We start from the raw sequence: 57,671 nt of genomic DNA, 5'->3' as shown, positions 1-57,671 counted from the left end.
GCGAGTCGGTGGCGTTGCACACCTGGCTGGCCATCGGTGTGGCGGCGCTGGGGATCATGGTGGTCTTCGCCGGAGCCTTCACCCCCACCGATCTGGCTGGCAACGGTTATGCGCTGTTGTCCTCGGCAGCGGTGGGCGCCAATCTCACCCTGCTGCGCCGCCACCCTGCTATCGATCGGATGCCCCTCATCGCGCTCGGCGGCCTGGCGGCTGCGCTGATTGCCTGGCCCAAGGCCGAGCCGTTGGGCCTGGAGATGACGAGCTACTGGGCACTGGCAATCATGGGCCTGATCCAGATGCCGCTGGCCACGTTGTTGATCAATAACGCGACCCGCTATCTGCCCTCTGCGGAAGTCGCGCTCTTCTATCTATTGGAAAGCGTGCTGGGGTCGCTGTGGGCCTGGTATTTCCTGAACGAGACACCCGCAACGTCAACGCTTTATGGCGGCGCGCTGGTCATCGCGACACTGGTGGTTCACGCCGGACTGAGCCTGCGTCGGCGCCCCGCATCGCACGGCCCGTCCGGCCCCGGCGCGAAACCCTGTCTGGTGGCAGACAAGTGAATCGCAAGGGAGACGCCATAAGCGCCGGGAGCCTCCTTTAAGTCGCTGCGGCCGCGGATCAGCCGCGAGATAAGCGCCGAAGCGCGTCAGGCTTAACAGCGAAGGCAGCGAGTAAACACTTCACAGACCGATACCGCCCCTGGCGAACTGCCAACGGCGCGTGGCTGATCGCCCGTGAGGTGACGTGCATCGAAACACCCGGTGTCCCTGTAAGCCCCGTCCTTGCGCCATAAAGTGCATTGGTCGGAAAAATACTGGGCCACCTCAAGGCTTGACAGACCCGTGCCGATAACGTCTTGCCGGCCGCGACTCGCCAGCGATCGATTCGATTGAGGAATCGGGCGCTTCGCGGCCGCGAAGCGCACTGGATTGCGCGAGGGTTCCCCGCAGAACGAAGCGCAGGTCGGCGTGGACGTCTTGATGAACTGGCCAGAGGCCGTTGAACAATGAAAATAAAACACAAACTGCTAGCAAGCTTTCTGGTCGCGACGCTTGTTCCCGTCCTTGTCGTGGCCCTGTTCACCATCCGCAACGTAACCGAGGAGGCCAAGGTCCAGTTTCAGGAAAGCAGCAGCCTGGATGTTCAGCTGGTGAACAACACCTTTGTGACCCTGTTCGATTCGGTCAGCCATACCGTGTCGGCGATGGCCGACTTTGCCGCCGTCCGGGATACCGAGGCTGGCGAGCTGACCACCTACTTCGGGGCGCCCAGCAAACCCGGCGCCACCGCCACGGCCAATGGGGGTCGCGAGAAACAGATCTTCGATTACTTCTCGGGTATCGGTAACAACAACCCGAACTTCGGTTACGTCTACATGGGCGATGCCCAGGGCGGCTACGTGGAGTGGCCGGGCACCGGAGATTACGGCGACTGGGACCCGCGTGGGCGCCCCTGGTTTACCCTGGGCAAAGACGCCAATTTCCAGCTGACGCGCCTGGATGGCTATTACTGGGAACCGGACGATGCCGTCTACGTGTCGGTGATCAAAGCCTTCAAGGACCAGGCCGGCAACTTCGCCGGGGTGGTGGCGACTGACGTGTCGCTCAAGGCGCTGACCGACATGGTCCAGAAAACCCGCTTCGGCGAGACCGGTTTCTTCATGCTGGTCGAGAACAGCGGAACCTTGCTGGTTGACGGCCACCAACCCGAAAACAACTTCAAGAAGCTCAGCGAGCTGCCGGGCGATTACGTCGCGAACATCGCCAACACTGAGAACGGCCTGATCGAGGTAAACATCGATGGCGTCGACTATCTGGCCAACGTCTTCACCTCGCCGACTCTGGGCTGGAAGTTCATCGGCTTCATGCAGGTCGACGAAATCCTGGCTGGCGCACACAGGCTGGCGTGGATGACGCTGGTCGCCTGCGCAGTGCTGGTGGTGCTGTTCGGTATCGCCGGGGTCATATTTGCCAACCGCATCGTCACCCCGATCAATCTGGTCAAGGACGGGCTGCGCACGATTGCCCAGGGCGAGGGTGACCTGACCCATCGCCTCCCCGTGCTGGCCCGGGATGAAACCGGCGAACTGGCCAAGTGGTTCAACCAGTTCATCGAGTCGACGCAGTCGATGATCACCGTCATTAAGGACAACGCCGTCAGCATCGACAGCGTCTCGAGCCAGACCAACGAGCGCACCACCGCCATGTCGGACAGCCTGCAGCGCCAGTCGAGCGCGGTGGAGCAGATCGTCACCGCTGTCACCGAGATGGCCTCGGCGGCCAACGAGGTGGCGCACAACTGCGTCAGGACGGCGGAAGTCTCCGCACAGGGTCTGGAAGCGACACGCGTTGGCAAGGAGGTGATCGCCCGCAGTACCGCAGGGGTGAACGATCTTGGCGCCAGCATCCAGGGTTCGAGCAAGGTGATTCGAGAACTCGAACGCGAAACGGTGAGCATCAACACCATCCTGTCGAGCATCCAGCAGATCGCCGAACAGACCAACCTGCTGGCGCTCAACGCGGCCATCGAAGCGGCACGTGCTGGCGAACAAGGACGCGGCTTCGCCGTGGTGGCCGATGAGGTGCGCAATCTGGCCAGGCGCACCCAGGATTCAACCGGCGAGATCAACAAGATCCTCAACCTGCTGGTCAGCCGCATCAGCGAGGTGACCGCGAGCATGGATCGCAGCCTGACCGAATCGAGCAAAGCCATCGAGCTGTCCGGTGAGGTCATGGGAGCGTTCGAAGAGATCGAGAATGCTGTCCAGATGATCCGTGACATGACCACCCAGGTCGCCACTGCCACTGAGGAACAGCATCTGGTTACCGAGGACATCAACCGCAACGTGGTGGCCATCAGCGACGCGGTTGCCCAGGTGTCGAGCCAGGCCTCGGAAGTCGAAAGCTACTCTCAGGAGCAGCGGCAACTCAGCAGCGCACTCCGGCAGTTGGTCGGGCGCTTCCGGACGCAGTAACGTTTGCAGCGGCCAGCCCTTCGGGGCTGCCCCGCTCGGCTGAGACTGGGTTAAGCGTTCGCGGACGACGACCGCGTGCTCAAGGGCGCTCCTTGCGCTGATGGGCATCCCGGCGTCGACCCCAGACAATTGGCCAAGGCAGCAGCGCCCTATGGTAAGCGCCCGATCACGTCTTAACCGGAGCGCCCATGTCCAACCCACCGATCACCGTACTGCGCGATACCCAGCCCATGCCTGTCGTCGATGCCTGCAAATGGGAGCGAATCGAAGGCGAGCCGCACACCGTCAACCTCAACGCCTACACCTCCGATGACGGCAGCAAGATCATGGGGACCTGGATCTGCACGCCCGGCAAATGGCGCGTCGAATACGTCAAATGGGAGTACTGCCACTTCCAGGAAGGCTACTGCATCATCACGCCCGACGGCATGGCGCCCATCCACCTCAAGGCGGGTGACATCTTCGTGGTGGAACCCGGCATGACCGGCACCTGGGAAGTCGTCGAGACCGTCCGCAAGTACTTCGTGTTTGCCTGAGTGCGCAGAACGCGCGTCGAATCGGTGCTACGGCAGCGTCGGCCGAACAGCTGAGGCTTCCGTCGATACATGATGGGCGGGCCAGCACTGGACCGCCGGAAGGATTAAACGAAGCCGCTTGCCGCTGGCAACCGTTATGGCCGCCCGCTCTGCGTCGCGGTGCATGAAAGCGTCGGCGGCGCCCAGAGGCGCCGCCGCGAGGCTCAAGCGGAAAGCTTCTGGCTGAAATTATCGGCCGGTTTGCCGATATCGAGCCGATCCGCGTTCATCACCTTGTCCCAGGCTTTGACGAAGTCCTGGACGAACTTCTCGTTGCCGTCTGCCATGCCGTAGACCTCGGCTTGGGCACGCAGCTCCGATTGCGCACCGAAGATCAGGTCCACACGGGTGGCGGTCCAGGTGGGCTGGCGGGTCTTGCGGTCAAGCCCCTGGTAGCGGTTCTTGTGCTCGGTCGCGACCCACTCGTTCTGCATGCTCAGCAGGTTGACGAAGAAGTCGTTCGACAAGGTGCCCACGCGCTTGGTGAAGACGCCGTCCTGGCCGCCGTCCGCGTTGGTGCCCAGCACGCGCATACCACCCACCAGCACGGTCATTTCCGGCGCGCTGAGCCGAAGCAGATGCGCCTTGTCGACCAGCGCTTCCTCGGGCGCCATGAAGTGCGACTCGTGGTAGTAATTGCGGAAGCCATCAGCGACCGGCCGCAGCGCCTCGAAGGATTGCACATCGGTCCACTCTTCCTCGGCGTCCATCCGGCCCGGCGTGAAGGGCACGGTAACCGTGACCCCACCTTCCTGCGCCGCCTTCTCGACCGCGGCACAGCCGGCCAGGACGATCAGGTCGGCCATGGAGACCTTCTTGCCGCCGGTGGCCGAGGCGTTGAATTCGGTCTGGATCTCGGTCAGTTTTTCCAGCACGCGAGCCAGCAGCGCCGGATTGTTGGTTTCCCAATCCTTCTGCGGCGCGAAGCGAATGCGTGCACCGTTGGCACCGCCGCGCTTGTCCGAACCGCGATAGGTCGAAGCCGAAGCCCAGGCCACTGACACCAACTCGGACACGGAAAAGCCCAGGCCCAGAATCTTCTGCTTCAGCGCGGAGATATCAGCCTCATCGATCAACGGATGGTCACACTCGGGGATCGGGTCCTGCCAGATCTGCGTTTCCTGCGGCACCAGCGGCCCGAGGTAACGACCAACAGGCCCCATGTCGCGGTGGGTCAGCTTGAACCAGGCTTTCGCGAACGCATCGGCGAACTCGTCCGGGTTCTCCAGGAAGCGCCGTGAGATCGGTTCGTAGATCGGGTCGAAGCGCAGCGCCAGGTCAGAAGTGAGCATGGTCGGCTTGCGCTTCTTGCCTGGATCGAAGGGATCCGGCATGACCTCCGGCGCGTCCTTGGCGACCCATTGGTGCGCTCCGGCCGGGCTCTTGGTCAGCTCCCACTCGAAGTTGAACAGGTTTTCGAAGAAGTAGTTGGACCACTGGGTCGGCGTCTGGCTCCAGATGACTTCGAGGCCGGAGGTGATGGCGTCCGCGCCCGCTCCGGTCTGGAACCGGCTGCGCCAGCCCAGGCCTTGATCTTCGATCACGGCGCCTTCCGGGTCAGGGCCCAGCAGCGAGGGATCGCCTGCACCGTGAGTCTTGCCGAAGGTGTGGCCGCCGGCGATCAGCGCCACGGTTTCGTAGTCATCCATCGCCATGCGGGCGAAGGTTTCACGAATGTCGATGGCGGAGGCTTTCGGGTCCGGGTTGCCGTTCGGGCCTTCCGGGTTTACATAGATCAGGCCCATCTGCACGGCGCCGAGGCCGGGGTGCAGCTGGCGTTCGCCACTGTAGCGCTCATCACCCAGCCACGTGCCTTCAGGGCCCCAGAACAGTTCTTCCGGTTCCCAGGTGTCGGCACGCCCGCCAGCGAAGCCGAAGGTTTTGAAGCCCATGGACTCCAGCGCCACGTTGCCGGTGAGCACATAGAGGTCGGCCCACGAGAGGTTGCGCCCGTATTTCTGCTTGATCGGCCACAGCAGACGGCGGGCCTTGTCCAGCGAGGCGTTGTCCGGCCAGCTGTTGAGAGGAGCGAAGCGCTGCTGACCGCCGCCGGCGCCGCCACGGCCATCGGTGATTCGGTAGGTCCCGGCGCTGTGCCAGGCGAGCCGGATGAACAGGCCGCCGTAGTGGCCGAAGTCGGCCGGCCACCAGTCCTGGGAATCGGTCATCAGGGCGTGCAAGTCGGCGATGACCGCGTCGAGATCAAGAGATCCAAACGCAGCGGCATAGTCGAAATCACCGCCGTATGGATTGGAGCGCGGCGAGTGCTGGTTAAGTGAAGTGAGGCTCAGCGCCTCGGGCCACCAGTCTTTATTACTCGGACGCTTGCGCGGTGCACCCGCGCCGTGGCCGAACGGGCATCCACCGCCCGCGTTTTCTCCAGTTTCAGCGTTCATATTCTGCTCCTTAGGGTTGTCGTTGACGCGTTGACGCGCCGCTGAATAGAACTTAGCACTCGGCCCGAGACTGCCTGAGCTCCCCATCTAGCGGCAGTTTGTCGCCAACGTCGGCAAATCCCCGCTAAAACTTCGCCATAAAGCAGTTTTCCGTACGCCAACGGCATGCAAAGCGCTGAACAGCAAATTTGCCTATCGCCACGATAGGCTCACCCTCTCCTAGCGCGTGTAAGCGGGAAGTCTTCTTCTGCGTCGCTCGCGTCTACCGCCCGGTACAATGCAGCGATTGACCTACTTGGAGCCCTGCCAATGTTCACCCTCGCGCACCTGGATTCCCCACCGCCGGAATCGATGGAGAGCCAGCTGTTGCAGATGGTGGTGGACTATCTCAGCGACGTCAGCCCTGTATCGCTTGCGCCCAGCAACCCGCTGTACCAGCTGTATCAGTACGTTGTGGGTTTCGAGGTACACCGCTACCTGGACAGCATGGACGGCGCACAGAACGGCAAGCCGGAGCTGATCATGGCGCTGGACGCCGAAGACCCGGCACGCCTGCTCGGTTTTGCCCTGTATCTGCCTTACGTGGACGATCCCGATGCCTGTGCGTTGCTCTATCTGGCGGTGCAGGCCAGCCATCGCCGGCAGGGCACAGGGCGCGCCATGGTCGAAGCGATGCTGGCGCGCTATCCGCATGGGGAAGTGGCGTGCGTGGCCAGCAAGGTGCCGTATTTTCAATCGCTGGGCTTTCAGCCATTGGCGGCTCGCGGCCCTCAGGTCGTCATGAACACCCGAAGCCAGGCGTCCAGCGGCCTGGTGGCAGTGCAGGACCTGGAGCCCATCTTCAAGTCACAGGAAGTTCGCCAGATTCATAGCTACCTGGTCAAACAACACGGCTCGCAAGCCATGAGCGACGCGGAAAAAAGTCGCGACCAGCTACTCGATGAGCTGGCTCAACAGGCACTTCATCTGACGCAGACGTCCTCGACGGCCAATCGGCTGCATTGACCGCCTACTCCTCACGCGGCCGCATGCCTCACAACTTCACACAAGCAAAGATTGCGTTCCCGGACGTCCCGTTCCAGGGCAGGATCTTTTCGTAATCGTGCTCAAGGACGTTGACCTCGAAGTACGGTCGCAACAGCTCGCTCAATTCGGCGAAACCTACTGCCACCATGGGATGTTCGTCGTTCCATCGCTGACTGTGCCCTGCTGTCTGTTTTTGAATTCGCAGCCTCAACAGTTGCTGATCACCCGTGCCCGGGTAGTACCAGCCAGAGCTGAAGTTGAATATGCCATCGGGGTGACTCGCGTCGTGCGATACGAATGAATCATTGTCGATGGCATGTTTGTCGACGGCGTTGAAGCAGAACAGCCCACCGGTCGTCAATGCGTCGTGCACGCTGGCAATGCAGGCCTTCAATCGTGCGAGTTGGCCGCTGTAGTGGATGGAATACAGGAAGCAGGTGATCAGATCGACCGGCTGGCTGACTGCGAAGCCACACATGTCTTGCCGGGAGAAGCGAGCTTCCGGACAGCGAATAGTTGCCCTGTCCAGCATCGGCTGGTTGATGTCGAGCCCGGCGCTTTCAAATCCCGCGTCGATGAAATACCGCACATGAGGACCGGTGCCACAGGCGAGATCCAGGTGCCGGCTGCCGCCATTGCCGAGCAGCTTTTGCAGACGCTGGACACAGTGGCTTTGCGCACGGTAGTCGATATCGGCGCACATGAGATCGTAGTAATCCGACAGGTCGGTATAGATGGCGGTGCCGGGCATGATGACCTGGATGAGGTAGGCGTGGAGCGTTGGCGGGCGCGCATCATATCGCCAGTTGAAACCGGCGTCGCGCCGGGCGTGACGCTGTCGATGACGGCAGCCAGCAGCATGAAGACTTTAGCCTGGCGAGCGTCAACAAATGTCGACAGCAGGCCTCTCCCCGTAGCCGCTTGTAAGCATCCGAAACACCGCTGATGCAAAACAGCAGATTCCTCATCGACGCTTGGATGGGCGCGCAAGCGGTCGAACAATGCCCGCATGCAAGATGAAACGACCGGCGGGTAGATCGACGAGCTTTTTGAGGAACTCCCAAGTCCACCGCACGCCCAAACTTGTAAGCGAGCTGGATAGTTTCAAGCGAAATGCAGTTCGTTTCCCCGAAATCGCAAGCGGAGGAGACATAGATGAACTTCAAGCAATCGACTTCCCTATCGGCAGCAGTATTGGCCGCATCCCTCGCCATGGGACTGCCCACCGCGGCGGTCGCCCAGCAGGCAAACCAGACGGCTCAAGCAGGCCAAAAGGCCGGCGCTGGTATGCAAACCATCTCCGTCGGTCATAACGTGGTAGATGCGGTGGATGATGTCCGCGAAACCGCGGTTGACTTCGTTGGCGCGCTGCTTATGGCAGAAGAAGGTCTGGGCCTGGGCAACTGGGAGCAGCAGGAAAAGCGGCTTTCGAAAATCGAAGAACAGCTACAGCAGATGGAAACTGTGCTGGACGAAAAAGCGGAAGCCACGGACCAGGAATGGCTGGACTGGATGGGTGGCCCAGAGTACAGCGTGACGGTCACCAAGCAGGTCAAGAGCCTGGGCGCTCACCTTGAGCAGGTCTCCAGCATTCTCGCTGAGAACTGGCAAACCAAGGGCATTCAGGTGCTGACCGGCAATAACGTGCTGGAGCAGCTGCGCGACCTGCGCGAGACCACCAATGATCTGCTCAACTCCATGGAGCGAGCGGGTAATAACTATGGCTGGACAGCCGATCCGAAGCAGTTCAAGCAGGCGCGAGATCGCCTGGAGAAGCTGTCGAAGGACATTGATCAACCTCTGATGATGTCCGATGCCGACTGGCGCAGCTATCTCGAGTCCGACCGTTTCCACGTGGTCATCCACGACAACGTGTCGACCTTGGCTGACATCCTGCAGAACCTGACCACGCCAACCAAGGGCTAATCAGCCTCTCGCTCATCGGGGCCGCGGCGGTATCTTCGGGTACTGCTGCGGCCCTGATTCGTTTGGATGAGAGCAGTGATTCCAAGCGAACGTCATCGTGCCTGCGCTGCTGCCTTCAGGCCTGCAGAAGACTCGCTGAGTCTGGAATTCGCGACCGTGCGCGACGTACCCAGCGCTGGCTGCATGAGCATCGAGCAATGCCGTGAACGTGGTGCATCGCTTGCTCAAGGGCAATCACACTTGCTTTGGCCCAGGTTTGGGATCGAGCCACAGCAAACGTCATAGCCACTGTCAGTCATGACCAACTGAGCCGCGCGAGCCCTCAAGCGTGCGTAGGCACAGCTGCTCCATGCACTCAGCCCACTCGGTCATTCGATCCGCTTCGAGCTGCACCAGCATCGCGTAGCGACGTCCGCCCCATACCGAAAGATGAAGCGCTTCCAGGGCCGCAGCCGAAGGGCGCAACGGCAGGTCGGTCGCGGCGTCGATGACTCGGTGCCAAGCGCCCAATAAGTCCTCATAAACCCGGCGCTGATGCTTGGGCTCGGCCACCAGGGTTTCCAATTCAAGCATGTCCGGGTGAAACCAGGGCAGCTGTGGCTCGACGCCGGCCAGTGTACGTACCAGCCGCCGAATTCGCTCGGGCCAGGCAAGCGCCATGGGCGCTACCGCTTGCGCATCGATGGTCTCGAGCATCTGCTCGACGCAATAGCGCACATAGCCCGAGTGCAACGCGTGCTTGCTGGGGAAGTAGTCGTACAGGGTTCCAATGGCCACGCCGGCTTCCAGAGCGACCGCGCGAGTCGTCAATCGAGACCAGCCATCGCGCTGCCATATCCGAACATAGCTGTCGAAAATCGCCTGAACGGTGACCTTGGCCCGCTCCTGGGTAGGCCGTTTGAGCGGCTTGGCGCTCGGCGATGGTGTCTTCATGGAATCCGAACCCGGCGGTTAAACGAAAGGGCTACAGTCAATGCCGTCCATTTACGAACTCAAGGTGCCATTGATGAGCGTCATTCGCCAGTTGCAAAACAACAAGAAAGACATGGAGCAGAGCCGCATACAGACCGAGCCGATGCCGGAGCTGAAACCCGGCGAAGCCCTGCTGCGGATCAGCCGACTGGCGCTGACCACCAATAACGTCACCTATGCAGCCTTTGGCGAAACCCCTCACCTGCGTTACTGGGACTTCTTTCCGACTGGCGATGCCGAGTGGTTTCACATGCCGGCCTGGGGCTTCGCCGAGGTCGTGGAGAGCACTGCCGAAGGCTTGGCGAAGGGCGAGCGCTTCTATGGCTTCTGGCCAATCGCCAGCCATCTGGTCATGCAGCCGGTGCGGGTCACTGATCGGGGCTTCTATGACGGCGCCGAACACCGGCTCGAACTGACCTCTGCTTACAATCAGTACCAGCGCATCAGCAGCGACGACGCGTATCGCGCAGAGAGCGAAAACTACCAGATGCTGTTGCGCCCGCTGTTCATCACGTCGTTCATGCTGGCCGACTTCCTCGACGACAACGCCTTTTTTGGTGCGCGTCAGATCGTGATGTCCAGCGCTTCAAGCAAGACGGCGTATGGCACCGCGTTCTGCCTGCAGGACAACCCGGCCGTGCAAGTCATTGGCCTGACATCCTCGGGCAATACCCGCTTCGTGCAGCAGCTGGGCTGCTATCGCCAAGCCGTTGGCTACGACCAGCTCGCTTCGCTGGACCCCGGCGTGCCCACCCTCTACGTCGACTTTTCCGGCAGCGCCAGTCTTCGCCAGCAGATCCATAGCCATTTCAAAGACGCTCTGGTGTACGACTGCTACGCCGGCTCAGCCCAGAACCATGAATACAGCGAGCCTGATCAGGCGCTGGCCGGCCCGCAACCACAGCCCTATTTCGCGCCCTATCAGATCAAGAAGCGCAACGCTGACTGGGGCGCCGCCGAGGTGACCCGTCGCTTCAACGAGGCACAGCTGGCGTTTATTGCCCGGGTAAGCGATGCGCAGCAGCCCTGGATGCAGGTCAACGAACACGCCGGTCTCGAAGCGGCACAAACGCTTGCCGAAGCCCTGATCAAAGGCGATATCAACCCGTTGGAAGGCCACGCTGTGGTCCTCGACTGAGCACATCCGGCTAGCGTGATGCCACGCCAGCCGGATGCAGCACGCTGCTGCGGCTGGCGAATTCCGAGCCACTCGCAGCGTCACTGTCGAACTCATACCTGGGATCGACGATGACCGGCGACGAGATCAGCAATACGTACCAAGGCAACATCGCTTGTTTGAACTGCTTGAGAGCCCGTACACCTGTCCGATAGATGCACGAGCGCGTGGTTACAGTCGGTCGTCGTGCAAGCCGGCGTAGAGGCGGGTCATCTCGTTGAGCTGACGGAACATCGACTCAGCATTCACAGCGACGATGGTGGGCACGAACTGCTTGGAGGTGAAGGCCTTGCTCGCGAACTTCCAACGGGCGTCTGTCTTGCGCAGGGCTTCAGCGATTTCCTGGTTAGGTGCGTCGCTGGCTTGCAGCTCGGCCATGATGGCGCCGAACTCCTCCACCGAAGTAGCAAAGTCTTTTTCCAGGGCCGGGTCCTGCACTCCCCAGGCACGGGCCATGTAGAACATGGCGGTGCGCTGCGTCAGTACGCGGTTCCAACCACTGCGGTTGATTGAATGCGAGGCGACGTCGCCATTGTGTTGTTCGAACAGGTCGGTGACTTGCTGCGTCTGGCGAACCAGCTCTTCGGCCTTCGCCAGTACGAGCGGAGCCTGGGCCTTGTCCGGCGTACTGGCCGCCAGAGCGCGGTAATCGGCCCAGGTGCGCTCCACGTCGTTCAACGCAACGCGAATGGCGTCACTCGGCGCAGCTGCCTTGAGCTGGGCATGGTGATCTTCGAACAAGGCCAGGCTTGCGGCACGTTGTTTAGTGGCTTCGTCCACTTTCACGCCGGCTCCGATCATGAGGTAATCCTTGGCGACGATCTGCCCCAGGCTGCGCTGCAGACCGGCCATGTTCATGATTTCCAAAGGTGCTATATCCGCCCAGCACGTCGCACTCAGCAGACTGCAACCCAATAGCAGCGCGCGCAGAGATTTCTTGATCAACACGGTAAATCCTTTCTGGCTTTGAAGATGAGCGCAGGCCACTTGCACGGTCAGCGCCTGAGTCTGGCCGCGAATAATCGCGTTGATGCACCGCTCAGGGCGCTATTGGATTCGCGCTACCTTTCTCTAACCTTGCAAAGGTCAAAAGCGGCGGCGTGGAGTGATGGAAGTGTGAAGTCGCACACCCTACTGGGAGGTTTTGCGCGCGCGCGCGGATAAAGGTGGAGCCGGCTTTCACCCTATCGCTCGGCAAACGCCAGCAAGGCAGCGTCAAGCTGTCCGCTATTCAGGTCTCAGCTTCACTCCCCCCGCCGGCGCGACGTGCTTCGTGGCCGCAGCTGGTCCAGCGCGCCTGAGTTCTGCCTCGCCCAGTCGTAGATCATCTCGATGGGTTGGACCATAAGCTTGCCCAGTGGCGAGAGTGCATAGCTCACGGCAGGCGGTACTGTATCGAGCGTATGTCGTTCGATCAGCCCGCTGCCCTCCAGCTCACGCAGCGTCTGGATCAGCATTTTCTTGGATATACCCGGCAGACTTCGATGCAACGCGCCGCTGCGCGCGGTGCCGTCGTGGCGAGCATGCAGGGTGTGCAGAATCATGCTGGTCCACTTGGTCGAGAAGATCTCGAGCACGCGTCTTGGGGCGCAGTCTTCGCGCCATTGTTCTTCGTCAGAGCCGGGTTGCATGGGGGATGGTTACCATTTGGTGCCGACTTGGATCGGCATTTTCGAGTGGGTAAGGTGCAGGCCTGTTTCGTTTTTGGGGTCTGAAGATGACAAATCAAGCACTGGTGGTCGGCGCGAGTGGAATCGTGGGTAGCGCGGTGTCTCGCCTGCTGGCCAAAGAAGGCTGGGCGGTCGCCGGGCTCGCGCGTCGGCCGAGTCAGGAATCCGGGGTTTCTCCGATCAGCGCAAACCTGCTGGATCCGGCGGCCCTGTCTTCGGCGCTGGCCGACGTTTCGCCCACTCACCTCTTTCTGACCACCTGGGCTCGCCAGGCCACCGAGGCGGAGAACATACGCGTGAATGCGCAGATGATTCGAAACGTACTCGAAGCCGTCCGCAGCTCCCACTCGGTTCGCCACGTCGCGCTGGTCACCGGCCTCAAGCACTACCTTGGCCCGTTCGAAGCCTACGGCAAAGGCTCGCTGCCGCAGACGCCGTTTCGTGAAGAACAAGGGCGGCTCGACGTCGAGAATTTCTACTACGCCCAGGAAGACGAAGTATTTGCGGCGGCCGAACGCGATGGCTTCAGTTGGAGCGTTCACCGCCCCCACACCGTCACCGGAATCGCAGTCGGCAACGCAATGAACATGGCAACGACGCTGGCCGTGTACGCCTCGATCTGCCGTCAGACCGGTCGGCCCTTCCGCTTTCCGGGCTCGGAAGTCCAGTGGAACAGCCTGACCGATATGACCGATGCGGGCCAGCTGGCCCGGCACCTGCACTGGGCTTCGACTACACCGGCCGCCGCCAACCAGGCCTTCAACATCGTCAACGGTGACGTGTTCCGCTGGAAGTGGATGTGGTCTCGCATTGCCGAGTGGTTTGGCATCGAAGCGGCGCCATTCGATGGCCAGCCCGCTCCGCTGGAACAGCAGATGGCGGGCGATGCACCGGTATGGGCTGAGATGGCCAAACAGTTCGACCTGGCCGAAGCGGACATAGGCAAACTGATTTCGCCGTGGCACACCGATGCCGACCTGGGTCGGCCTATCGAGGTGGTGACAGACATGTCGAAGAGTCGAAAGCTTGGCTTTCTGGATTACCAGGCGAGTGACGATGCCTTCTACGAGGTTTTTGCCAAACTGCGTGCGAGCAAGCTCATTCCCTGATCGCGACAAGGCAACCGGCTGGAGACGAGACTGTCCCGTATACTCGCGCGTTTTCCGCGCGAGTCTTTTCCAGTGAGCAACAAACGTTACGCCTGCATCGGCTTGAGCAATCCGAAGTCGCCTTCCAATGTCGGCGCAATCATGCGAGCAGCAGGCTGCTATGGCGCGGCGTCGGTGTTCTACACCGGCACTCGCTACGACCGAGCCAAGGATTTCATCACCGACACCAAGAAAGTCCATCAGGACATTCCGCTGATCAACATCGATGATCTGCGCAAGATCCTGCCGCTCGGCTGCGTGCCGGTCGCCGTGGAATTGGTCGAAGGTGCGCGAGCCCTTCCTGAATACACCCATCCGGATCGCGCGCTGTACATCTTCGGCGCAGAAGATGGCTCGCTGAGCAAAGAGATCCGTGACTGGTGCGAGGACGTGGTCTACATCCCCACCAACGGTTGCATGAACCTCGCCGCGACGGTCAACGTGGTGCTTTACGACCGCTTGGCCAAGGGCAACAACACACGTTCCGGCCCCGGGTTTGGAGCGGCGCGTAAACCATGCTGAACCGCATTGTCTTCATCAGCTAGGCCGACCTGCCGCACAGGTGCAGTGGCTGGATAGACGACAACCGCATGCGGCTTACAGCGCAGATGAGCATCAAGGTGCCGACCCCATACCATAGCCGGCGTAGCCCCCTCTAACGTGCGCGGCCCTAACCTTGGCCAGGTCTTCCCATGGCCAATGCACCAATCACTGTACTGCTCGATACTCAGCTGATGCATGTCGTCGATGCATGCAAGTGGGCCAGTACTTGGGGTAGAGGGTCGGCGGCATCAGGCGATGCGCGCTAAATAGCACCCATAGCGATACAACAACACATCGAATGCTTAATCCTGACCGTAACATCCATCGTTAAGGCGATTGATGGCCATGTGGCGCCCCTATACAGTCGGCTCCGCCTGCCACGGATTAGGACGAGACTTATACAAGCTCGATGGCGGCGGGTTCTTTTAGAGGATTGAACATGTCTGTTGGGCTTAAGCAGGTGCAGAACGATACAGGCAGCCAACCGGAGCGAACAGATGGTCCAATACCGGCTGGAGTCCAAGGTTGGGCCGCCCTCCTAACGAGCGCTCGGCGAGTCCCGCTGCACATGCTGGTATTGCTACTGCTGTTAACGGTGGCCAGCATCATAGCTGGGACGCCCGGTAAGCAAAGTCAGGAGGCGAAAGCCAAACCCGCCGGGGCGATGCCCTTGCTGCTGATGATGACGGAAAGGCCTGCCGGTCGTACCGCCCGTTGACGAACTAACCTGAACAGGCGGCTATGGCTGCATCATTATCAGGATGAAGCCCACCACGATGCCGGCAGCGGCGATTACCCAGCCGATCCGATGGGCGCGGTTCTTTTCTGCTTGGCGAACAGGGTCTACTGGCTTCTTCTTTCTCACGATCTACCTGCCTTTGGGATAACACACGACTGCCAGCTAGCACCTTTGCGCTACCGAGCACGACGCGCGTCCTTTTAAGCTGGGCGGATCGAATTGTCCAGCATGGCGCCTGGCGAAAGGCCCCTGCCGGCAAAAGAGCAGTTACTGCCGTTTAGCCGAGCGGGCTTTCTCCGGCGTTCGGCTCGTCGTTGGGATCAACCTGTTCTTCCTGCTCGTTTTCACCCGACTCAGGCACGTCGCCGTATTCGTCGTAGTCCGGTGGGGTCAGGCCATCCTTGAGCGGGTCTTTAGGGTCGGTCATGTTGTTGGCTCCTGGTCTGTTGCCGGCAAGATTGAGCGGTTCCTTGTTCGAACGCACCGACCCACCAAATGTTCGCTGGCGACCAAGCCCGATCGGAAAACGAACGTTTGCCGTTCTTGACCAATAGAGGATTCGTCCCAGCAGCCTCTATTGCTCGCCGAAGAATGCGACCCAATGGATACCGGCATCGCTCTGCGGGTCCACCGCATAGGCGGCGCCCGCTTCAGTGAATTGCGGGTTCATCAGATTGGCGCAATGCCCTGGATTCGCCAGCCAGCCTTCGACAATCTGTCGCGGTCGATCCAGCGCGGCGGCGATGTTCTGGCCAACTGGAGCACCGGGATAGCCTGCCAGCTCGGCCCTGTCGCCCGGCGTTCGTCCGTCACGATCCAGATGGCTGAAGAAGTTGTCATTAGCCATGGCTCGACTGTGGGCTTCGGCGAGACCGGCAAGCGTTGCGTTCCAGTTCAGCGGAGCGGTCGCGGCGAAGGGTTTTCCGGCACATTGGCGCGCGCTGGCTCGCACACGGTTGAGCTCATCAAGCAGCGCCTGGCCTTCAGTCTGGGAGTCTTTCAGGTGCCCACCGAGCATTGGCCGTGCCAGCACGATGCGCCAGTCGCGCCCTTCGCGGCTTACGCCGATATCGGCGTACTGCGGGTCAAGCACCACGCGACAAAAGCTTTCGCGCAGCGCCTGCATGGCGGCTTGCGCATCGCGTGGTCCGGACAGGCTGATGGCCTGCACATTGGCCATCGGATAACCGTTGCGGCCCAGCGAGCCCTGCAGATCACCGGCGCCGGTTGCGGGCAACACCAGGCGCGAGTCCGTTGCCAGCGCCGTCAGCTCTTCGCTCGCCCGCTCTTCGCAGCGCTGCACTTCGCTGCGATAGGCGTTGATCGTCTCGATCAATTGCCCCTCCTCTCCTGCGCTGGTCGCCATAGCGACAGGGCTACCGCTCAGCAGCGTCATGAGCAGAAATGAGAAACAAGGCAGGCGCATGGACATCTCCAGATAGCACGGATCGCGGACGCTGAAGATGCACTTGGTGCACCTGGAAAGTCGAGCCCGAGCGGCGACTCACGCTGCTGAAACAGCTGGTCGCGCTTGCTGTTTTGCCCTGACGGCAATCTATAATCGTTCTTATTTGCACCGGAACTCTGCATGTCCACCTGCGCAACTCGCCAGATACTGGCCATTGAGGACGATCCGATCCTCGGCCCTCACCTGAAAACCTCCCTGGAGCATCGCGGCTTCAACGTCACCCTCGCCAATGACGGCCCGACCGGCCTCGCGTTGGCCAGCGAAGCGACGTACGACCTGATCTTGCTGGATGTGATGCTGCCGGAACTCAGCGGCATGGAGCTGTTGACCCGGTTGCGCGAGCAACGCCGCACGCCGGTGCTGATGATGTCCGCGCTGGGTAACGAGGCGCATCGGATCCAGGGCTTCGACAGCGGGGCCGACGACTACCTGCCCAAGCCCTTCAGTATCGAGGAATTGCAGGTGCGCATCGCCGCCATCCTGCGGCGCGTGGCCTACGAGCGAAGCGTAACGCCAGCGGCGAACGAGGATGCGGTGCACTTCGACGACCAGCGCTGCGACCTGCGTTATGAGGGGCGCTGGGTCGGCCTGACCGCCACCGAATACCGACTGATGAAAGTGTTGTACGAGGCAGCCGGAGAAGTGCTGAGCAAACCGTTTCTCTACCAGCAGGCACTGCGCCGTGGCTTTTCCCAGCATGATCGCAGCCTGGACATGCACGTCAGCAACATCCGGCGCAAGTTGGCGCGCGAACAGGTGCTGACCCTGCGCCTGGAGTCGGTATGGGGCAAAGGCTATGTGCTGGAACTGCAGGCGAGCTGATGCCCAATCGTCATTCGTTGTTCTGGCGCCTGGTGGTGCTGGTGGCCGGATTCTGCCTGTCGATGATCTGGGCCAGCGGCTATGTGGGCCGCTATATCGACAGGACCAGCTCGTTTCTGTCTGAACAGGCGCGCAACACCCTCAGTGGCTATGCGGGCGAAGCCCAGGCTGCGCTACAGGAGGGCCCAGAGGCGATGGCGCAGTGGCTGATGGCAATGAAGGAACGTGAGCCGGGCTGGCTGGTGGTCGTGGACGAACAGCTGCAACCGCTGGGCGGGCAAACGCTGAGCGACGAGGAACGGCAAAAGCTCACCTTCGTGCGGCATTACGACTGGCCCATGAGCAGGCGCTATGACGGCCTGCCACTGGTTTCGGTACCGCTGGAGGGCAGCGCCGCCAAGTTGATCATCCAGTTGCCGGAACGCTTCCGGCCATGGCGCCACCATGCGCTGCTTACTGCGGGCGGCGTCTATCTGCCGTTGGTGCTGCTGTCATTGCTGTTCTGCTGGCTTCTCTACCGGATGCTGGTTTCACCGCTGGACCGCCTGCGCCGACAGGCAAACGCCTTACGCGGCAACCGCCTCGACTCCCTGCTGCCCCCCTCCATCGCGCGACGCAACGATGAGCTGGGCGAACTGGGCCGCTCGCTCGAATACCTGACGCAACGCCTGCGCGACTCCGTCGCCCAGCAGCAACAGCTGTTGCGCGATCTCTCCCACGAGCTGCGCACGCCGCTGAGCAGACTGCGGGTCGCCTGCGAGAGCGAACTGGGCGCCGAAGACATGCGCAGCCGCACCGAGCGCGAAATCACCAGCATGCAGCAACTGGTCGATAACACCCTGGAGTTCGCCTGGCTGGACAGTGAACAGCCCCGCTTCGAATGCGAGCCGGTGGACGTTGCGGCGCTCTGGGACCTGCTTTGCGAAAACGCCTGTTTCGAGGCCGGCTGGCCGCGTGAACGCATACAGGCGCAGATACCGGAAGGCTGTCAGGTGCTCGGCAATCTCAACGCGCTGGCGCAGGCCATGGAAAATATCCTGCGCAATGCCATTCGCTACTCCCCGGCGCAAGGCGTGGTATGGCTCACGGCCAATCGAGACAGTGACAGCTGGCAGCTGCGCATCGAGGACCAGGGCCCCGGTGTACCGGAGGCGAAACTGCCGGTGATCTTCAGGCCTTTCGCTCGGCTCAGCGCAGCCCGACCCGGTGGCGACGGCTTCGGTTTGGGCCTGGCCATCGCCCGCAGCATGGTGGTGATGCAGGGCGGCGCGATCTGGGCCGAGAACGGAGCGTCCGGGTTACGCATGATCATCCGCCTGCGAAGTGTATAGATTGTAAATGCGCTTTACTCTCAAATGAGAATACTTAGCATTGCGAGCGACTAGCGGATCGCACCGCAGCTCACATGCATGCGCCATATCGTTCATGGCTGCATACGTAGGTTTTCTCAGGGAGATGGCAGTACATGGTGACTTTCAATCGACATCGGCTGGCTTGCGCAATCGCTGTAGCAACCTGGATGAGCACGCCGGTCAGTGCCGCAGAGCCGGTCGAACTAAAGAACGTCGTCGTGACCGCGTCGGGATTCGAGCAGCAGATCAAGCAGGCCCCCGCCTCCATCTCCGTGGTCACTCGCGAGGAGCTGGAAAACAAATCCTACCGTGATGTCACCGATGCCCTGCGTGACATCCCGGGCGTCGTGGTCACCGGCGGCGCCAGTTCCAGCGATATCAGCATTCGCGGCATGGCCTCCAAGTACACCCTCATCCTCATCGACGGCAAGCGCATGGAGTCGCGCGCGACGCGCCCCAACAGCGACGGCCCGGGCATCGAGCAAGGCTGGACGCCGCCGCTGGAAGCCATCGAACGCATCGAAGTCGTGCGCGGCCCGATGTCCTCGCTTTACGGCTCCGATGCCATGGGCGGTGTGATCAATATCATCACGCGCAAGGTGGCTGATACCTGGCACGGTGGGCTACGCACCGAAAAGACCTTCCAGGACCGCTCCGACTCCGGTGACTACCATACGTTGAACGGCTACCTCTCCGGGCCAATGGTCGGCGGCCTTCTGGGGCTGCAGGTATACGGACAGACAGCTCGACGAGACGAGGACGACATCCCTCGCGGATTCAATGAGCAAAAGACCGACAGCGGAACGGCCAAGTTGTCGTTCACGCCAGACGAGTCCAATGACATCGTGCTGGAAGCGGGTAAGACCGAGCAGGAACGCAACTCCAGCGTAGGCCGTTCCGGCACGGGCAACAGCGATTCGCTGTCCGACTACGACCGCACGCATTACTCCATCAGCCACACCGGCCGCTGGACTTCGGGCCAGTCGGAAACCTATCTGCAGCAGGAGCGCATCGAAAACCCCGGGCGTGAGATGGAGCTGGAGAACAGTGTGTTCAACACGCAGAGCTCGCTGTTTCTGGGTGACCACATCACCACGCTCGGCGGTCAGTACAAATACGAGGATCTTTCGGACAAGGGTAACCAGCTGGCCGGTGCTGAGGACCTGACCCGCCTGACGCGCTGGTCCTGGGCGCTCTTCGCCGAAGACGAGTGGAGCCTGACCGACAGCTTCGCGCTGACCACCGGCCTGCGTATGGATCGCGATGAGAACTACGGCACCCACTGGTCTCCGCGGGTTTACGGCGTGTGGCAGGCAGCCGAGCAATGGACGGTCAAGGGCGGCGTCTCCAGTGGCTACCGCTCGCCGGACATTCGTGCGGCCGTGGATAACTGGGGACAGATAACCGGCGGCGGACGGGGCGATCCCGCGGTCATTGTCGGCAACTCGGCACTCAAACCCGAGGAAAGCCTGAGCCAGGAAATCGGCGTGTTGTGGGACAGCCTGAACGGTGTCTCGGCGGGCTTGACCCTGTTTAACACCGACTTCGAAGACAAGATCACCGAGCTTCGCCGCTGCACGGATACCACCGGCAATGCCTCCGGCCAGTGCGTGGTCAATGGTGAGGCGTACCGTTTCATCAGTGATCGAGTGAACGTCGATGAAGCGCGCATGCGCGGTGTTGAGGCGACCTTCGACTGGGCGATCACCGAGACCCTCTCCCTGGGTGCCAACTACACCTACACCGACTCGGAGCAGCGCAGCGGTGACTTCCGCGGCGAGCCACTGAACAAGATGCCCAAGCACATGTTCAACACCATGCTGGATTGGCAGGCCAGCGACCACCTCGGCACCTGGGCACGGCTCAATTACCGCAGCGAAACCTCGGAATACCTGTCGCGCACCAGCATGGCGGAGAGCACCCCGGCGTACACCCTGGTCGACCTTGGCGGCACCTATGCGCTGAACCGAAACGTCAAGCTGCTGGCGGGTGTGTACAACGTCTTCAACGAGCAGATCGACTACGACAGTTACGAAACCGTGCTCGACGGGCGTCGCTACACGCTGGGGGTGAGCGCTTCGTTCTGAGGTGTCGTGAGGGAGACGTCTTTGCCAACTGGCGTCTCGCTTCGATCCGAAAGACTGGGGTAGCGATCATCAGTTTGGACGGGGCGCATGGACGTCTCCCTCCCGGTTCATCACAAGACCGATGCCCAGCCGGCGTTTACGACGGTTGGGCATTTTACGTAAGACTCTCACTGAGAAGCACGTCGTGACCCGTTCTGCCACTCAATCGAGAAGTGCCTGGCCTGCCATCGCGGCCCGTACCATGCTGGCCCTCCTGGGCGGTTATGCCTTCACCTACGCCTTCACTGCCGCGCTCGCACAGTGGCTGCCGCTCGATCCGGTCGACGCGGTTACCGCGTCGTCGTTGCTGTCGTTCGTGGTGTACCTGACGTTCGTGCTCTGGACCTTCGCGGCAGCATCGCTGCGGCGGGTACTGATCGGTGCCGGGCTCGCAATTCCCTTGGCAGTCATCGGCTTCTGGCCTCAGTTGCTGGAGATGTGGCAATGAGAGGCAGCCTGACGCAATCGATGTCCTGGCTGCATACCTGGTGCGGGCTGCTGCTCGGCTGGATGCTGTTCGCCATTTTTCTCACCGGCACCCTCGCGGTGTTCGACAAGGAGATCAATTGGTGGATGCAGCCGGGGCTGGTCGATAGGGCGCAGTCACCAGCCGCTGCGGCCAATGTGGCGCAGCGCTGGTTGATGGACAACCATGCAGACCAATCGAACTGGAACATCAGCCTGCCGACTGAGCGCACGCCCGCTCTCAGCGTATCGGTCGGCGAACGTCGCCGCGGTGCGGTGAGCACTCAGCTGGATCCGGTTTCCGGGGCGACCATCGAGCCGCGCGAAACCATCGGCGGCAACTTCTTCTTCCATTTTCACTACACGCTGCATCTGCCGCGCACGCTGGGGGTATGGGTGGTGGGGTTTGCGGCCATGGCGATGCTGGTGGCGCTGATCAGCGGCATCATCATCCACAAGAAGATCTTCAAGGAGTTCTTCACCTTTCGGCCCGCCAAAGGGCAGCGCTCCTGGCTGGACGCCCATAACGCCAGTGCCGTCCTGCTGCTGCCGTTTCACTTGATGATCACCTACACCGGGCTGGCCATCTTTTTTCTGCTCTACATGCCGGCAGCGGTGGATGCCCTTTATGACGGCGACCGCCAGGCCTATTTTCGCGATGCGCAGTCAGGGCGCGCTGTCGAGCAGGCGCCACGCGGCGAGGGACGCGGCAGCAAGCCCGTCGCGGCACCAGCTGCACCTATGCTGGCATTGGGTCAAATCGTCAGCCGCGCCGAAGCGCACTATGGCGAGGGCATGATCGGCGGTCTGGCCGTCAGCAACCCTGGCAAGACTAACGCCCAGGTCACGGCCCGACCGGTACTGGGCAACCGAATCGAGCTGACCAAGGGCGAAGGCATGGTCTTCAACGGCGTCACTGGCGAGCTGACTCAGGCGCCCGAGCCGTCACGCACCAGCCAGCTGACCCAACGGGTGATGGCGGGCCTGCACTTCGCGCAGTTCGGCGGCTATCCGATGCGTTGGCTGTATTTCATCTGCGGCCTGATCAGCTGCGCCATGATCGGTACGGGACTGGTGCTCTATGCCGTCAAACAACGCAAACAGGCCAAGGCCAACCCACACTTTCTGCGCGTGGTGGAGAGCCTCAACGTGGCAATCGTTGCCGGGCTTTTGCTGGCCTGTACGACGCTGCTGTGGAGTAACCGGCTGCTGCCGGCCGCGCTGGCTGACCGTCAGGACTGGGAGCTGCGCGTGTTCTTCGGCGTCTGGGCGCTGAGCTGGCTGCACGGCTGGCTGCGCAATCCGCTGGCGGCCTGGCGCGAACAGCTATCAGCCACAGCACTGATGGCCTTCACCCTGCCGTTGCTGGACCTGTGGACTGCACCTATCACTCAAGACAGCCTGCGGCTGTCCCTGCTGGCGAGCGTGGCTTCGATGGGACTGCTATTGGGCTGGACCGTGTGGAAAATACCGTCGGTCATCGCCGCCCGAAACGCCCGCTCGCCTCGCCCGAACCGCCCAGTTCACGGAGCATCGTCATGAACGATTCAGCCCTATTCGCCAGCCTTGTACTGGCCTACGCCGGCATGCTGGGTTTCTGCCTGAACAAGGAGCGCCACTGGAAGCAGCTGGTCAATCCGCGCGTACCGACCAAACTTCGTCGCGTATGTGTACCGGTCGGTAGTGTTCTGCTCGGGCTCGCCGTGTATGCGTCCTGCCAGGTCTGGCCGGGCGGCATGGCCGTGGTTGGTTGGTTCGGCCTGATCTCGCTGGCGGGCTTTGCGTTGTTGATGTTGATCCCCTATGCGCCGCGCGTGGCGACATCGTTGCCTATGCTAGGCGCATCGATTTGGGTGGTAGTGGCGTTGCTGTAGGGCATGAAGCGGCTGACCGCATAAGCTCGCGCACAAAGTGTTCTGGCCAGTGCGGCACAGCTTGTTCATAGGCGTCCACGCTACAAATCGGCGGCACGAACACATGTCGAGCGGAGCTATTCTTTAGCCCCAGAACTCAGGGGTCTGCCCTATCCGCGCCGCAGCTCTTAATTTGCAGAACGCCCGCGCATTGATAACGAAAAAGCCCCGGCCTTGCGGTCGGGGCTTTTGATTACAGCTTTACGTGAGCCTTTAGGGGACACCGTTCAGCCAAGCGCATCCGTCAGAAGCGATACTTCGCGGATGCAGTGACGCTGCGCGGCGCACCGTATGTCAGCGCACCATAGGCTTCGAACATATCGAAGTATTCTTCGTCGGTCAGATTGTCCACGTTCAACTGAGCAGTGAGATTGTCGGTCACTTCATAGCGCGCCATCAGGTTCACCAGGGCATATGCTTCCTGTTCGATTTTCTCGCGATTGCCGGCTGGATTGGTGGCATAGGTGTAGATGCTGTCCTGCCAGTTCACGCCCCCGCCAATGGTCAGCTTATTGAACGCACCTGGTAGACGATAGGTTGTGAAGGTACGCAGCAGCTTGGTCGGGTAGCGGGTATTGACGTCCTCACCATCGGCATCGCGGACATTGAATTGGGTATAGCCTGCCGCGACGTTCCAACCCTCCGCCACTTCGCCCGACACCTCCAGCTCAAAGCCCTTGCTGGTTGCCCCTTCGGTTGCCTCATAGGCGAACTCGGCCAGGGTTCCCGGAATGACGATGCCGGTGCTTTGTGCGAGATTGTCCTGCTTGATCTGGAAAATCGCTGCCGAGGCGTTGAGACGCCCCTCGAAGAACTCTGCTTTCAAGCCAGTTTCGTAGCTCTCACCAACGATCGGCTCCATCTGCTGACCGCTGATGTCTCGCTCGGACTGCGGAAGGAAGATTTCGGTATAGCTGGCGTAGGCCGAAAGAGTCTCGGAGAGGTCATAGACGACACCACCGTATGGCGTCAGCTCGTGATTCACATCGATATGTGACTCTTCGGAGTAGATATCGCCACTGGTCTTTTCGTAGTTGCTGTCGCGGGCACCAACAATCAGCTTGAGCGAATCGGTCACGTTCAACCGCGTGACACCGTAGAGGCCTTTTTGGGTTACCTCACCGTAACCGTATTCAGTCAGTGAGCCCCATACAGGGGCAGCGAAATCGCCACTGTAGGCGTCGAAATTCGGAACACCCTGAAAGCCGGTCTGGGCAAGGTGCGTATCCGCATCGAAATCCTGGTTGCTGTAGATGTAGCCAATAGCCGCTTCATGCTCGCGGCCTAGCAGCGCAAACGGACCGCTGAAACGGATGCTGTAGTCGTCCTGCACGGTCTCGGTTTCATACGAGCCGGGGAATGAAGACATGGGTGCGCTACCGTCCCGACCAGGATTGCCGGATAGGTACAGCAGATAAGAATCGGAGGTGCGCTCACCGCGGTTGTAGCTCAGATTGACCTGCCAATCATTGGCGAAGAAGTGGTCCAGGTTGACGAAGTAGGTCTCGTAGGTGCTGTCCCACTTGCTCCACTCTGCCGACGTTGTCTTGGAGCGATTCCAGTCCGCGCGGCTGCCGTCGGCATACCAGATCGGCAACCCGCCCCACATCGGCGCGTCCGAGTTGTTTTCCTGGCGGCTCAGTCCGAACCAAAGCGTAGTGTCGGGCGTCAGGTCGACGTCCATGGTGCCGTAGAAAGTTTCGCGCTCCGTGGACTTCAAATCGATCCAGCTATCGCCCTCGTTGTATTCGCCAACCAGCCTCGCACGCACCGTGCCGGCTTCGTTCAGGGCAAAGGACAGATCGCCCAGCGTGCCATAGGTGTCCCAGCTTCCAGCGCTCACCTCGACCGAACCGGTCAGGTCCCGGCTGCTGGCACGTTTGCGGACCAGGTTGAGCGAAGCGGATGGCTCCCCCGCCCCCGCCATCAGACCGTTGGCGCCTCGGACCACTTCCACGCGGTCATACATCGCCAGGCTGCTGAACATCTCACCCGAGCTCCAAGGCTGCTCCCATATCGTCGGCACACCGTCGATCATCAGCGAGTTGATCTCGAACCCGCGCGCGTTGAACTGAGCTCGATCGGTTTCGTAGCGGTTGACCGAAACACCGGTGGTGTTATTCACCACATCGAGAATGGTCTGCATGTCCTGATCTTCAATGCGCTGCTGCGTTATCACGCTGACCGACTGCGGCGTTTCGCGAAGGGACATGCTGAGCGGGGTGGACGTGCGTGCAGCGCCCGTCGTGTAGGAGCCCGTTCCTTCCGTCACGTCTTGTACCGCCTCACCGGTGATGGTGACCGCTTCGAGGGTGGTTGCCTCGTCTGCCTCAGTTGCAGCGGTTGACTGCGCGTAAACAGGCATGGCGGGAAGGAGCGCCCCAACAGCGAGTAGGTGAGCTACCAGCGTGAGCGGCTTCAGGGCGAGCTTAGAGCGTCCAGCGGCGGGGTCGAGCTGGGCAAACGTGGTGGTCGACATCTCTGGCTTCCATGTAATGTGATCGATTATGAGAATCTTTCGCATTATATGTTCGTATCAGGATTGCCGAAAGTCCCCTCATGGAACGAACGACCAAGCCGCCGGACTTCATCGGCGCGCCCTACTCGCCCAGCGGCCAATCCCAAAAGCCCCTTAAGCCATTACAATGCGCGACTTTCGATTCAAACCCGGTCCGCGTCCATGTCCTTGCCCAAGCACCATCTCGAACTGCTGTCCCCTGCTCGGGACACCACCATTGCCCGCGAGGCCATCCTGCATGGCGCCGATGCGGTGTACATCGGCGGGCCGAGTTTCGGGGCGCGGCACAACGCCGAGAACAGCGTGGCGGACATTGCCGAGCTGGTGAAATTTGCCCATCTGTTCCATGCGCGGGTGTTCGTCACCATCAACACCATCCTGCATGACGACGAGCTGGAAGCGGCCCGGGCGCTGATCTGGCAGCTCTACGAAATCGGCGTGGATGCGCTGATCGTGCAGGATATGGGTGTGATGGAAATGGACATCCCACCGATCGAGTTGCACGCCAGTACCCAGACCGATATCCGCACCCTGGAGCGCGCCAAGTTTCTGGATCAGGCTGGCTTCTCGCAGCTGGTGTTGGCCCGCGAACTAAACCTGCAGGAAATCCGCGCGATCAGCGACGAGACGGATGCCGCCATCGAGTTTTTCATCCACGGTGCCCTATGCGTGGCGTTTTCCGGGCAGTGCAACATCTCCCACGCGCAGAACGGCCGCAGTGCCAATCGCGGCGACTGCTCCCAGGCCTGCCGCCTGCCCTACACCCTGAAAGATGATCAGGGCCGAGTGGTCGCCTTCGACAAGCACCTGTTATCGATGAAGGACAACAACCAGAGCGCCAACCTGCGCGCGCTGGTCGATGCCGGCGTGCGTTCGTTCAAGATCGAAGGGCGCTACAAGGATGTGAGCTATGTGAAGAACATCACCGCTTACTACCGCCAGCGCCTCGACGAAATCCTCTTGGACCGCCCCGATCTGGCGCGCGCTTCCAGCGGCCGTACCGACCATTTCTTCGTGCCGGACCCGGACAAGACCTTTCACCGCGGCAGCACCGACTATTTTGTCACCGACCGCAAGATCGACATTGGTGCCTTCGATTCACCGACCTTCACCGGCCTCGCTGTAGGCGAAGTGCTCAAGGTCGGCAAGTACGACCTGACCGTGCAGACCCGCGAGCCGCTGTCCAACGGCGATGGCCTGAACGTGCTGATCAAGCGCGAGGTAGTGGGTTTCCGCGCCAGCGTGGTCGAACAGCTCAAGCAATTCGAAGAATACGGTCAGCAGTTTTGGGAGTACCGCGTCGAGCCCAACGAAATGCCCGCGGCGATACGCCAGCTGCGGCCGAACCATCCGCTGAACCGCAACCTGGACCACAACTGGCAGAACGCGCTGCTCAAAACTTCCGCCGAGCGCCGTATTGGCGTGCGCTGGCTGGCCAAGCTGCGGGCGGACGCGCTGGAGCTGCACGTCACCAGCGAAGAAGGCGCTTACGCCACGGTTTCGCTGGCCGGCCCGTTTGGCGAAGCGAAGAAGCCGGAGCAGGTGCCCAGCCAGATTACGGACCTGCTGAGCCAGCTGGGCACGACCATCTACCACGCCGAAGAAGTGGACGTGGACGCGCCGCAGGCCTTCTTTATCCCCAACTCGCAGTTGAAGGCGCTGCGCCGCGAGGCGATTGAGGCGCTGACCGAAGCCCGCGAAGCGATTCGTCCGCTGGGCAGCCGCAAGGCCGTCAGCGTGCCGCCGCCGGTTTACCCGGAAGCGCACCTGTCCTTCCTCTACAACGTCTACAACGAGAAAGCCCGCGCCTTCTACCACCGTTACGGCGTGCAGCTGATCGACGCAGCCTACGAGGCCCACGAGGAAACCGGCGAAGTGCCGGTGATGATCACCAAACACTGCCTGCGCTTCTCCTTCAACCTCTGTCCGAAACAGGCCAAAGGCGTGACCGGCGTGCGCACCAAGGTCGCCCCGATGCAGCTGGTACATGGCGACGAAGTGCTGACCCTGAAATTCGATTGCAAACCATGCGAGATGCATGTGATCGGCAAGATCAAGGACAACATCCTCAGCCTGCCGCAGCCAGGCAGCGGCAGCGGCAGCGGCAGCGGTGTAGTCGGCCACATTACCCCGGCTGATCTGATGAAAACGATCCGCAGCAAGCCCCACGCCTGACATGAGTCCCAGGCCCAACGGATGCCATCTCGGCGTCCGGCTGGCGCCGATAACCAGCCCCTGCGTTACACCGTAAACGATAAAGCCGCACCTGGAAGTTGCGCACCGGGCAACAGTGGCTGGTTGGACGCAGCTGTCGAAATTCATTGCCTCAGCAAACTTACTGGCGAATGGACACTCCTAAATGGCACCGCGCTCTTGCCCCCACGAGGGGCGTAAAGCCTCAGCGTGAAGACAAGGATCGAAGGATGCTCAACAGGCCAGTCAATTGGATCGCTGCACTGCTTTTGTTCGCCTCTGTTGCTGGCTGTACGACAGCCCCACCGAAGGAACCGACTACAGACCAGCCGCCAGCGCCCGTTTCCGGGGAGCAGATCGGCTCGGGCAAAGCCTCGTATTACGGTAACCAGCACCACAACAAACTGACCGCCAGCGGCGAACGTTTCGACCAGAATGCGCTGACAGCGGCGCACCGCACCCTGCCCTTCGGCACCAAGGTTCGGGTGATCAACACCCGCAACGGCAAAAGCGTGGTGGTACGCATAAACGACCGCGGGCCGTTCGTGCGAGGGCGAATCATCGACCTGTCCAAAGCAGCCTTTGAACGCATCGCCAGCACCCGCGCCGGCGTGATCCGAGTGCGCCTGGAGCAGGTCGACTGATCTGCACGCCCCGACCAATTATTGAGCATCAAGTATGAAAGCGGCGTGCCGATAGAGAGGTACGTCCATTCACCATCTGGTGCTTTCATGTTCAACGGCCAACTAAAAAAACAACTCGAAGAACAGGCTGCAGAACTGTCTCTGCTAAGACAGCTCCGTGATCAGATGGGTGCCACGATGCTGTCGATCACCCTCGACACCGAGTTTCGGATGGTGTCAGTCAATCAGAAGTTCGCCAAGACGCTCGGCTACAACGTCGAGCAACTGCAGGGCCGCCTTATGGCGGACATCGTGCCGGCCTATGTAAAAAACCTGCCCTGCTTTCACAATTTTCGAGCCGCCGTGTCCCAGCTTGCACCCGTCAGCGACGACTATCGGTTTCTGCGCACCGATGGCAGCCTCGCCTGGCTGCACATCGACTGGTATCCGATCCTGGATGCTCACGGCAAGCTGCTTCACATGAGCGGCTACGCCCGGGAAGTGACCAAAGAGCTGCAGCTCGCCAAGGAGAACGAAGCGTTTATCAACGCACTGCTGCGTTCTACCGCGGTCATCCAGTTCAATCTGGACGGCACTGTAGTTTCGGCCAACGACCAGTTCCTGCAAGGCATGGGCTATTCGCTCAAGCAGATCGTGGGCAAGCACCACAGCATGTTCTGCACTCCGGAAGAAGCGTCTTCCCAGCAGTACAAGACCTTCTGGCAGACGCTTAACCGTGGCGAGTTCGTTGCGAACCGCTTCAAGCGCATCGACAGCATGGGCCGGGACGTCTGGTTGGAAGCGACCTACAACCCCGTGTATGACACCGAAGGCAAGCTGTGCAAAGTCGTCAAGTTCGCCAGTGTGGTCAGCGACCAGGTTGCCCGTGAAGAGGAGGTGCGCGAGGCCGCGAGCATCGCTTATGACGTGTCCCGCAAGACCGACACCAGCGCCGAGCGCGGCGCCGTGGTGGTCAAGGATACGGTGGCAACCATGCAGCGCATCGCCGAGGAGGTCGAGTCGGCGACTCAAGGTATCGAGGCGCTAGGTCAGCAATCGCATCTGATCAGCTCCATCGTCCAGACCATTGGCGGCATCGCTGCACAAACCAACCTGCTGGCACTCAACGCCGCCATCGAAGCGGCACGCGCCGGTGAACAGGGACGCGGTTTTGCCGTGGTCGCCGATGAAGTTCGCCAGCTGGCCGGCCGCACCAGCGCCGCCACCGAAGAAATCGTCAGCGTGGTGCAAAAGAACCAGGCACTGGTGGATGAAGCGGTACGAGAGATGGCCAACAGCCGCGAGCAGGCAGCACAAGGCCTGTCCCTGGCCAACCAGGCCGGCGCCGTGATCGTCGAGATTCAGGACGGGGCCAAGCAGGTCGTCAGCGCAGTCGGGCGCTTCGCCAACGAATTGAATTAATCGCTTCGGATAGAAGACCGGGATGCGCAGCGTGGTCCCTGCGCCCCCGGTCCTTCGCTTGAGTACCGCCCGCCTCCCATCAAGCGGCCGACAGCCGGCGGGAGACGGGAATTCCCGGCACCTCAGGTTACTTTCTGGCCTGAACTCGTCTCGGTGCGTTATCACTTAGCGAAGTAGGCCTGCGCCATCTACCGGGGCAGAGTCTTTTCCAATCACCGGTCACCTCGAAGCACCACTCGGCAATCCGCCGAAACTTTCAGGCCAGGCATCAGCCGTACTTACAGACCCCCATTTTCACGTCTGGAGCATGTATGGCTTACCCGAAGATTCACGCGCAGAAACAAGACCGCTTGCCAGGGCTGGAAAGCGAGATGCAACCGCCGGCAGAGTTCATCCGCGACAGCTACAAGGGCAGCGGGAAGCTGGCCGGAAAGGTAGCCTTGGTCAGCGGTGGTGACAGCGGCATCGGTCGCGCGGCAGCGGTGCACTTTGCCCGTGAAGGTGCCGATGTGGCGATCATGTACCTCGACGAGCATGAAGACGCCCAAGATGCCAAACGCATGATCGAAACCGAAGGTCAGCGTTGCCTGCTGTTGCCCGGCGACATCCGCGATAGCAGCCACTGCACTGATGCGGTCGAACAGACGGTGAAGACATTCGGCCAGCTGGACGTGCTGGTAAACAATGCCGGCCGTCAGGAAGTGCAGACACGGCTCGAAGACATCACCGATGAGCAGTGGGAAAAGACCTTTGCCACCAACATCCACAGCTACTTCTACCTAACCCGTGCTGCACTGGCGCACCTGAAAGCCGGTGCGGCGATCATCAACACCACCTCGATCAACTCCTTTATCGGCAACCCGATGCTGGTGGACTACACCTCGACCAAGGGCGCCATCGACGGCTTCACCCGCGCCCTTTCGCAGCAACTGATCGAGCGCGACATCCGCGTGAACCAGATCGCGCCCGGTCCGATCTGGACACCACTGCAACCCGCCACCCTCGGCAAGCACGACCCCGAGTTGCTTGAGGACTTCGGCAGTCAGATGCCCATGGGTCGCTGCGGCCAACCCTCTGAGCTGGGTCCGGCGTACGTGTACCTGGCGTGCGAAGACTCGTCCTATGTCAGTGGCCAGACTATCCATATCAATGGTGGCAAGGTGCTGAACGGCTGAGCTGATTCTCGATCTGCCCATTGCGCCGCGCCGCGCTTTCATCGCGGCCGGCGCAGGCTGCGGCCATCCGAAGCATCGGGTAATGACCTGCAACGGAACCATCCTCCCGCTTCGCCCGCCCAATGCAGAACGGTACGCGATCACCGCACCGGTCGAGCCGCACGCCACAATCACGAACCGCAGCCAGAGCTGCACACTAAGGTGAAGTCATGCCCCAGATCCTTCTCGCGGCGTTCGACCGCTACGCCGAAGCCGAGCAAGTCAAGACCGAACTCCTGAGCAAAGGTATCGCCGGCGACGCCATCCAGATTTCAGCCTCCTTCAACCCGGATAGCGTCGACAGCAGCCGCGTGGAAGTGGTGGGCGAAGAGCCGGGCGATGACGCCACGGCTGCCGAGAAGCTGGGAAGTTTCTTCCACAAGATTTTTGGTGACGATTCCAGCAAGCACGCTGGCCGCTATCCGGAAGCTGCCCGGCGTGGCTCGACAGTCGTGACTGTCACGCTGGATACCGATGCCGAGGTCGCCATGGTTGAGGACCTGATGGAGCGAAACGGCGCCATCGATATCGACGAGCGCAGCGCCAACTGGGGTGAAGAAGAAGCGACTCCAGTCACTGCCAGCACCGAAACTCTGACCACCGGCTACCCCGACGCCACATCCCTCAGCGTCGATGAACGCGAAGTGGACGGGACGGCCAGCGGAGATCGTGGCGCCGCAAACGGCTCGATTCCCGGCCGCGCGGAAAACGACAAGGCCGGACGGCGCGACAACACGGCCGGACGGGTCCGGATCGTGCCGCGCTGAGAGCGGAGCGGCAATGCGCGGGTCAGCCTCATCCTTTCCAAGCACCGCGCTGACCTGGCAAGGCTGACCGCAACGCCGGATCACGTTGGCGGAACAGATTCCTGGCTGGGGGAGAGCCGACCCTGCAGCGCCAGAGCATTAGCAATCGCCGCACCGCTGGCGGTGTTATCGAAAATGCACCAGTTAGTCGTACTTGCCTGCGTCTCCAGACGCACGGCCAAGCGGTCGAGCCAGTCATCGCCATAGGACGAGTAGTACATGCGCGGCGAGCCATGCAGGCGGTAATAACGGAAACCCTGCCAGCCGCCCGGTTCAGCTGCTTGCGCAAAGGGCGCCGGATCGGCCGCGACCCTAGCTATCCGTGCCTCGTGTAGCAGCGGCTCGGCATCGATCCAGCTCGGATGGCGAGGCTCGATTGCCACCGGCCCCGCATAATTCTTTCTCAGAGCGTCGATAAACGCAGCGGCACTGGCCGGTTCGTAATCCAGCGACGGCGGCAATTGCACCAGCAGGCAGCCAAGTTTCTCACCCAGGTGGCCGCACTCGTGCAGAAACTGTTCGAGCAAGCCTTCGCACTCAAGCAGACGCCGTTCATGGGTGATCTGCTTGGGGACCTTGACGCAGAAACGAAACCCGTTCGGCACGCTTTCGGCCCACTTGGCATAGGTCGCGGGTCGGTGGGAGCGATAGAACGAACTATTGAGCTCCACGCCGGGCAAACGACCCGCGTAACGCTCTAGATGTGTTCCCCCTGCCGGAAACGCCGGCCATTGTTCGCGCGGCAAACTACAGCCGGCGGTGCCAAGCAAAATGGGACTGCTGATTGCCATAGGCTGGCCTTTCTGTGAAACGACGGTCTCTTGAAAAGACCACGCAGTGCGCCCTTACGATCCGTTGCTATAGCGACCGCACCATGCAAATGCCAGAACCCGAAGCGCTGCACCTGTGCGCCCGACACATGGCACTCTTCCGTAGCGCTCGTATTGCGCGGCTCGATTGTCCAAACTTGCAGCACACCTGATCAGAGAGGCGTCGATCATGCGCAAGGCCGAAGCCAAACACCGCCACAGCTCCAGCCTTGAAAGGCTGCAACGCTTCCTTAGCTGGGCTACGGAACGTCATCCCGACTTCACACCGAAGAAAAATCATCAGGAAAAGTGGTTCAGCACTTACCTCGGCCACCAACCGCCGGAGATTGGCCGCGCGGCGCGGTTGTATTGGCTGGGGCTGGACCAAACAACCGTTGAGGCGAATCTTGAAAGCGCTGAACCAGCCAGCCTGATCGGACGCCTGCTGAACCGGGACGTGAATGACTTCAGCTGTACGGTGGATATTTTCGGCGTTGAAAAAACGCTGGATTGCGGCCCAGTGCAGAACCTGCTGGAGCCCGAGTTCGCGTTGCGCATCGACGAAAGCCGCTCTGTCGATGAGTTTGAACGCCATGTCTGTGCCGCAGTGGAGGCCCTGGTCCGAGATCGCCTGCATGTGCTGGAAAAGCCCTTCGCTGAGCTCAGCGACGAACAGAAGGCGCAATGCCTGGAGCGCCTGCCCGTCCGGCTGGCACGCCTGGATGATTTCGCGGCGCGCGCCGTCGACATCGTCAACGAGGTCAAGCATGAGTTGCGCTATGTCGTCGAGTTGCGCCACGGCGAGGTTGCGCTGGACATGCAGCGGCGCATTCCGGGCGGCCAGGGCCATGTGCTCAGTGAGCGGGAGGTAGTCGCACTCAAGGATGAAGACCGCGCGGCCATGAACGCCAAGTTCGAGATGATGATTGAGGAGGCGCAGGACTTCGACCTGCAGCTCCTCGGTGAGAAGCGCCTGACCGAAGTCTTCATGATGGAGCCGAAAAAGCTGCGCCGAACCATCCGCTTCGCCCGCGAGGACAACCGCGAGAAGATGGCCTTTGCGGTGCTGCTGGAGAACAACCCGCGCTTCGTCCATTACCACAAGCTCTACGCTGCCAGGCGAATCACCCGCACCTGGACCGCCCTGCTCGGCCCCACCAACAGCGGCAAGACCTATCAGGCGATCCAGGCCATGACCGGCGTGACCCACGCCATCTACCTGTCACCACTGCGGCTGATGGCGTTGGAAAACCAGGAACGCATCGAATCCATGGGCGTGCCCTGCTCGCTGGTCACCGGCGAGGAAGAGATCATCCGCGAGGGCGCCACCCACTACTGCTGCACGGTCGAGGAATTCGCCCGCTTCCGGCACGAGTCATGGGACGTGGTGGTGATCGACGAAGTACAGATGATGGCCGACTCGCAGCGCGGCTGGGCCTGGGTCGATGCGCTGGTCAGTGCTTACACCCAGGACCTGATCATGACCGGTCCGGCGCTGATCCAGCCGTCGCTGAAGACCCTGTGCGACCTGTGCGAAGACCAATTGGTGGTCAAGCGCACCAAACGCCTCTCGCCGGTCGATGTGGCGCGCCGCGCGACCAACCTCAAGCAGCTGGACGCCGGCTCGATGCTGGTCGCGTTCAGCCGCAGGACCGTGCTGGAACTCAAGGCGATGCTGGAGATGACCGGCAAAAGCGTCTCGGTGGTCTACGGTGCGTTGTCGCCTGAAGTCCGCCGCGAGCAGGCGCGCCGCTTTCGCGAAGGCGAGGCGGACATCATGGTCGCGACCGATGCCGTGGGCATGGGTCTGAACATGCCAGCACATACGCTGTGTTTCTACACCGATGAAAAGTACGACGGCGTCCAGAATCGTCAGCTCAAGGTCCAGGAGGTCAAGCAGATCGGCGGCCGCGCCGGACGCTTCGGCCATCACGCCAGCGGGGTCATCACCGCCCTCGACGGGCAAACGCTGCAGTCGATCAAGCAGCTGTTCCACAGCGCCGACCAACCGGTCGACCTGTCGCAATTCCAGGTGCGGCCGTCCATCGAACACTTGCAGGCCATCTCCGAGCTGATGAACGAACCTAGCCTGCTACGGGCCTGGTTGACCTTTAACCGCAACATCAACTACGGCGACGAATTCATTTCGATCTTGCCCGACGAACTGGCGGAGTGGATCAAGTTGATCGACGACCCGACCATCGATCTGCCACTGCGCTGGATATTTGCTTGCACGCCAATCCGCGGCGGTCTCGACAGTCCGGCCGCCGTCTTCGCGCAGCAATGGCTGAAAAAGGTCGCGCAGGACAAGGAAGTACCGCTACCGCGGCTGATCATTGATGCAGACCTTGCCACCCTGGAGAGTTCGCTGCACGTCATCGAAACCTACCTGCACCTGGCGCGCACCCTGTCAGCGCACTTCCCGTCGCTGGAGCAGGCCGAAGAGCACCGCAGCCTGCTCAACGGCGCGATCACCCGCGAGCTGTCGCGCCAGCGCAAGCCGCGCAGTTCGGATCGCCGCCGTGTATCGGGCGACAACCGCAATTGCAAAGGCTGTGGCAAAGCCATGCCGATGGCTGCACGCAAATTCAGGCTGTGTCAGAGCTGCTTTCGCGAGCAGCGCTAAGCGGTTCGTGGAGCACGGCGGCACGGCAACTCAGCGCCCTCCTCACGTCTCGATGCTTGCCCATTGCGGGCATCGAGGCTGGCCAGCAGCGATTTCGGCCCTTAGGATGCCGCAGTCTATAGCGTGACCGGGCTCTTCAGCGCCTCGTTACGACAGCGATTACCGCAAGCCATGGAGTCAGGGCCGATGTCGATCATCCTTCAGTTGCGCAGGCAACTGGCCGCGGCCACCAGCAAATTTGGCTGGGCCGCACTATTACTTGCACTCTTGGTGCACGCCGGCGTGTCCTATCTCGGTTTGCGCCTGTTCGCCGAAGCGCCGCTCACCGAGTTGAAGACCTTTGTCTATTTCTATCTCACCACGGCACTGACCGTCGGTTACGGTGACTTTTCGCCGCAAACCGCTGGCGGACGCATCTTTGTTTCCACCTGGTTGATGATCGGCGGCATCGCATTGCTGACCGCCATCATCGGCAAAACCACCAATTCCATAATCGCAGTCTGGAGGAAAGGCATGAAAGGCAAAGGGACGTTCGCCACCTGCACGGGCCATACCGTGGTGATCGGTTGGGAAGGCGAAATCAGCGAGCGCGTCGTCGAGCTGCTGCACGAAGACGAAACCTCGAATGACCACCTGATCGTCATCTGCGACACCCAGCTCGAAGAAAACCCGATGCCTGGCAAGACCGAGTTCATCCACGGCGAGAGCCTGTCGTCCCTGGCGCTGTTACAGCGCGCCGGGGTGAAAGGGGCCGAACGCACGCTGGTGCGCACCGGCTCGGACGACCTGACGCTGGCCGTGGTGCTGACCATCAATCAGCTCAATCCGATCGGCCATGTGGTCGCGCATTTCAGCAGCAGCGAGACGGCGCGACTTGCCCGCAGCTACGCGCCGAAACTGGAGTGCACCTCCAGCATGGCCATCGAAATGCTGGTGCGTTCGTCGCAGGACCCGGGCTCCTCGGTGATCATCAACGAGTTGCTGAGCGTCGGCCAGGGCGCGACCCAGTATCGGCTGCTGCTACCCGAGAGTTTCGAAAGCACCGTCGGCGCGCTCTACAAGCAATTGAAAGACCGTCACAACGCGACGCTGATCGGCTATCGCGCCAAGGACCAGACCCAACCAATCATCAACCCGGGCAATGACGTCTCAGTGCGCGGCGGCGAGCTGTTCTACATCGCCGATGCCCGCCTCGCAGGGCTGGGAGACGCCAGCTGAGAATGGCGCAGCGCCGAACAGGCCTGCGCCGGTAGAACCAGCGGTGCTCGCCTTTCACCACAACGAGCTGAGCATCACGGTCATCCTGTAGACCCAACGAATCTGGACCTGCCCACGCTGACTCACCCGTTCGGTTATCGCCGAGCCCGGCTCCCTCGGTCTCGATCTTCTCGGGAATCAACCACGCCATCCCGGCTCTGATTTATACAGTCTGAGCAATCGGGAGGCACCATGAGCGACCCACACGATCTGCAACGATTCGTCGACGCCCAGCAATCGGTTTACGATCGCGCGCTGGCGGAACTGAAGGCCGGCCACAAACAAAGCCACTGGATGTGGTTCATCTTTCCGCAGATTGCGGGCCTCGGGCACAGCGACATGGCGCGTCGCTACGCGATCAAGGATGCGAACGAAGCCACGGCTTATGCACAGCACCCGCTGCTCGGGCCTCGCCTGGAAGAATGCGCAGAAGCGCTGCTCGCCCATGCGGAGCGGCCGGCACGGCAGATTCTCGGCTCGCCTGATGATATGAAGCTGCGCTCGAGCATGTCGCTGTTCGCCGCCGTCGCGCCTGAGCGAACCGTATTCCAGGCGGTGCTCGACGCTTTCTTCGCGGCCGATCCCGACCCAGCCACGCTGTCGCGTCTGCACCATTGAGCACGCGCGAAGACCAGGCGTCGTTAGATGGAGCGCAGCCAGTGCGGTAGGCTTCCCCCTTTCTGGCAGATCCTCCGCCCTCAAACAGGTGCCCAGATGAATCTCTCGCTGTTCAGCCGTTACGCTTTTCTTGTCCTCTGCGTCGCCACTGCCGTGTTTTGCCTGCCCTTTCTGAATCATCCCTGGGTATGGCCGTTGTTCATCGTCACCGCACTGCTCTCGCTCATTGGCGTCCGTGATCTGCGCCAGTGCGAACATGCGGTGCGGCGCAACTACCCGATCCTCGGCAACATCCGCTACATGGTCGAAGGCATCCGTCCGGAGATTCGTCAGTATTTGCTCGAGAGCGATCAGGAACGCGTACCGTTTTCCCGCGCACAGCGCTCGCTGGTCTATGCGCGGGCGAAGAATCAGGTGGATGACAAGCCCTTCGGTACCCTTATCGATGTTTATGAACCGGGATACGAATGCATCGGCCATTCGATCCGCACCGCAGCGGTCAGCGACCCCGAAACCTTTCGCGTGTCCATCGGCGGGCCACAGTGCAAGCAGCCCTACTCCGCATCGGTGTTCAATATTTCAGCGATGAGCTTCGGCTCGCTCAGCGGCAATGCCATTCAGGCGCTGAACCGTGGTGCCAAGCTCGGCGGCTTCTATCACGACACGGGCGAAGGCAGCATCAGCACCTGTCACCGCCAGCACGGCGGTGATCTGGTCTGGGAACTGGGCAGCGGATATTTCGGCTGCCGCACCGAGAGCGGCGCATTCGATCCGGAACGCTTTGCCGTTCAGGCACGGGACCCGCAGGTCAAGATGATAGAGATCAAGCTTAGCCAAGGTGCTAAGCCCGGGCATGGCGGCATCCTGCCAGGGCGCAAGGTCAATGCTGAAATCGCCTCCACTCGCGGCGTGCCGGAAGGCATTGATTGCATCTCCCCCGCGAGCCATAGCGCCTTCGGCACTCCCTTGGAGCTGATGGATTTCATCTCCCGCCTGCGCGAGCTGTCCGGTGGCAAGCCAGTCGGTTTCAAGCTGTGCATCGGTCACCCATGGGAGTTCGTCGGTATCGTCAAGGCGATGCTACAGAGCGGTATCTATCCGGATTTCATCGTGGTTGACGGCAAGGAAGGCGGTACGGGCGCGGCGCCGGTAGAGTTCACCAACCATATCGGTATGCCGCTGCGCGAAAGCCTGTTGTTCGTGCACAACGTGCTGGTCGGCTGCAATCTGCGCGAGCACATCCGCATCGGTGCTAGCGGCAAGATCGTCAGCGCTTTCGACATCACCAGCGTCCTGGCGATGGGCGCCGACTGGGTTAACTCTGCCCGCGGGTTTATGTTCGCGATTGGCTGCATCCAGTCACAGCACTGCCACACCAATCGGTGCCCCACCGGTGTCGCCACCCAGGACCCGCTGCGCCAACGCGCGCTTGTCGTACCCGACAAGGCTGAACGGGTGTTCAGTTTTCACCGCAACACCGTGCACGCCCTGGCCGAACTGCTGGCAGCGGCCGGCCTCTCACACCCGGGTGAACTGGGCCCGCACCACCTGATCCGGCGAATCAGCACGACCGAAATCAAGCTGTTCTCGCAGCTCTACTATTTCGTTCAGCCCGGTGCGCTGCTGGCGAAAAAGATCGACAGCGAGTTCTTCGCCAGAATCTGGAGCATGGCCCAAGCCGACAGTTTCGAAGCCATGCCGCAAAAAACCGACCGTGGCGCAGCGCAGGTCGAGGAGCCACTGATCAGCTAACCCCTCCAACCGGCGTCACCGCCAGCCTCCCAGTTTGTTGCGAGCCAACGGCATCGATGACCGCGCGATGCATTGGCTGCGAGGCGCCACCTGCCAGCGCGCTCTAATCGGCCAGGGCGCCGCCAAGTCCATCACCCGCCAGAATCCTGCCACTCATGACAGGTTCGGCGTGCTTTTGTCAGTTTTCCGCTGAAATGTTCAGCTTTTTACTTTGACAGCCCGAGATTTTGACTTTAAGTTTTCGATTCCGAACATTTCCGAACCCCGCGCAGTATTCGGATCATAAAAACAACAGCCCTACAAAGAGGTTCAGTGCATGAGTAACCCGTCCACCCCGACGCTTCGGGGGCAATGCATCGCCGAGTTTCTCGGCACCGCTCTTTTGATCTTCTTCGGTACCGGCTGCGTAGCTGCGCTCAAGCTCGGCGGTGCAGACCTAGGTCTCTGGGAAATAAGCATTATTTGGGGTGTCGGCGTCAGCATGGGTGTGTACCTTGCCGCCGGTGTATCAGGTGCGCATCTGAACCCTGCAGTCTCCATTGCACTCTGGCTGTTCGGCACCTTCGAACGTAACAAGGTCCCCGCCTACATCCTTGCGCAGACGGCGGGCGCCTTCTGCGCCGCTGCGTTGGTTTATGGTCTTTACAGCAGCCTGTTTTTCGATTTCGAACAGGCGCAGCACATAACCCGTGGCAGTGTCGCCAGCCTGCAGCTCGCATCGGTGTTTTCCACCTACCCGCACCCATCGCTGTCCATCGGCCAGGCGTTTCTGGTGGAAGTGGTGATTACCGCTATCCTGCTGGGGATGATCATGGCGCTGACCGATGACGGTAACGGCCTGCCCCGCGGCCCCCTGGCGCCCCTGCTGATCGGTCTGCTGATTGCCGTGATTGGCGGTGCGATGGGTCCGCTGACCGGTTTTGCGATGAATCCAGCGCGGGATTTCGGACCGAAGCTGATGACATATTTCGCCGGTTGGGGCGAAGTCGCATTTACTGGCGGACGCGACATTCCGTATTTCCTGGTCCCGCTGCTCGCCCCGGTGCTGGGTGCCTGCATTGGTGCGGCCGGTTACAAGGCGCTGATCTGCAAACATTTGCCAGGGCTGGGAGGCGCTGCGTGCGCCGTCCCTGAGACTAAGCCCGAGGCCGAGCCCTTCACCAAACACGATGTCACTGCCCACGAAGCTCGTTAAGGAATCGACACCATGAGCAATCAGAACAACAAGCAATTCATCGTCGCCCTTGACCAGGGCACCACCAGCTCCCGCGCCATCGTGCTCGACCGCAACGCCAACGTGGTGACCATTGCCCAGCGTGAATTTGCGCAGATCTACCCGCAACCGAGCTGGGTCGAGCATGACCCCATGGAAATCTGGGCGACCCAGAGCGGCGTGTTCGTCGAGGCGCTGGCGCAAGCCGGGATCACCAATGAACAGGTTGCCGCGATCGGCATCACTAACCAGCGCGAAACCACCATCGTCTGGGACAAGATCACAGGCCGGCCGATCTACAACGCCATCGTCTGGCAGAGCCGCCAGAGCACGCCTATCTGCGACCAGCTCAAGCGTGACGGCATGCAGGATCACATCCGCAAGACGACCGGCCTGGTCATCGACCCTTACTTCTCCGGCACCAAGATCAAGTGGATCCTCGACCACGTCGAGGGCAGCCGTGAGCGCGCCCGCCGTGGTGAACTCTTGTTCGGCACCGTGGACTGCTGGCTGATCTGGAAGATGACCCAGGGCAAGGCGCACGTAACCGATTACACCAACGCTTCGCGCACCATGCTCTACGACATCCACAAGCTGGACTGGGACCCGGTGATGCTGGAGACGCTGGATATCCCGCGTGAAATGCTGCCGGAGGTGCGGTCCTCGTCCGAGGTCTATGGCCACGCCTATCTCGGTTCCGGCCAAAGCACCGGCATCCCCATTGCCGGCATCGCAGGCGACCAGCAAGCGGCGCTGTTCGGCCAGATGTGCGTCGAGCCGGGCCAGGCGAAGAATACCTACGGCACCGGCTGCTTCCTGCTGATGAACACCGGGACCAAGGCCGTGCAGTCCGAACATGGCTTGCTCACCACCATTGCCTGCGGACCGAAAGGCGAAGTGAACTATGCACTGGAAGGCGCCATCTTCAACGGCGGTTCCACCGTGCAATGGCTGCGCGACGAGTTGAAGGTGATCAACGATTCGCTGGATTCGGAATACTTCGCCACCAAGGTTCAGGACAGCAATGGCGTCTACCTCGTACCGGCGTTCACCGGCCTTGGCGCGCCCTACTGGGACCCACGCGCCCGTGGGGCACTGTTCGGTCTGACGCGGGGTGTAAAGGTCGACCACATCATCCGCGCCGCGCTCGAATCCATCGCCTACCAGACCCGCGATGTACTCGATGCCATGCAGCAGGATGCCGGCGAGCGCCTGCGCTCACTGCGCGTGGATGGCGGCGCAGTGGCGAACAACTTCCTCATGCAGTTTCAGGCCGACCTGCTCGGCACTCAGGTCGAGCGCCCGGAAATGAAGGAAACCACCGCCCTTGGTGCCGCCTACCTGGCGGGTCTGGCGACCGGATTCTGGAGCAGCCTGGATGAGTTGCGCAGCAAGGCCACAATCGAGCGCGTGTTCGAACCCGCCTGCGACGACGAGAAGCGTGAGGCCCTCTACAAGGGCTGGAAGAAGGCGGTGGGACGCACCCGCGACTGGGAAGAGGAATAAACCCCAACGCGCAAGCACCCCTGTCATCGCGCCCGGCCCGGTCCTGAACCGCGCCGGGCGCGCTTATTCGCAAACGAACAATTCTTTAATCAAATCCCAGACTGCGGCATCCTTCACGGCATATCGATAAGAAGGAAGCCTCCATGAGTCTGGCCCCACGACAGCAGAGCATTCTCGACCTGGTCCGCGAGCGCGGCTACGTCAGCATCGAAGAGCTGGCGCAACAGTTTGCGGTGACGCCCCAGACCATCCGCCGTGACATCAACCAGCTCGGCGAAGCCGGCCTGCTACGCCGCTACCACGGTGGTGCCGCTCACGATTCCAGCGTACAGAACACCGCCTATACCCAGCGAGCCCGGCAGATGCGCGACGAGAAACGGCGCATCGCCGATGCCATGGCCGCACACATCCCTGACCAGGCGTCGCTGTTCATCAACATCGGCACCACCACCGAAGCCATCGCTCACGCCCTGCTCAACCACCGCGACCTCAAGGTAATCACCAACAACCTGCACGTGGCGAGCATTCTCAGCCCCAAGGAAGACTTCGACGTGCTGATCGCCGGCGGCAACGTGCGCAGCGACGGCGGCGTGGTCGGTCAGGCCACCGCGGATTTCATCGGGCAGTTCAAGGTCGACTATGCGTTGATCGGCATCAGCGGGATCGATGAAGACGGCACCCTGCTGGACTTCGATTACCAGGAGGTCCGGGTCTCACAAGCCATCATTCACAACGCACGAAAGGTCTTTCTCGCTGCAGATTCGAGCAAGTTCGGCCGCAGCGCCATGACCCGCCTCGGCTCGCTTGAACAGATCGATATGTTGTTTACCGAGGCCCAACCACCGGAAGCCTTTCTGGCCTTGCTGGCGCAGCATGATGTAAAGCTGGAAGTCACTAACTGAGCCACTCTCCAAGGGCGGGCCGGTGCAATACCGAAACCCGCCGAGCCCCCGGTCAGGAGTGTTCACGCCTCGCCTGCGCCCCGCACCCCCGAGCCAGACGCCAATTTCTCCTAACGCTGGGCATTAGCCAACACTTTCAAACAGCGGCTCCGTCAGGGTGGGCTGAAGCCCACCCTACCTTCGTGAATCACAATCACCTCCCGCAGTCGCTGCGGTCAAAGGGGCTCATGCCAGCTGAAACTGCCGGTCAATGATGGAATGCCAGCACCAATTAGCAGTTCGTATAGGTTCGATTATTTTCTTTTGATATAATAAATGAACATCCGCTGTAGAGACGCAAGCCCTTCTGCGTTAGGATGTTCATATTCGAAAATAAATGTTCGTTCTTGAGGAGGATGCCGTGAGCGAGACCGTCTCCGAGCTGTACGACATTGCCGTGATAGGCGGTGGGATAAATGGTGTGGGTATCGCTGCGGATGCAGCCGGTCGGGGCTTGTCGGTGTTCCTCTGCGAGCGCGACGACCTGGCCAGTCATACGTCCTCAGCCAGCAGCAAGCTCATCCACGGCGGCCTGCGCTACCTTGAGCATTATGAATTTCGCCTGGTTCGTGAGGCACTCGCCGAACGCGAAGTGCTCCTGGCCAAAGCGCCCCACATCGTCAAACCGATGCGCTTCGTACTGCCGCATCGCCAACACCTGCGCCCGGCCTGGATGATCCGGGCCGGACTGTTCCTGTACGACAACCTGGGCAAGCGCGAAAAGCTTCCGGCCTCGAGGGGGTTGCGCTTTGGCTCGGAGAGCCCGCTTAAGCCCGAGATCAAGCGCGGTTTCGAATATTCCGATTGCTGGGTCGACGATGCGCGACTGGTGGTGCTCAACGCCATGGCCGCGCGCGAGAAAGGCGCACACATCCACACCCGGACCCAGTGCCTGAGCGCCAAGCGTGCCGCCGGCATCTGGCACGTCGAGTTGCAGCGACAGGACGGCACACGTTTCTCCTTGCGCGCCAAGGCGCTGGTCAATGCGGCAGGCCCCTGGGTAGCGCAGTTCATCGGTGACAAGCTGCAGCAGCGTTCGCCCTACGGCATTCGGCTGATTCAGGGCAGCCACATCATCGTGCCCAAACTGTACGAAGGCGAGCAGGCGTACATCATGCAGAACGAGGATCGGCGCATCGTCTTTGCCATCCCGTATCTCGACCGTTACACCATGATCGGCACGACCGACCGCGAGTACCGTGGCGACCCGGCCACAGTCAGCATCAGCGAAGAGGAAATCGCCTACTTGCTGGGTGTCGCCAATACGCACTTTCGCAAGCAGCTCGAGGCCAAGGACATCCTGCACAGTTTTGCAGGGGTCAGGCCCCTGTGCGATGACGAATCGGACAACCCCTCCGCCGTCACCCGTGACTACACATTGTCGCTGTCGGCAGAAGAAAAGCAGGCGCCGCTGCTTTCGGTGTTCGGCGGCAAACTGACCACCTACCGCAAGCTGGCCGAGTCGGCGATGGCTCAACTCAAGCCCTACTTCCCCCGCATGGGCGAAAGTTGGACAGCCAGTGCCCCGCTGCCCGGCGGCGAAGGCATGAGCACGGCCGAGGCGCTCGCTGCAGAGCTGATGGCCGAGATCAGAGGCATTGATCGACCGCTCGCCAAACGCTGGGCGACCCTCTATGGCAATCGGGTTTGGCGCATGCTCGGCGATGCCCGCTCGCTCGATGCGCTAGGAGAGAACTTCGGCCAGCATCTATATGCACAGGAAGTTGATTATTTGCGCCGCGAAGAGTGGGCCACTCAGGTCGACGATATCCTCTGGCGCCGGAGCAAACTTGGCCTGGCATTCACCGCGGATGAACTGACCCGCCTGCAGCACTATCTGCAAACGCAAGTGAGCAGGACGACCGACGTAGACGCGGCCTGATGGCCGCGACGTTTCGGATCGCCGCCGATTGCGGTAGGCTCAGCGACTTCTCAAGACGGAGTAACACCCCATGGCCCGAGCCACTGCCCGCCACATCCTGGTTCCCACTGAAGAAAAGTGCAACGAGCTGAAAGCTGCCATCGAAGGTGGCGCCGATTTCGCTCAGGTTGCCAAGGACAATTCCACCTGCCCGTCGAGCCGCCAGGGCGGTGACCTGGGTTCGTTCGGTCCTGGCCAGATGGTCAAGGAATTCGACACTGTTGTGTTCAGCGCCCCGCTGAACCAGGTGCAAGGTCCGGTGAAGACCCAGTTCGGTTATCACCTGCTGGAAGTGACCAGCCGCCAGGACTGATCCTGCTGTCCCCGCGCATCTTGCGCGGGGACGTCCAGGCCGCTCAGCCATCGATGCGCCGAGCGCCCCTCTTCCAAGCCGTACCTCCCCGCTTCATCGTGAGTCTGATCACGCCTCCAGACGGAAACGCCCAGTCAGAGCTTTGAGTCCGTTCATGCTCTGCATGATGGTGTTGCCTGAAGCCGCAGTGTCGTGGGTGGCGCTGGCCGCCTGATCGGCTACCTGAGCGATACGGGTCAGCGACTGGTTCATGTCCTCGGCAACCTGTGACTGCTCCTCGGCCGCCGTCGCGATCTGGTTGGTCATGCCGCGAATGGTCTGCACCGCACCAACGATCTCGCCCAAAGCATGTTGCGCCGCTTCGATCTGGGTAAGCGTCGTCGAGCTGCTCTGGCGTGAAGCATCCATAGCATCGCCGGCACGGGTGGCCTGGCTCTGCAGACGCTCGACCAGCACACTGACCTCCTTGGCCGAATCCTGAGTGCGACTGGCCAGGCTGCGTACCTCGTCTGCAACCACGGCAAAGCCGCGGCCCTGTTCGCCTGCCCGCGCTGCTTCGATGGCGGCGTTGAGCGCCAGCAGATTGGTCTGCTCGGCGATGCCGCTGATCACGTTGAGCACCTTGCCGATCTCGTGACTGTCCTTCACCAGCTGCTGCATCACACCGGCCAACCCGTCGACATGGCCGGTCAAGGCGCGGATAGCAGTGACCGATTCGTTCATCACCGCATTACCAGCGCTGGTTTCCTGCTCGGCGAGATCCGCCGCACTGGCCGCTTCGACGGTGCTTCGCGCCACTTCCTGCGAGGTGGCGAGCATCTCGTTCATGGCGGTGGCGACCTGATCAATCTCGGCCTGCTGCGCCTCGACGTTGCGCGCACTGTCGCCTGCCAGATTTGCCATACGCACGCACTGTCCATCGGCTTCATCGGCGGCCTGACGCACCCCACGAATCATCTCGCCGACCTGCACCAGCAGGCGGTTATACGCAAGGGTGATCATGCCAATTTCGTCGTCAGCATGGCGCACCTGCAGCGGCGCGGAGAAGTCACCCTGACTGACTTTTTCCAACCGACTGCGGAGCTCATCGACCTGCAGCATCAGCCAGTTCATGCCGGCGATCCTTCCGAGAACTACCAGAAACAGGATGCACAGCGTCGAGGCCATGGCGACCCAAAGTTGCTGTGAAGCACTGCGATTGGCCTCGGCGGAAATCAGCGAAACCACCTCGTTGGAGGCTGCGAGAATTTCGTTGGCATCTGCGGCGACGGCTTTCAGATCAGCGCTCTGGCCGGCCGCCAGCGCCTGCACGGCGGGACGATAGCGTTGCCATATCTGGTCAACGCGCTGCAGATGCGGCTTGGCACTGGCCAGTTCTACCGGGGCAACGCCCTGGTTGCCATCGCCGTTGAGCAGCAGACGGTGCGACTGTTCGAAACGCTGAATGGTCTTCTCCACCTCTGCAGGCCCACCGATGCCTTGGGAAGCCAACAACGCCTCTTTCATCATCTTCTGGCTGAGCATGCGCTGGGCGCCGGCCATGTCGATCTGGCTGGCGTCCTTGCTGGACATGAACAGCACCCCAGCGGTCAGGGCCGCGCAAAGAAAGATCAGGCTGTAGGAAAAGAAGAACTGGTGGTTGATGGTACGCAGACCCAATCCGCGCAATACAGACTGGATGACGTTCGCCAAAGTGCTGGTCATAGGTGTATCCAACTACAGGGAAGGTAAAGCGCTGCCATCACTCGACGGCGTCGCAGTTACCCACTTCTCGGCTGTAACAGAGGCAACTTGATAGCCGTCGATCACCTTTCTGAAAGTCCCGTCATACGGGCGTTTGATCCATTTCAGGACACTCATGAGACAAGTCCCCACGCACTGATCCAGATCAATTAAACAGCTTCAAATAGACACATTTTTGGCCGACCGAACGCCGTATAACGACTATGGTCAGGTAATGGCAGGGCGACTTGTCTGGCACCCATTTTCTTCATTGAGGACTCGTCATGTTTCATGTAACCCGCATTGGTGACAATCGCATCGACGTGGATTTCTCCGGCAAACTCGACAGCAGCGAGATGCGCTTCGCACTCGACGAGCTGATGCGAAAATCAGAGGGCATCAGCCACGGCCAAATGCTCTATCGCATTGGTGATTTCGATATACCGACCCTGGGCGCGATGGGTGTCGAACTGGCGCGAATCCCCCAGCTGTTTCGCTTCATCCGCCGCTTCGATCGCTGCGCGGTGGTGTCCAACAAAGACTGGCTGCGCAGGGCCAGCGAGATCGAGGGTGCGCTGTTCCCCGGCCTGGCCATTAAGGCCTTCGACGAGAACCAGAACACCGAAGCGCATAACTGGCTGGAGAGCCAGAACTGACCACGCTTTCCCGACAGCCCGCTAGCGAGGCGTACCAAACACCTGGGTCCAGTAGCTGCCGGCGGCGCTGGACTTGTCGATAGCGTAGGCCGCGCCCATCTCGGTGAAATCCGGATTCATGATGTTGCTGCAATGCCCGGGGCTGGCCAACCAACCGGCCATGACCTGATCTGCCGCCCCCTGCCCCGCCGCGATGTTCTCGCCGATACGCTCCCAGCTGTACCCGGCACGGTTGGCGCGGTCACTGACCATGCTGCCATCCGGCGCCCGATGGCTGAAGAAGTTCTGTTTGGCCATATCGCGGCTGTGCGCCAGGGCAGCATCGGCCAGCTCGCCGTTCCAGCTCAACGCCGGTGCCGCCTCGAAGGCCCGACTACCGCAGTTGCGCGGCTGCGCCCTCGCTTCATTGACCCTCTGCAGAATGTTCTTGCCAACCTGTTGCCAGTCGCCAAGGTCGGGCGAAAGCAGTGGCTTGGCCAGCAGCACCTGCCAGGTGTTGCCCTGGCGCGACACCCCGATTTCGGCGAACTCATGGCTACGCAGGGGTGCGCAATATCGCTGCTTGAGGGCTTGCATGGCGCTTTGTGCATCGCCCGGCCCCGAGACCGAGATGGCTTGCAGTTTGGATGGCCTATAACCGCCATCCTGCAACGCTTGCTGCAACTGCGCCCCGCTGGTGGCGGGTGCCACGGCCAGTGCAGCATTGGGCGCCAGTGGCCCGACCGCCTGGGCTTCGCCACTTCCGCAGGCTTCCTTGGCCTCGCGAAATTCATTGATCAAGCCGATCAAGGGGTCGGATTCCTGCGCATGCGCCTGACACGCCAGGCTCGTTGCCAGGATCAGCAGGGCGCCAGCCGCCACACGGGTTGGCGCACCGCCTGCTGAGGATGTGGTTGGAGTCTTGATAAGCGGGGTCATGGGTCACCTGTCTGTCTGCGATTAAAGATGCTGACCACGATCCGTCGCGGGCGATCCGCTCCGGCACACCGCCAAACTTGTAAGGTCGTCTAAGACCACAACCAGGCGGCGAAGATGCGATGATGCACAGCGCTGCCCAACCCCGACCCGCCCCCCTGACCACACTCATGACCCTTTCTGATTTCCTGCTGTTTGCCCTGCCGGCGATCTTCCTAACCGGCCTGTCCAAAGGTGGCTTCGGTGGCGCCCTGGGCGGCATCGCCGTACCGCTGCTGGCGCTGGCGATATCGCCGAAACAAGCTGCCGCAGTAATGCTGCCGATTCTCTGTCTGGCAGATGTAGTGGGCCTCAAGGCTTACGTCGGCCACTGGGACAAGGCGAATCTGAAGGTGATGATGCCGGGCGCGTTGATCGGCATTGCGCTGGGCTCGCTGACCTTCGGCATGCTCGACGAGCGCATGATCGGCCTGATGATGGGCGCAATCGCTGTTGGCTTCGTACTGCTGGGGCTGGTCACCAATAACGACAAGCCGCGACCGCTGCAACGCGGTCGCGGCACGCTGCTTTCCTCTATTGCCGGCTTCACCAGTTTCGTCGCACACGCTGGCGGGCCGCCGATCATGATGCACCTGCTGCCGCAGCAGCTGGACAAGCTGCGCTACGTGGCAACCATCAACCTGTTCTTCCTGATGACCAATGCGATCAAGCTGATCCCCTACGCCGCGCTCGGCCAGTTCAGCCGCGAAAACCTGCTGCTTAGCTTGACGCTGGCGCCGGTGGTGCCGTTCGGCGTCTGGGCCGGACTCTGGCTGCACAAGCGCATCGACCACAAATTGTTCTACCGGATCGCCCGCCTTGGGATGCTCCTGGCCGGGTTGCAGTTGATCTACAAAAGCCTCTGAAACGCGCACCAGGCACGACCGGCCGCCCGGTTTTCTGAACGTTCGCACCACTGCCCAGTCGGATTTAGTGAACCCACTGCAAAGGAGTCATCCTCATGCTGAAGTTTCTGGGCAGCACAGTAGGCATCATCTTTCTGATCGGTCTGTTGGTCGTGATCGGCTTGTTCGCGCTGATTTTCTAACGCCAACGAAAGACGATTGCATTGCAACCACGGTGCCTCGGTACGCACAACGGCACGTTGCAAGATTCACTGACAGGCCGCCGTCACACGGCGGCCTGTTCGTATCCGGCCTCTGCCCTTCGAATGCTGATGATCGCCATGTCTTCTCGCCTCGCTAACTCGTTTCCTGCCCTGCTACGTCCGCTCGCCCTGCTGATGCTGCTCTGCATGTCCATGCTGCCGACGATGCACGTATGGGCGCAGGAGGGCGTGGCGACGGTGCGCCTGGATGGCCGCGCGCTGTTCCGTATCGGCCCCAGCGAAGAACTCGAAGCGCGACCACGGGCACGGCAAATCGAACGGCAACTGGCAGCCGTGCTGGAAACGCCCAAAGGCATCACCCGGGCGCGTATCGAGCCAACTGAATCCGAGGAGGATGAGGGGCTGCAGATCAGCGTAGCCGGACGACCGCTGATGGTGGTCTCGCCGGCCGATGCCGAAGCCAACGGCCAGCCGCTCGACCGACTGGCCCGCGACTGGGCAGCGATATTCGACCGGGCTCTGGCAACGGCTGCCAAACGCCGTGATTCAGACCGTGGGCGGTTCTTGACCTCGGTGCAGTCGAGCGTCGAAAACGCCTTTGCGCGCCTGGTCGAATCCGCGGTCAATATCATTCCGCGGGTACTGGCCGCCCTGCTGGTCCTGCTGTTGTTCTGGGGGCTGGCCACCGGCGTACGCGCGCTGATGAAGAAAATCGTGCGTCGCCTGGCGAATGATCTGACCGTCGAGAATTTAGTCCGGCAGGTGAGCTACTACGCGGTCTGGGTGCTCGGCATCATCGTCGCAGCGAGTGCTTTTGGCCTGGAGCCCAGCACCCTGGCCACCGGCCTTGGCCTGACCAGTCTGGCGCTGGGTTTTGCGCTCAAGGACATTCTCTCCAACTTCGTCAGTGGGCTGCTGATCCTGACGCTGCGGCCGTTCCAGCTGGGCGATCAGATCATCATCGGCGAGACCGAGGGCAGCGTGGAGCGCATCGAGCTGCGCGCCACCCAGATCCGCACCTATGACGGACGCCGCGTACTGGTCCCCAACGCCGAGACCTTCACCTCGCGTGTCACCAACAACACGGCGGCGCCAGTCCGCCGCGGAAAGGTGGTCTGCAAGCTGTATTACGGCATCGACATCGAAGCCATCAGCGCCGTGATGCGTGACGCCGCCCAGCAGACGCCCGGTGTACTGGCGACTCCGCACGCCGAAGTCCTGCTGATCGATCTGGGCGACAGCCAGCTGGTCTTCGATGTGCTGTTCTGGTGCGACTCGCGCCGCTCGGATTTCGTGACCACCGCCTCGGAGGTACGCAAGGCCCTGGTCGCAGAGCTGCTCAACGCGGGAATCACGTTGCCAGATCAGGCGAGGCAGCACATCGTGGTACATACGCCGAAAAGCTGATCGCGGCTCCTCGTGCCGTCGAGCGCTGCTGCATAACCGCTTGAAGACATGGCAGGCGCAGCCCCAGGCGCTCGCGCTCCCGAGCGCCGCCAAGACCTGATTTCGTTACAGGCACGAACCGAAACGGGCGATGAACCGGAACCGCATCAGCTAACCGCGGTCGAGTGTAGGTCGGCGCGCTATACCGCGGCGCAGACGGTGCACGAGCCAAAAGGTCAAACTGAATGAGGCAGTTCCTGCAAAACGCGGTGCTGGTAGGCGCCCTGTCGCTGTTACTGGCGGCCTGCTCCGATGACGAACAAGGCCAACAACCGGCACCACCACCGCCCGAGGTGGAAGTCATGACGGTCGACCCTCGGCCGATCCCCAACATCATCGAGCTTCCAGGGCGGGTCCAGGCTGTGCGCATTGCTGAGATCCGCGCCCGGGTCAACGGCATCATCCAGAAGCGGTTGTATGAGGAAGGCACCGACGTCGAGGTCGGCACGCCGCTGTTCCAGATCGATCCGCGAGAAATGCGCGCCAGTTTGAAGGCCGCCAAAGCCGCGTTGGAGCGCGCTGAAGCAACAGCCCTGAACGCCGCTCAGGATGTCAGGCGCTACAAAGGCCTGGTCGCCAAGCAGGCCATCAGCCAGCAGGAATATGACACCGCGCAGGCCACCTTGCGCACCGCCAAGGCGGACGTGTCTCAAGCCGAGGCTAACGTCCAGTCGGCTGAGCTCGATCTGGAATACACCACGGTCGAGTCCCCCATTGAAGGCCGGGCAGGCCGCGCCCAGGTCACCGAAGGCGCGCTAGTCAGCGCCAGCGAGGGCACCCTGCTGACCACCGTGGAGCAGTTCGATCCGGTGTATGTGAACTTTGCCCAGTCCAGCTCCGATCTGCTGCAGATTCGTGCACGGCTTGCCTCCGGCGCGCTGAAGCTGCCTGACGACGGCCGTGTCGAGGTAAAGCTGATCCTCGAAAATGGCGCCGAATACCCGCATCCCGGTTACGTCAACTTCTACGCCATGAGCATCGACGAAACCACCGGCACCGTGGCCGTGCGTGCCGAATTTCCTAACCCGGACCGCCTGCTCCTGCCCGGTCAGTTCGTCCGGGCCCGGATGAATGCCGGCACCCGTCCGAACGGCGTACTGATTCCGCAGCGCGCCGTCATGGTCAATGACCAGGCGGCGCGGGTGCTGCTGGTGGGTGAGGACGACAAGGTCGCCTCGCGCGAAGTCGAACTGGGCGAGCTGCAGGGCAGCGACTGGGTCATTCGTGATGGCCTCAAGGCTGGAGACACAGTGATCGTCGAAGGCGGTGGCAGCGTCCGCAAGGGCGCAGCTGTGCGAACCACCCCCTTCCAACGTGAGGAGCCGCCGGAACCAACCGAGCCGTCGACCACCTCAGAGTCCGCACGATGACGCCTGCGTTCTTCATCCGTCGGCCGGTATTTGCCTGGGTCATCGCGCTGGGAATCTTGCTAGGCGGTGTGCTGGCCCTGCGTTCGCTGCCCGTCGAGCAGTACCCGAGCATCGCGCCACCAGCGCTGCGCATCGGCGTTACCTATCCCGGTGCTGACGCGTCGGTGCTCGAAACCAACGTGACCCAGGTGATCGAACAAGAGCTGAACGGCGTCGAGGGTTTCCTCTACATGGATTCCTCGAGCCGCTCCAACGGTAGCGCCTCGATCGAGCTGACGTTCGAGGCCGGCACCGACATCGATATCGCCCAGATGGAAGTGCAGAACCGCCTGAGCCGGGTCGAGCAGCGCCTGCCGGAGGAGGTTCGCCGGCAGGGTATCCAGGTGTTCCAGGCATCGCGGGACTTCCTGCTTATCATCTCGCTGTTCTCCGAGAACGGCACCATGAGCACGCTGGAGCTGGGCCACTTCGCCACCACCCGCGTGCTCGACGAATTGCGCCGCGTGCAGGGCGTCGGCGATATCCGCGAGTTCTACACAGCCTATGCCATGCGCATCTGGCTCAATCCGGACCGCCTCGCCAGCTTCGGCCTATCCGCCGCCGACGTGCTGGCTGCGGTTCAGGAGCAGAACAGCCAATCGGCCGGCGGCGCCCTCGGCGATCTGCCACTGGCTGAAGGCATCGAGATCAACGCACCGCTGGAAACCCGTGGTCGCTTCAGTACGCCGGAGGAGTTTGCCTCGATCATCCTGCGCGCGACGCCGGACGGCTCGGCGATACGGCTGCGAGATGTGGCTCGGGTCGAGCTCGGCGCACAGAACTACACCTCGCGTAGCGAGCTCAATGGCCAGCCTGCCGCGGGGCTCGCCGTGCAGCTGTCCCCCGGCGCGAACGCGCTGGACACGGCGGCAGCAGTCAAACAGCGGATGCGCGAACTGGCCGAAGGCTTTCCCGAAGACATCGCCTGGACGGTGCCATTCGACTCGACGCCGTTCATCTCATCTTCGATCCAGCAGGTGGTGGTCACCCTGCTCCAGGCGATGGCGCTGGTGGTGCTGGTGATGCTGCTGTTCCTGCAGAACTGGCGCACCACGGTGATTCCCACCATCGTCATTCCAATCACCCTGGCAGGCACCTGCCTCGGACTCTGGATAGCCGGATTTTCGATCAACCTGCTGAGCCTGTTCGGCATGGTTTTGGCGATCGGCACCCTGGTGGACGATGCCATCGTGGTGGTGGAGAACGTCAAACGGCTCATGGACGAAGAGCAGCTGCCGCCCTATCAGGCCACGGTGAAAGCCATGGAGCAGGTCACCGCGCCGATCATCGGCACGACCCTGGCGCTGATCGCCGTGTTTGTGCCGCTGGCGTTCTTTCCGGGTTCAACCGGCGGCATCTACCGCCAGTTCGCCGTGACGCTGTCGATTGCCGTGGCCACCTCGACGGTGCTGGCGCTGGTGCTGACCCCTGCGCTCTGCGCAGCGCTGCTCAAACCGAGCCAACCGGATGACGGCAAGCCCGGTCTGAGTCAGCGGATCTTCGGTCCGTTCAACCGCTGGATGGAACGCACCACCGACCGTTACCACCATGCAGTCGGCGGCATGCTCGCCCGGCCCCTCTGGTTTCTATTGGCATTTGTCGGCTTGCTGGCGCTGACGGCCTTTCTTTACCTGCGGATGCCCAGCGCCTTCCTGCCCGACGAAGACCAGGGATCTTTGATGACGGTGATCCAAGCGCCAGCCGGCGCGACGATCGAGCGCACCGAGGAAGCCGTCGAGCAGGTCAAGGCGTTCTACGCCGAACATCCATTGGTCGAGGACGCGATCACGGTCTACGGCTTCAGCTTTTTCGGCCAGGGCCAGGCGCACGCGATGTCCTTTGTACGGCTGATCCCCTGGGACCAGCGCACCGAAGACGGCAGCTCTGCCCAGGCGCTGGTGCGCGAAGCCATGGGGCGCTTCTCGCAGATCAAGGAAGCCCGGGTGTTCGCCCTGAATCCCCCCTCGATCCCCGGACTGGGTGTGGCCGGTGGCTTTACCTTCAAGCTCGAAGACCGTGGCGGCGCGGGTTACCAGGCGCTGCTCAACGCCCGCAATCAGTTACTGGGCAAGGCCAGCGAAAGCCCTGTGCTCCAGAACGTGCGACCTGAAGGCGCCGATGACGCGCCGCGCCTGCGGGTCAACATCGACCGCATCAAGGCACGGGCGCTGGGGCTTTCGATCAATGAGGTCAATGCAACGCTGGCGATCGCCTTCGGCAGTGCCTATGCCAACGACTTCAACCGTGACGGTCGCGTCCTGCAGGTGCTATTGCAGGCCGAGGCGCCCTATCGCATGACGCCACAGGATGTGCTCGATCTGAAAGTGATCAACGATCAGGGCGAGAGCGTGCCATTTGGCGCCTTCACTACGGTGGACTGGACCGAAGGGCCGACCCAGTTGCAGCGTTACAACGGCTACCCGGCACTGACCCTGTCCGGCAGCGCCGCGCCCGGGTCGACTACCGGTGAAGCGATGACCGAGATGGAGCGGCTGGCATCCGAGCTGCCAGGCAGCTTCAGCTATGAGTGGACCGGCGCATCGCTGGAGGAACAGCAGGCCTCCGGGCAGGTCGGTCTGTTGCTGGGGCTGTCGCTGCTGGTGGTGCTGATGGTCCTGGCCGCGCTGTATGAAAGCTGGACGGTGCCCATCGCGGTGTTGCTGGTGGTGCCATTCGGCGCGCTGGGCGCCGTGCTGTTTGCGATGATTCGCGACCTGCCGGCGGATGTCTACTTCAACGTCGGCCTGGTGACCATCATCGGCCTGTCGGCGAAGAACGCGATTCTCATCGTGGAGTTCGCCATCGAAGAAGAAGGGCACGGCAAGAACCTGACCGATGCTGTGATGAACGCAGTGCGCCTGCGTTTCCGTCCAATCCTGATGACTTCGCTGACCTTCATTCTCGGCATGCTGCCGCTGGTCCTGTCGACCGGCGCCGGCGCGGCGGGTCGGGTTGCGGTGGGTACCGGCGTGATGGGTGGCATGATCGTCGCCACCCTGCTCGGGTTGTTCTACATCCCTCTGTTTTATCTGTCTGTGCGTCGCTGGCTGACCAAGCGTCGACCACCGAGTGCTGAAGACAAGGCGCACCCAGTCGAGGAAAAGGAGGCGCCGGACAATGCCTGACCCGCGGTTGAAATCTGCGCCCCTACTCATGGCCGGTTTGCTTGCTGGCTGCCAGCTCGCGCCGCCCCATGAACAGCCGCCCTCCCCCAACGCTGCGCAGTATCCGGCTGAATACCGACCGATGGACGGTGAGGTGCTAGCCAGCGAGATCGGCTGGCGCGAGTTCCTGGAAGATCCACGCCTTGAGCTGTACATCGAAACGGCCCTGCAGCGGAATCGCGACCTGCAGATCGCCGTGGCCCGAATCGAAGAAGCCCGCGGCCAGTTCGGCGTGCAAGGTGCCGACCGCTACCCGACGCTGGCTGCAACGGCCGATGCCAGCCGCGGCCGCTTTCCCATCGGCAGCGCTGGTGCGGCAGGCGGCGCTTCCTCGAGAGCCGCCGGTAGTTCGAGCAGCCAGATCACCGAGCAATTCTCGGTAGGGCTGGGCATCTCCGCGTTCGAACTCGACTTCTGGGGGCGGGTACGCAACCTCACCGAGGCTGCGCGTACTCAATACCTCGCGACGGTCGAGGCGCAACGCGCCTTCCGGTTGTCATTGATTGCAGATGTGGCCTCGACCTACCTCGCCGTCCGCGGCGCTGAGGCGCGCATCGATCTGGCCGAAGCGACGCTGCAGAGTCGCCGCGATGGCCTGCGTATCGCTCGCGTGCGCTTTGAGGCGGGGATCACCTCGGCGCTGGATCTGAACCAGGCGCAGGCGTTGCTGACCCAGGCCAAGACCGAGCTGGCCAGCCTGCACCTGATTCGTGCCGAGCAGAGTAACTATCTCACCCAGCTGCTAGGCGGGCCGCTGCAGCAGCCATTGCCGGCGCCGCTACCGCTGGCCGAACAGATTGAACCGCTGCGGCTGGATGCCGGGCTGCCATCTGAACTGCTTCTGGTAAGGCCGGACATTCTAGGTGCCGAGCTGGACCTGCGTGCGGCGCGCGCCAACATCGGCGTGGCGAGGGCTGCGTTTTTCCCGCAGATCTCGCTGACCGGCAGCTTCGGCTATATCTCCAACGAGTTGGACAATCTGGTCAGCCGTGACAACCGCACCTGGAGCATCGGGCCCAGTCTCTACCTGCCACTGTTCGACTTCGGCCGCAACCGCGGCAACCTGACCGTCGCTGAGGCCCGTGAGAACGTGGCTGTAGCCGAATACGAAAGCACCATCGAAACCGCCTTCAGGGAAGTGGCTGATGCCCTCGCCGGCCGCCGCTATCTGGCCGAACAGGTCGCCGCGCAGGCCGAAAACGTCGCCACGCTGCGACGCATTGCCGATCTCGCACGTGAACGCTATGCCGAAGGCGTGGTGAACTACCTGCAGGTACTCGATGCCGAGCGCAACCTGTTCGACGCCGAACAGGCGTTCGTAGAGGTCAAGCGTGCTCAGGTGCAGAATCTGGTGAGCCTGTACATCGCGCTGGGCGGCGGAACCCGTGCTCCGTCAGCACCAACCGGTCCAACGCAGCGGGACACGACCTCGAATCGCTAAGCCGCGGAACAGCGCCTTTCCCGACCTACGGCGACGAATCCTCAACCGGGCGTGATGGTCCAAAAATCACCACATAACGACCTGAGGAAATGAAATGGGCCTGTTCGACAAGATCAAAGACAAACTCGGCATGGGCGGCGTGAGCAACGAAGCACACAAGCCGGTCGATCGGAACAACACACCGAACCAGCATGCGCCGGATACGGTTGTTGATTCGGAGCGGCCTACCGCTGCACACAACGCCACCACCACGCCGCCCGGTGCGGCGCCCAGCCCCGAAGGCGTGGCTCACTCAGCGGGTTCCTCAACCAGCGCAGTGGACGTTCCAGCAAAGCTCGACGCCATGGCCGCCAATCATCCGGAACAGCTGAACTGGCGCACCTCCATCGTCGATCTGCTCAAGCTGTTGGGTCTGGACAGCAGCCTGGAGTCGCGCAAAGAACTCGCCACTGAACTGGGTTGCCCGCAGGACAAGATGGGCGATTCAGCCCAGATGAATACCTGGCTGCACCGCACCGTTATGCACAAGCTCGCCGAACATGGCGGCACCGTTCCGCCTGAACTGCGGACCTGATAAAGCTCCGCGTTTTCGCCGGGTGCTGGTCACCCGGCAAGTACCGACTGACTAGCTCCTACAAAAATAGGTGTGCACGCCATGTAGATACCGTCTTGCCCCTTAGTGCGCAATGGCGAGTCTGGGGTCGAAAGGTTGCCCTGACTTGAGCACGCCATAAGCGATGCTCAACAGCTTTCGCATGGCGGCGCAGACAATCTGCTTGCCGC

Annotated in this window: 46 protein-coding genes and 1 pseudogene (1 of these 47 running past the window's edge); 35 read left to right on the top strand and 12 right to left on the bottom strand. The window is 61.5% G+C overall.

The annotated features are described in order from the left end of the window. The 3 genes from CXK96_RS20205 to CXK96_RS20195 all read left to right on the top strand — a co-directional run. Positions 1-563 carry the 3' portion of a DMT family transporter gene (locus CXK96_RS20205; RefSeq protein WP_102838183.1) on the top strand. 337 nt of this gene lie to the left of the window's left edge, so only the last 563 of its 900 coding nucleotides appear in the window; its start codon lies beyond the left edge, outside the window; the stop codon is at positions 561-563. 446 nt (positions 564-1,009) lie between these two features. Beyond that, the gene (locus CXK96_RS20200) at positions 1,010-2,977 is read left to right on the top strand and encodes a methyl-accepting chemotaxis protein (RefSeq protein ID WP_102838182.1); all 1,968 of its coding nucleotides are present in this window, start codon (positions 1,010-1,012) and stop codon (positions 2,975-2,977) included. 188 nt (positions 2,978-3,165) lie between these two features. After that, positions 3,166-3,513, top strand: coding sequence for a cupin domain-containing protein (locus CXK96_RS20195; RefSeq protein WP_102838181.1), 348 nt, complete (start codon positions 3,166-3,168; stop codon positions 3,511-3,513). A 203-nt stretch (positions 3,514-3,716) separates the two neighbouring features. Here the strand turns inward: CXK96_RS20195 and katG are convergent, their stop codons facing one another. Next, positions 3,717-5,948, bottom strand: coding sequence for a catalase/peroxidase HPI (gene katG, locus CXK96_RS20190; RefSeq protein WP_102838180.1), 2,232 nt, complete (start codon positions 5,946-5,948; stop codon positions 3,717-3,719). A 309-nt stretch (positions 5,949-6,257) separates the two neighbouring features. Here katG and CXK96_RS20185 point away from each other — a divergent pair, with 309 nt between their 5' ends. Continuing rightward, the gene (locus CXK96_RS20185; protein WP_102838179.1) at positions 6,258-6,953 is read left to right on the top strand and encodes a GNAT family N-acetyltransferase; all 696 of its coding nucleotides are present in this window, start codon (positions 6,258-6,260) and stop codon (positions 6,951-6,953) included. 28 nt (positions 6,954-6,981) lie between these two features. Here the strand turns inward: CXK96_RS20185 and CXK96_RS20180 are convergent, their stop codons facing one another. Beyond that, positions 6,982-7,725 (bottom strand): class I SAM-dependent DNA methyltransferase, encoded by a 744-nt coding sequence (locus CXK96_RS20180; RefSeq protein ID WP_102838178.1) that lies wholly within the window; start codon positions 7,723-7,725, stop codon positions 6,982-6,984. A gap of 404 nt (positions 7,726-8,129) precedes the next feature. On the opposite strand from CXK96_RS20180, the gene CXK96_RS20175 reads away from it, so the two are divergent. Then, entirely contained in the window at positions 8,130-8,900 is a 771-nt protein-coding gene (locus tag CXK96_RS20175) for a hypothetical protein (RefSeq protein ID WP_102838177.1), read from the top strand. Positions 8,901-9,191: 291 nt separating this feature from the next. On the opposite strand, the gene CXK96_RS20170 is transcribed toward CXK96_RS20175, so the two are convergent. Continuing rightward, positions 9,192-9,833 (bottom strand): TetR/AcrR family transcriptional regulator, encoded by a 642-nt coding sequence (locus CXK96_RS20170; protein ID WP_102838176.1) that lies wholly within the window; start codon positions 9,831-9,833, stop codon positions 9,192-9,194. Between the two features lie 73 nt (positions 9,834-9,906). Here CXK96_RS20170 and CXK96_RS20165 point away from each other — a divergent pair, with 73 nt between their 5' ends. Beyond that, positions 9,907-11,010, top strand: a complete 1,104-nt coding sequence (locus CXK96_RS20165) for a DUF2855 family protein (protein ID WP_102838202.1) — start codon at positions 9,907-9,909, stop codon at positions 11,008-11,010. A 210-nt stretch (positions 11,011-11,220) separates the two neighbouring features. Here CXK96_RS20165 and CXK96_RS20160 read toward each other — a convergent pair whose 3' ends face one another. Then, a complete protein-coding gene (locus CXK96_RS20160) occupies positions 11,221-11,997 on the bottom strand; it encodes a hypothetical protein (RefSeq protein WP_256061693.1) in 777 nt (258 codons plus the stop codon). A 296-nt stretch (positions 11,998-12,293) separates the two neighbouring features. After that, positions 12,294-12,680 (bottom strand): winged helix-turn-helix transcriptional regulator, encoded by a 387-nt coding sequence (locus tag CXK96_RS20155; RefSeq protein ID WP_102838175.1) that lies wholly within the window; start codon positions 12,678-12,680, stop codon positions 12,294-12,296. Between the two features lie 86 nt (positions 12,681-12,766). Between CXK96_RS20155 and CXK96_RS20150 the strand changes: the two genes are divergently transcribed. Together CXK96_RS20150 and CXK96_RS20145 are read left to right on the top strand one after the other, a co-directional pair. Continuing rightward, positions 12,767-13,828 carry an SDR family oxidoreductase gene (locus tag CXK96_RS20150; protein ID WP_102838174.1) on the top strand — a complete coding sequence of 354 codons (1,062 nt, stop codon included), beginning with the start codon at positions 12,767-12,769 and terminating at the stop codon, positions 13,826-13,828. A gap of 72 nt (positions 13,829-13,900) precedes the next feature. After that, the gene (locus CXK96_RS20145) at positions 13,901-14,389 is read left to right on the top strand and encodes an RNA methyltransferase (RefSeq protein ID WP_102838173.1); all 489 of its coding nucleotides are present in this window, start codon (positions 13,901-13,903) and stop codon (positions 14,387-14,389) included. Positions 14,390-15,426: 1,037 nt separating this feature from the next. Here the strand turns inward: CXK96_RS20145 and CXK96_RS20785 are convergent. Together CXK96_RS20785 and CXK96_RS20135 are read right to left on the bottom strand one after the other, a co-directional pair. After that, positions 15,427-15,576: a hypothetical protein gene (locus tag CXK96_RS20785; RefSeq protein ID WP_180981570.1), complete on the bottom strand. Its 150-nt coding sequence runs from the start codon at positions 15,574-15,576 to the stop codon at positions 15,427-15,429. A 147-nt stretch (positions 15,577-15,723) separates the two neighbouring features. Beyond that, complete coding sequence (locus CXK96_RS20135) at positions 15,724-16,575, bottom strand: CAP domain-containing protein (RefSeq protein WP_102838171.1); 852 nt, start codon at positions 16,573-16,575, stop codon at positions 15,724-15,726. Between the two features lie 162 nt (positions 16,576-16,737). Between CXK96_RS20135 and CXK96_RS20130 the strand changes: the two genes are divergently transcribed. The 6 genes from CXK96_RS20130 (at position 16,738) to CXK96_RS20105 (ending at position 23,256) form a co-directional block, all read left to right on the top strand. Then, the gene (locus CXK96_RS20130) at positions 16,738-17,439 is read left to right on the top strand and encodes a response regulator transcription factor (protein ID WP_102838170.1); all 702 of its coding nucleotides are present in this window, start codon (positions 16,738-16,740) and stop codon (positions 17,437-17,439) included. Beyond that, complete coding sequence (locus CXK96_RS20125; RefSeq protein ID WP_102838169.1) at positions 17,439-18,770, top strand: HAMP domain-containing sensor histidine kinase; 1,332 nt, start codon at positions 17,439-17,441, stop codon at positions 18,768-18,770. The genes CXK96_RS20130 and CXK96_RS20125 overlap by 1 nt, the downstream gene beginning before the upstream one ends. Positions 18,771-18,904: 134 nt before the next feature. After that, positions 18,905-20,878: a ligand-gated channel protein gene (locus CXK96_RS20120; RefSeq protein ID WP_102838168.1), complete on the top strand. Its 1,974-nt coding sequence runs from the start codon at positions 18,905-18,907 to the stop codon at positions 20,876-20,878. A gap of 184 nt (positions 20,879-21,062) precedes the next feature. Beyond that, the gene (locus tag CXK96_RS20115; RefSeq protein ID WP_256061692.1) at positions 21,063-21,365 is read left to right on the top strand and encodes an iron transporter; all 303 of its coding nucleotides are present in this window, start codon (positions 21,063-21,065) and stop codon (positions 21,363-21,365) included. Continuing rightward, positions 21,362-22,924 carry a PepSY-associated TM helix domain-containing protein gene (locus CXK96_RS20110; RefSeq protein WP_102838166.1) on the top strand — a complete coding sequence of 521 codons (1,563 nt, stop codon included), beginning with the start codon at positions 21,362-21,364 and terminating at the stop codon, positions 22,922-22,924. The genes CXK96_RS20115 and CXK96_RS20110 overlap by 4 nt, the downstream gene beginning before the upstream one ends. Continuing rightward, complete coding sequence (locus CXK96_RS20105; protein WP_102838165.1) at positions 22,921-23,256, top strand: DUF3325 domain-containing protein; 336 nt, start codon at positions 22,921-22,923, stop codon at positions 23,254-23,256. Before CXK96_RS20110 ends, CXK96_RS20105 begins: the two co-directional genes overlap by 4 nt. Positions 23,257-23,539: 283 nt before the next feature. On the opposite strand, the gene CXK96_RS20100 is transcribed toward CXK96_RS20105, so the two are convergent. Then, positions 23,540-25,774 (bottom strand): TonB-dependent siderophore receptor, encoded by a 2,235-nt coding sequence (locus CXK96_RS20100; protein ID WP_102838164.1) that lies wholly within the window; start codon positions 25,772-25,774, stop codon positions 23,540-23,542. 201 nt (positions 25,775-25,975) lie between these two features. On the opposite strand from CXK96_RS20100, the gene CXK96_RS20095 reads away from it, so the two are divergent. The 5 genes from CXK96_RS20095 (at position 25,976) to CXK96_RS20075 (ending at position 32,032) form a co-directional block, all read left to right on the top strand. Continuing rightward, complete coding sequence (locus CXK96_RS20095; RefSeq protein ID WP_102838163.1) at positions 25,976-27,988, top strand: peptidase U32 family protein; 2,013 nt, start codon at positions 25,976-25,978, stop codon at positions 27,986-27,988. Positions 27,989-28,236: 248 nt separating this feature from the next. Next, on the top strand, positions 28,237-28,650 hold the full coding sequence (locus CXK96_RS20090) for a septal ring lytic transglycosylase RlpA family protein (protein ID WP_102838162.1): 414 nt from the start codon (positions 28,237-28,239) through the stop codon (positions 28,648-28,650). An 87-nt stretch (positions 28,651-28,737) separates the two neighbouring features. Then, the gene (locus CXK96_RS20085) at positions 28,738-30,051 is read left to right on the top strand and encodes a methyl-accepting chemotaxis protein (protein ID WP_102838161.1); all 1,314 of its coding nucleotides are present in this window, start codon (positions 28,738-28,740) and stop codon (positions 30,049-30,051) included. A 311-nt stretch (positions 30,052-30,362) separates the two neighbouring features. Further along, on the top strand, positions 30,363-31,226 hold the full coding sequence (locus CXK96_RS20080; protein ID WP_102838160.1) for an SDR family oxidoreductase: 864 nt from the start codon (positions 30,363-30,365) through the stop codon (positions 31,224-31,226). 209 nt (positions 31,227-31,435) lie between these two features. Next, positions 31,436-32,032 carry a hypothetical protein gene (locus tag CXK96_RS20075; RefSeq protein WP_102838159.1) on the top strand — a complete coding sequence of 199 codons (597 nt, stop codon included), beginning with the start codon at positions 31,436-31,438 and terminating at the stop codon, positions 32,030-32,032. A gap of 80 nt (positions 32,033-32,112) precedes the next feature. Here CXK96_RS20075 and CXK96_RS20070 read toward each other — a convergent pair whose 3' ends face one another. Next, positions 32,113-32,862 carry a DUF72 domain-containing protein gene (locus CXK96_RS20070; RefSeq protein ID WP_102838158.1) on the bottom strand — a complete coding sequence of 250 codons (750 nt, stop codon included), beginning with the start codon at positions 32,860-32,862 and terminating at the stop codon, positions 32,113-32,115. A gap of 208 nt (positions 32,863-33,070) precedes the next feature. On the opposite strand from CXK96_RS20070, the gene CXK96_RS20065 reads away from it, so the two are divergent. The 9 genes from CXK96_RS20065 (at position 33,071) to CXK96_RS20025 (ending at position 45,027) form a co-directional block, all read left to right on the top strand. Beyond that, positions 33,071-35,506, top strand: a complete 2,436-nt coding sequence (locus CXK96_RS20065) for a helicase-related protein (protein ID WP_102838157.1) — start codon at positions 33,071-33,073, stop codon at positions 35,504-35,506. Between the two features lie 186 nt (positions 35,507-35,692). Next, on the top strand, positions 35,693-36,724 hold the full coding sequence (locus CXK96_RS20060; RefSeq protein WP_102838156.1) for an ion channel: 1,032 nt from the start codon (positions 35,693-35,695) through the stop codon (positions 36,722-36,724). A 231-nt stretch (positions 36,725-36,955) separates the two neighbouring features. Further along, entirely contained in the window at positions 36,956-37,381 is a 426-nt protein-coding gene (locus tag CXK96_RS20055) for a DUF1810 domain-containing protein (RefSeq protein ID WP_102838155.1), read from the top strand. A 96-nt stretch (positions 37,382-37,477) separates the two neighbouring features. After that, positions 37,478-39,133 (top strand): FMN-binding glutamate synthase family protein, encoded by a 1,656-nt coding sequence (locus CXK96_RS20050; protein WP_102838154.1) that lies wholly within the window; start codon positions 37,478-37,480, stop codon positions 39,131-39,133. A 316-nt stretch (positions 39,134-39,449) separates the two neighbouring features. Then, positions 39,450-40,328 (top strand): MIP/aquaporin family protein, encoded by an 879-nt coding sequence (locus tag CXK96_RS20045; RefSeq protein ID WP_102838153.1) that lies wholly within the window; start codon positions 39,450-39,452, stop codon positions 40,326-40,328. A gap of 12 nt (positions 40,329-40,340) precedes the next feature. Further along, on the top strand, positions 40,341-41,852 hold the full coding sequence (glpK, locus tag CXK96_RS20040) for a glycerol kinase GlpK (protein WP_102838152.1): 1,512 nt from the start codon (positions 40,341-40,343) through the stop codon (positions 41,850-41,852). A 143-nt stretch (positions 41,853-41,995) separates the two neighbouring features. After that, positions 41,996-42,754, top strand: a complete 759-nt coding sequence (locus tag CXK96_RS20035; RefSeq protein ID WP_102838151.1) for a DeoR/GlpR family transcriptional regulator — start codon at positions 41,996-41,998, stop codon at positions 42,752-42,754. A gap of 376 nt (positions 42,755-43,130) precedes the next feature. Then, on the top strand, positions 43,131-44,675 hold the full coding sequence (gene glpD, locus CXK96_RS20030) for a glycerol-3-phosphate dehydrogenase (protein ID WP_102838150.1): 1,545 nt from the start codon (positions 43,131-43,133) through the stop codon (positions 44,673-44,675). Between the two features lie 70 nt (positions 44,676-44,745). Beyond that, positions 44,746-45,027, top strand: coding sequence for a peptidylprolyl isomerase (locus CXK96_RS20025; RefSeq protein WP_019340980.1), 282 nt, complete (start codon positions 44,746-44,748; stop codon positions 45,025-45,027). A gap of 108 nt (positions 45,028-45,135) precedes the next feature. Here the strand turns inward: CXK96_RS20025 and CXK96_RS20020 are convergent, their stop codons facing one another. Then, positions 45,136-46,731 (bottom strand): methyl-accepting chemotaxis protein, encoded by a 1,596-nt coding sequence (locus tag CXK96_RS20020; protein ID WP_102838149.1) that lies wholly within the window; start codon positions 46,729-46,731, stop codon positions 45,136-45,138. A gap of 302 nt (positions 46,732-47,033) precedes the next feature. On the opposite strand from CXK96_RS20020, the gene CXK96_RS20015 reads away from it, so the two are divergent. Beyond that, entirely contained in the window at positions 47,034-47,405 is a 372-nt protein-coding gene (locus CXK96_RS20015; protein WP_019340982.1) for an STAS/SEC14 domain-containing protein, read from the top strand. A gap of 21 nt (positions 47,406-47,426) precedes the next feature. Here CXK96_RS20015 and CXK96_RS20010 read toward each other — a convergent pair whose 3' ends face one another. Beyond that, a complete protein-coding gene (locus CXK96_RS20010; RefSeq protein WP_102838148.1) occupies positions 47,427-48,323 on the bottom strand; it encodes a CAP domain-containing protein in 897 nt (298 codons plus the stop codon). A 167-nt stretch (positions 48,324-48,490) separates the two neighbouring features. Here CXK96_RS20010 and CXK96_RS20005 point away from each other — a divergent pair, with 167 nt between their 5' ends. The 6 genes from CXK96_RS20005 (at position 48,491) to CXK96_RS19975 (ending at position 57,462) form a co-directional block, all read left to right on the top strand. After that, positions 48,491-49,225, top strand: a complete 735-nt coding sequence (locus tag CXK96_RS20005; RefSeq protein WP_102838147.1) for a sulfite exporter TauE/SafE family protein — start codon at positions 48,491-48,493, stop codon at positions 49,223-49,225. Positions 49,226-49,545: 320 nt separating this feature from the next. Continuing rightward, the gene (locus CXK96_RS19995) at positions 49,546-50,835 is read left to right on the top strand and encodes a mechanosensitive ion channel family protein (protein ID WP_256061691.1); all 1,290 of its coding nucleotides are present in this window, start codon (positions 49,546-49,548) and stop codon (positions 50,833-50,835) included. A 224-nt stretch (positions 50,836-51,059) separates the two neighbouring features. Further along, positions 51,060-52,244: an efflux RND transporter periplasmic adaptor subunit gene (locus CXK96_RS19990; RefSeq protein WP_102838146.1), complete on the top strand. Its 1,185-nt coding sequence runs from the start codon at positions 51,060-51,062 to the stop codon at positions 52,242-52,244. Then, positions 52,241-55,408, top strand: coding sequence for a multidrug efflux RND transporter permease subunit (locus tag CXK96_RS19985; RefSeq protein ID WP_102838145.1), 3,168 nt, complete (start codon positions 52,241-52,243; stop codon positions 55,406-55,408). Before CXK96_RS19990 ends, CXK96_RS19985 begins: the two co-directional genes overlap by 4 nt. Then, entirely contained in the window at positions 55,401-56,888 is a 1,488-nt protein-coding gene (locus tag CXK96_RS19980) for an efflux transporter outer membrane subunit (protein ID WP_102838144.1), read from the top strand. Before CXK96_RS19985 ends, CXK96_RS19980 begins: the two co-directional genes overlap by 8 nt. Before the next feature lie 94 nt (positions 56,889-56,982). Beyond that, positions 56,983-57,462, top strand: a complete 480-nt coding sequence (locus CXK96_RS19975; RefSeq protein ID WP_102838143.1) for a DUF3597 domain-containing protein — start codon at positions 56,983-56,985, stop codon at positions 57,460-57,462. A 102-nt stretch (positions 57,463-57,564) separates the two neighbouring features. On the opposite strand, the pseudogene CXK96_RS19970 reads toward CXK96_RS19975, so the two are convergent. Beyond that, positions 57,565-57,671 (bottom strand): annotated as a pseudogene (locus tag CXK96_RS19970) (IS110 family transposase); the annotation flags it as partial.

Origin of the sequence: Stutzerimonas stutzeri, from assembly GCF_002890895.1 — a bacterium.
Classification (GTDB): Bacteria; Pseudomonadota; Gammaproteobacteria; order Pseudomonadales; family Pseudomonadaceae; genus Stutzerimonas; species Stutzerimonas stutzeri_AB.
The sequence above is the reverse complement of the archived record's forward strand: the minus strand, read 5'-3'. Positions and strand labels throughout refer to the sequence as shown.

What these genes read in the sequence shown, in the direction of transcription:
- CXK96_RS20180 (WP_102838178.1), bottom strand. Translation starts at nt 7,725, where the DNA reads ATGCCCGGCACCGCCATCTATACCGACCTGTCGGATTACTACGATCTC.
- CXK96_RS20015 (WP_019340982.1), top strand. Translation starts at nt 47,034, where the DNA reads ATGTTTCATGTAACCCGCATTGGTGACAATCGCATCGACGTGGATTTC.
- CXK96_RS19990 (WP_102838146.1), top strand. Translation starts at nt 51,060, where the DNA reads ATGAGGCAGTTCCTGCAAAACGCGGTGCTGGTAGGCGCCCTGTCGCTG.
- CXK96_RS20060 (WP_102838156.1), top strand. Translation starts at nt 35,693, where the DNA reads ATGTCGATCATCCTTCAGTTGCGCAGGCAACTGGCCGCGGCCACCAGC.
- CXK96_RS20135 (WP_102838171.1), bottom strand. Translation starts at nt 16,575, where the DNA reads ATGCGCCTGCCTTGTTTCTCATTTCTGCTCATGACGCTGCTGAGCGGT.
- CXK96_RS20075 (WP_102838159.1), top strand. Translation starts at nt 31,436, where the DNA reads ATGCCCCAGATCCTTCTCGCGGCGTTCGACCGCTACGCCGAAGCCGAG.
- CXK96_RS20045 (WP_102838153.1), top strand. Translation starts at nt 39,450, where the DNA reads ATGAGTAACCCGTCCACCCCGACGCTTCGGGGGCAATGCATCGCCGAG.
- CXK96_RS20170 (WP_102838176.1), bottom strand. Translation starts at nt 9,833, where the DNA reads ATGAAGACACCATCGCCGAGCGCCAAGCCGCTCAAACGGCCTACCCAG.
- CXK96_RS20020 (WP_102838149.1), bottom strand. Translation starts at nt 46,731, where the DNA reads ATGACCAGCACTTTGGCGAACGTCATCCAGTCTGTATTGCGCGGATTG.
- CXK96_RS20085 (WP_102838161.1), top strand. Translation starts at nt 28,738, where the DNA reads ATGTTCAACGGCCAACTAAAAAAACAACTCGAAGAACAGGCTGCAGAA.
- CXK96_RS20155 (WP_102838175.1), bottom strand. Translation starts at nt 12,680, where the DNA reads ATGCAACCCGGCTCTGACGAAGAACAATGGCGCGAAGACTGCGCCCCA.
- CXK96_RS20100 (WP_102838164.1), bottom strand. Translation starts at nt 25,774, where the DNA reads ATGTCGACCACCACGTTTGCCCAGCTCGACCCCGCCGCTGGACGCTCT.
- CXK96_RS20005 (WP_102838147.1), top strand. Translation starts at nt 48,491, where the DNA reads ATGACCCTTTCTGATTTCCTGCTGTTTGCCCTGCCGGCGATCTTCCTA.
- CXK96_RS19975 (WP_102838143.1), top strand. Translation starts at nt 56,983, where the DNA reads ATGGGCCTGTTCGACAAGATCAAAGACAAACTCGGCATGGGCGGCGTG.
- katG (WP_102838180.1), bottom strand. Translation starts at nt 5,948, where the DNA reads ATGAACGCTGAAACTGGAGAAAACGCGGGCGGTGGATGCCCGTTCGGC.
- CXK96_RS20025 (WP_019340980.1), top strand. Translation starts at nt 44,746, where the DNA reads ATGGCCCGAGCCACTGCCCGCCACATCCTGGTTCCCACTGAAGAAAAG.
- CXK96_RS20185 (WP_102838179.1), top strand. Translation starts at nt 6,258, where the DNA reads ATGTTCACCCTCGCGCACCTGGATTCCCCACCGCCGGAATCGATGGAG.
- CXK96_RS20070 (WP_102838158.1), bottom strand. Translation starts at nt 32,862, where the DNA reads ATGGCAATCAGCAGTCCCATTTTGCTTGGCACCGCCGGCTGTAGTTTG.
- glpK (WP_102838152.1), top strand. Translation starts at nt 40,341, where the DNA reads ATGAGCAATCAGAACAACAAGCAATTCATCGTCGCCCTTGACCAGGGC.
- glpD (WP_102838150.1), top strand. Translation starts at nt 43,131, where the DNA reads ATGTTCGTTCTTGAGGAGGATGCCGTGAGCGAGACCGTCTCCGAGCTG.
- CXK96_RS20105 (WP_102838165.1), top strand. Translation starts at nt 22,921, where the DNA reads ATGAACGATTCAGCCCTATTCGCCAGCCTTGTACTGGCCTACGCCGGC.
- CXK96_RS20090 (WP_102838162.1), top strand. Translation starts at nt 28,237, where the DNA reads ATGCTCAACAGGCCAGTCAATTGGATCGCTGCACTGCTTTTGTTCGCC.
- CXK96_RS20035 (WP_102838151.1), top strand. Translation starts at nt 41,996, where the DNA reads ATGAGTCTGGCCCCACGACAGCAGAGCATTCTCGACCTGGTCCGCGAG.
- CXK96_RS19985 (WP_102838145.1), top strand. Translation starts at nt 52,241, where the DNA reads ATGACGCCTGCGTTCTTCATCCGTCGGCCGGTATTTGCCTGGGTCATC.
- CXK96_RS20065 (WP_102838157.1), top strand. Translation starts at nt 33,071, where the DNA reads ATGCGCAAGGCCGAAGCCAAACACCGCCACAGCTCCAGCCTTGAAAGG.
- CXK96_RS20095 (WP_102838163.1), top strand. Translation starts at nt 25,976, where the DNA reads ATGTCCTTGCCCAAGCACCATCTCGAACTGCTGTCCCCTGCTCGGGAC.
- CXK96_RS20175 (WP_102838177.1), top strand. Translation starts at nt 8,130, where the DNA reads ATGAACTTCAAGCAATCGACTTCCCTATCGGCAGCAGTATTGGCCGCA.
- CXK96_RS20785 (WP_180981570.1), bottom strand. Translation starts at nt 15,576, where the DNA reads ATGACCGACCCTAAAGACCCGCTCAAGGATGGCCTGACCCCACCGGAC.
- CXK96_RS20110 (WP_102838166.1), top strand. Translation starts at nt 21,362, where the DNA reads ATGAGAGGCAGCCTGACGCAATCGATGTCCTGGCTGCATACCTGGTGC.
- CXK96_RS20200 (WP_102838182.1), top strand. Translation starts at nt 1,010, where the DNA reads ATGAAAATAAAACACAAACTGCTAGCAAGCTTTCTGGTCGCGACGCTT.
- CXK96_RS20055 (WP_102838155.1), top strand. Translation starts at nt 36,956, where the DNA reads ATGAGCGACCCACACGATCTGCAACGATTCGTCGACGCCCAGCAATCG.
- CXK96_RS20165 (WP_102838202.1), top strand. Translation starts at nt 9,907, where the DNA reads ATGAGCGTCATTCGCCAGTTGCAAAACAACAAGAAAGACATGGAGCAG.
- CXK96_RS20120 (WP_102838168.1), top strand. Translation starts at nt 18,905, where the DNA reads ATGGTGACTTTCAATCGACATCGGCTGGCTTGCGCAATCGCTGTAGCA.
- CXK96_RS20125 (WP_102838169.1), top strand. Translation starts at nt 17,439, where the DNA reads ATGCCCAATCGTCATTCGTTGTTCTGGCGCCTGGTGGTGCTGGTGGCC.
- CXK96_RS19980 (WP_102838144.1), top strand. Translation starts at nt 55,401, where the DNA reads ATGCCTGACCCGCGGTTGAAATCTGCGCCCCTACTCATGGCCGGTTTG.
- CXK96_RS20080 (WP_102838160.1), top strand. Translation starts at nt 30,363, where the DNA reads ATGGCTTACCCGAAGATTCACGCGCAGAAACAAGACCGCTTGCCAGGG.
- CXK96_RS19995 (WP_256061691.1), top strand. Translation starts at nt 49,546, where the DNA reads ATGTCTTCTCGCCTCGCTAACTCGTTTCCTGCCCTGCTACGTCCGCTC.
- CXK96_RS20130 (WP_102838170.1), top strand. Translation starts at nt 16,738, where the DNA reads ATGTCCACCTGCGCAACTCGCCAGATACTGGCCATTGAGGACGATCCG.
- CXK96_RS20150 (WP_102838174.1), top strand. Translation starts at nt 12,767, where the DNA reads ATGACAAATCAAGCACTGGTGGTCGGCGCGAGTGGAATCGTGGGTAGC.
- CXK96_RS20010 (WP_102838148.1), bottom strand. Translation starts at nt 48,323, where the DNA reads ATGACCCCGCTTATCAAGACTCCAACCACATCCTCAGCAGGCGGTGCG.
- CXK96_RS20195 (WP_102838181.1), top strand. Translation starts at nt 3,166, where the DNA reads ATGTCCAACCCACCGATCACCGTACTGCGCGATACCCAGCCCATGCCT.
- CXK96_RS20050 (WP_102838154.1), top strand. Translation starts at nt 37,478, where the DNA reads ATGAATCTCTCGCTGTTCAGCCGTTACGCTTTTCTTGTCCTCTGCGTC.